This window comes from Methylobacterium sp. P1-11, from assembly GCF_008329595.1.
Taxonomy (GTDB): Bacteria; Pseudomonadota; Alphaproteobacteria; order Rhizobiales; family Beijerinckiaceae; genus Methylobacterium.
Map to the genome: position 1 here is coordinate 57,672 of NZ_NPKS01000004.1, position 56,243 is coordinate 113,914.

At 69.1% G+C, this 56,243-nt stretch carries 53 protein-coding genes and 1 pseudogene (2 of these 54 cut by a window edge); 26 read left to right on the forward strand and 28 right to left on the reverse strand.

All coding sequences use genetic code 11. From position 1 onward, the window contains the following. From CIW48_RS05540 to CIW48_RS05560, 5 genes are all read right to left on the reverse strand, one after another. Window positions 1–1,819, reverse strand: the 5' portion of a protein-coding gene (locus CIW48_RS05540; protein ID WP_149309821.1) for an EAL domain-containing protein. Its footprint begins 1,040 nt before the window's first position; only the first 1,819 of its 2,859 coding nucleotides appear in the window; the start codon lies at window positions 1,817–1,819; its stop codon lies off the left edge, out of view. Then, entirely contained in the window at window positions 1,816–2,610 is a 795-nt protein-coding gene (locus CIW48_RS05545; protein WP_246695133.1) for a substrate-binding domain-containing protein, read from the reverse strand. The genes CIW48_RS05540 and CIW48_RS05545 overlap by 4 nt, the downstream gene beginning before the upstream one ends. A 90-nt stretch (window positions 2,611–2,700) precedes the next feature. Next, window positions 2,701–3,738: a 2Fe-2S iron-sulfur cluster-binding protein gene (locus CIW48_RS05550; RefSeq protein WP_149309825.1), complete on the reverse strand. Its 1,038-nt coding sequence runs from the start codon at window positions 3,736–3,738 to the stop codon at window positions 2,701–2,703. A gap of 14 nt (window positions 3,739–3,752) precedes the next feature. Beyond that, a complete protein-coding gene (locus tag CIW48_RS05555; RefSeq protein ID WP_246695134.1) occupies window positions 3,753–5,861 on the reverse strand; it encodes an ethylbenzene dehydrogenase-related protein in 2,109 nt (702 codons plus the stop codon). 136 nt (window positions 5,862–5,997) lie between these two features. Then, window positions 5,998–6,396 (reverse strand): acetoacetate decarboxylase family protein, encoded by a 399-nt coding sequence (locus tag CIW48_RS05560; protein WP_246695135.1) that lies wholly within the window; start codon window positions 6,394–6,396, stop codon window positions 5,998–6,000. A 348-nt stretch (window positions 6,397–6,744) separates the two neighbouring features. On the opposite strand from CIW48_RS05560, the gene CIW48_RS05565 reads away from it, so the two are divergent. Beyond that, window positions 6,745–7,050, forward strand: coding sequence for a hypothetical protein (locus CIW48_RS05565; RefSeq protein WP_149309829.1), 306 nt, complete (start codon window positions 6,745–6,747; stop codon window positions 7,048–7,050). A gap of 115 nt (window positions 7,051–7,165) precedes the next feature. Continuing rightward, window positions 7,166–7,417, forward strand: coding sequence for a PilZ domain-containing protein (locus CIW48_RS05570; RefSeq protein ID WP_149309831.1), 252 nt, complete (start codon window positions 7,166–7,168; stop codon window positions 7,415–7,417). Window positions 7,418–7,460: 43 nt separating this feature from the next. Here the strand turns inward: CIW48_RS05570 and CIW48_RS05575 are convergent, their stop codons facing one another. Next, the gene (locus tag CIW48_RS05575; protein WP_149309833.1) at window positions 7,461–8,957 is read right to left on the reverse strand and encodes an amidase family protein; all 1,497 of its coding nucleotides are present in this window, start codon (window positions 8,955–8,957) and stop codon (window positions 7,461–7,463) included. Window positions 8,958–9,088: 131 nt separating this feature from the next. After that, window positions 9,089–10,438, reverse strand: a complete 1,350-nt coding sequence (locus CIW48_RS05580; RefSeq protein WP_246695136.1) for a D-serine ammonia-lyase — start codon at window positions 10,436–10,438, stop codon at window positions 9,089–9,091. Window positions 10,439–10,482: 44 nt separating this feature from the next. On the opposite strand from CIW48_RS05580, the gene CIW48_RS05585 reads away from it, so the two are divergent. Then, window positions 10,483–11,415 carry a LysR substrate-binding domain-containing protein gene (locus CIW48_RS05585; RefSeq protein WP_149309836.1) on the forward strand — a complete coding sequence of 311 codons (933 nt, stop codon included), beginning with the start codon at window positions 10,483–10,485 and terminating at the stop codon, window positions 11,413–11,415. Here CIW48_RS05585 and CIW48_RS33130 read toward each other — a convergent pair. Further along, complete coding sequence (locus CIW48_RS33130; RefSeq protein WP_246695137.1) at window positions 11,398–11,823, reverse strand: LysR substrate-binding domain-containing protein; 426 nt, start codon at window positions 11,821–11,823, stop codon at window positions 11,398–11,400. The two genes, CIW48_RS05585 and CIW48_RS33130, sit on opposite strands and share 18 nt — an antisense overlap. Here CIW48_RS33130 and CIW48_RS33825 point away from each other — a divergent pair. After that, entirely contained in the window at window positions 11,752–12,324 is a 573-nt protein-coding gene (locus CIW48_RS33825) for an aldo/keto reductase (RefSeq protein WP_246695138.1), read from the forward strand. The two genes, CIW48_RS33130 and CIW48_RS33825, sit on opposite strands and share 72 nt — an antisense overlap. Here CIW48_RS33825 and CIW48_RS05595 read toward each other — a convergent pair. The 3 genes from CIW48_RS05595 to CIW48_RS05610 form a co-directional block, all read right to left on the reverse strand. Further along, window positions 12,318–14,057: an omptin family outer membrane protease gene (locus CIW48_RS05595; protein WP_246695139.1), complete on the reverse strand. Its 1,740-nt coding sequence runs from the start codon at window positions 14,055–14,057 to the stop codon at window positions 12,318–12,320. The two genes, CIW48_RS33825 and CIW48_RS05595, sit on opposite strands and share 7 nt — an antisense overlap. 361 nt (window positions 14,058–14,418) lie before the next feature. Then, window positions 14,419–15,183 (reverse strand): hypothetical protein, encoded by a 765-nt coding sequence (locus tag CIW48_RS05605; RefSeq protein ID WP_246695140.1) that lies wholly within the window; start codon window positions 15,181–15,183, stop codon window positions 14,419–14,421. A gap of 477 nt (window positions 15,184–15,660) precedes the next feature. Next, window positions 15,661–17,097, reverse strand: coding sequence for a PLP-dependent aminotransferase family protein (locus CIW48_RS05610; protein ID WP_246695141.1), 1,437 nt, complete (start codon window positions 17,095–17,097; stop codon window positions 15,661–15,663). Between the two features lie 360 nt (window positions 17,098–17,457). On the opposite strand from CIW48_RS05610, the gene CIW48_RS05615 reads away from it, so the two are divergent. The 10 genes from CIW48_RS05615 to CIW48_RS05665 all read left to right on the forward strand — a co-directional run bounded on the left by CIW48_RS05615 (window position 17,458) and on the right by CIW48_RS05665 (window position 26,973). Then, window positions 17,458–17,940 (forward strand): MSMEG_0572/Sll0783 family nitrogen starvation response protein, encoded by a 483-nt coding sequence (locus tag CIW48_RS05615; protein ID WP_091777295.1) that lies wholly within the window; start codon window positions 17,458–17,460, stop codon window positions 17,938–17,940. 66 nt (window positions 17,941–18,006) lie between these two features. After that, entirely contained in the window at window positions 18,007–19,083 is a 1,077-nt protein-coding gene (locus CIW48_RS05620) for a Nit6803 family nitrilase (protein ID WP_149309842.1), read from the forward strand. After that, the gene (locus tag CIW48_RS05625) at window positions 19,037–20,140 is read left to right on the forward strand and encodes an MSMEG_0568 family radical SAM protein (RefSeq protein WP_149310091.1); all 1,104 of its coding nucleotides are present in this window, start codon (window positions 19,037–19,039) and stop codon (window positions 20,138–20,140) included. Before CIW48_RS05620 ends, CIW48_RS05625 begins: the two co-directional genes overlap by 47 nt. Further along, window positions 20,137–20,682: an MSMEG_0567/Sll0786 family nitrogen starvation N-acetyltransferase gene (locus CIW48_RS05630; RefSeq protein ID WP_149310092.1), complete on the forward strand. Its 546-nt coding sequence runs from the start codon at window positions 20,137–20,139 to the stop codon at window positions 20,680–20,682. The genes CIW48_RS05625 and CIW48_RS05630 overlap by 4 nt, the downstream gene beginning before the upstream one ends. Next, a complete protein-coding gene (locus tag CIW48_RS05635; RefSeq protein WP_149309844.1) occupies window positions 20,679–21,674 on the forward strand; it encodes a sll0787 family AIR synthase-like protein in 996 nt (331 codons plus the stop codon). Before CIW48_RS05630 ends, CIW48_RS05635 begins: the two co-directional genes overlap by 4 nt. After that, entirely contained in the window at window positions 21,671–22,846 is a 1,176-nt protein-coding gene (locus CIW48_RS05640; protein ID WP_149309846.1) for an MSMEG_0565 family glycosyltransferase, read from the forward strand. The genes CIW48_RS05635 and CIW48_RS05640 overlap by 4 nt, the downstream gene beginning before the upstream one ends. Beyond that, on the forward strand, window positions 22,839–23,120 hold the full coding sequence (locus tag CIW48_RS05645; RefSeq protein ID WP_149309848.1) for an MSMEG_0570 family nitrogen starvation response protein: 282 nt from the start codon (window positions 22,839–22,841) through the stop codon (window positions 23,118–23,120). Before CIW48_RS05640 ends, CIW48_RS05645 begins: the two co-directional genes overlap by 8 nt. 38 nt (window positions 23,121–23,158) lie before the next feature. Further along, window positions 23,159–24,427: an MSMEG_0569 family flavin-dependent oxidoreductase gene (locus tag CIW48_RS05650; protein ID WP_149309850.1), complete on the forward strand. Its 1,269-nt coding sequence runs from the start codon at window positions 23,159–23,161 to the stop codon at window positions 24,425–24,427. Window positions 24,428–24,690: 263 nt separating this feature from the next. Continuing rightward, complete coding sequence (locus tag CIW48_RS05655) at window positions 24,691–26,379, forward strand: MCP four helix bundle domain-containing protein (RefSeq protein ID WP_149309852.1); 1,689 nt, start codon at window positions 24,691–24,693, stop codon at window positions 26,377–26,379. Window positions 26,380–26,784: 405 nt separating this feature from the next. Beyond that, window positions 26,785–26,973: a hypothetical protein gene (locus tag CIW48_RS05665; protein WP_149309854.1), complete on the forward strand. Its 189-nt coding sequence runs from the start codon at window positions 26,785–26,787 to the stop codon at window positions 26,971–26,973. 271 nt (window positions 26,974–27,244) lie between these two features. On the opposite strand, the gene CIW48_RS33145 is transcribed toward CIW48_RS05665, so the two are convergent. From CIW48_RS33145 to CIW48_RS05685, 5 genes are all read right to left on the reverse strand, one after another. Further along, window positions 27,245–27,403, reverse strand: coding sequence for a hypothetical protein (locus CIW48_RS33145; protein WP_173009183.1), 159 nt, complete (start codon window positions 27,401–27,403; stop codon window positions 27,245–27,247). Window positions 27,404–27,525: 122 nt separating this feature from the next. Further along, entirely contained in the window at window positions 27,526–27,783 is a 258-nt protein-coding gene (locus CIW48_RS05670; protein WP_149309856.1) for a hypothetical protein, read from the reverse strand. A 122-nt stretch (window positions 27,784–27,905) separates the two neighbouring features. Next, the gene (locus CIW48_RS05675) at window positions 27,906–28,112 is read right to left on the reverse strand and encodes an Rmf/CrpP family protein (RefSeq protein WP_149309858.1); all 207 of its coding nucleotides are present in this window, start codon (window positions 28,110–28,112) and stop codon (window positions 27,906–27,908) included. 23 nt (window positions 28,113–28,135) lie between these two features. Next, window positions 28,136–28,612 carry a hypothetical protein gene (locus CIW48_RS05680; protein WP_149309860.1) on the reverse strand — a complete coding sequence of 159 codons (477 nt, stop codon included), beginning with the start codon at window positions 28,610–28,612 and terminating at the stop codon, window positions 28,136–28,138. 303 nt (window positions 28,613–28,915) lie between these two features. After that, entirely contained in the window at window positions 28,916–29,143 is a 228-nt protein-coding gene (locus tag CIW48_RS05685; protein ID WP_149309862.1) for a hypothetical protein, read from the reverse strand. 314 nt (window positions 29,144–29,457) lie between these two features. On the opposite strand from CIW48_RS05685, the gene CIW48_RS05690 reads away from it, so the two are divergent. Next, window positions 29,458–30,441, forward strand: coding sequence for an alpha/beta hydrolase (locus tag CIW48_RS05690; RefSeq protein WP_173009184.1), 984 nt, complete (start codon window positions 29,458–29,460; stop codon window positions 30,439–30,441). 28 nt (window positions 30,442–30,469) lie between these two features. Here CIW48_RS05690 and CIW48_RS05695 read toward each other — a convergent pair whose 3' ends face one another. Next, window positions 30,470–30,964 carry an HD domain-containing protein gene (locus tag CIW48_RS05695; RefSeq protein ID WP_149309867.1) on the reverse strand — a complete coding sequence of 165 codons (495 nt, stop codon included), beginning with the start codon at window positions 30,962–30,964 and terminating at the stop codon, window positions 30,470–30,472. A gap of 291 nt (window positions 30,965–31,255) precedes the next feature. On the opposite strand from CIW48_RS05695, the gene CIW48_RS05700 reads away from it, so the two are divergent. After that, entirely contained in the window at window positions 31,256–31,498 is a 243-nt protein-coding gene (locus CIW48_RS05700) for a hypothetical protein (RefSeq protein ID WP_149309869.1), read from the forward strand. Between the two features lie 190 nt (window positions 31,499–31,688). On the opposite strand, the gene CIW48_RS05705 is transcribed toward CIW48_RS05700, so the two are convergent. Next, window positions 31,689–32,087 carry a PRC-barrel domain-containing protein gene (locus CIW48_RS05705; RefSeq protein ID WP_149309871.1) on the reverse strand — a complete coding sequence of 133 codons (399 nt, stop codon included), beginning with the start codon at window positions 32,085–32,087 and terminating at the stop codon, window positions 31,689–31,691. A gap of 254 nt (window positions 32,088–32,341) precedes the next feature. Here CIW48_RS05705 and CIW48_RS05710 point away from each other — a divergent pair. Continuing rightward, window positions 32,342–33,248: pseudogene (locus CIW48_RS05710) on the forward strand (DMT family transporter). Between the two features lie 16 nt (window positions 33,249–33,264). On the opposite strand, the gene CIW48_RS05715 reads toward CIW48_RS05710, so the two are convergent. Continuing rightward, window positions 33,265–34,182, reverse strand: a complete 918-nt coding sequence (locus CIW48_RS05715; RefSeq protein WP_149309873.1) for a hypothetical protein — start codon at window positions 34,180–34,182, stop codon at window positions 33,265–33,267. A gap of 153 nt (window positions 34,183–34,335) precedes the next feature. On the opposite strand from CIW48_RS05715, the gene CIW48_RS05720 reads away from it, so the two are divergent. From CIW48_RS05720 to CIW48_RS05735, 4 genes are all read left to right on the forward strand, one after another. Next, window positions 34,336–34,899, forward strand: coding sequence for a nitroreductase (locus CIW48_RS05720; protein ID WP_149309875.1), 564 nt, complete (start codon window positions 34,336–34,338; stop codon window positions 34,897–34,899). 11 nt (window positions 34,900–34,910) lie between these two features. After that, window positions 34,911–35,540, forward strand: coding sequence for a flavin reductase family protein (locus CIW48_RS05725; RefSeq protein ID WP_149309877.1), 630 nt, complete (start codon window positions 34,911–34,913; stop codon window positions 35,538–35,540). Window positions 35,541–35,630: 90 nt separating this feature from the next. Beyond that, window positions 35,631–36,716, forward strand: a complete 1,086-nt coding sequence (locus CIW48_RS05730; RefSeq protein ID WP_149309879.1) for a lytic transglycosylase domain-containing protein — start codon at window positions 35,631–35,633, stop codon at window positions 36,714–36,716. After that, window positions 36,713–38,218 (forward strand): DUF2336 domain-containing protein, encoded by a 1,506-nt coding sequence (locus tag CIW48_RS05735; protein ID WP_149309881.1) that lies wholly within the window; start codon window positions 36,713–36,715, stop codon window positions 38,216–38,218. Before CIW48_RS05730 ends, CIW48_RS05735 begins: the two co-directional genes overlap by 4 nt. A gap of 34 nt (window positions 38,219–38,252) precedes the next feature. On the opposite strand, the gene CIW48_RS05740 is transcribed toward CIW48_RS05735, so the two are convergent. The 3 genes from CIW48_RS05740 to CIW48_RS05750 form a co-directional block, all read right to left on the reverse strand. Beyond that, window positions 38,253–38,783 carry a hypothetical protein gene (locus CIW48_RS05740; RefSeq protein WP_149309883.1) on the reverse strand — a complete coding sequence of 177 codons (531 nt, stop codon included), beginning with the start codon at window positions 38,781–38,783 and terminating at the stop codon, window positions 38,253–38,255. 7 nt (window positions 38,784–38,790) lie between these two features. Next, entirely contained in the window at window positions 38,791–40,947 is a 2,157-nt protein-coding gene (locus CIW48_RS05745) for a M48 family metallopeptidase (protein WP_149310093.1), read from the reverse strand. A 518-nt stretch (window positions 40,948–41,465) separates the two neighbouring features. Next, the gene (locus CIW48_RS05750) at window positions 41,466–45,197 is read right to left on the reverse strand and encodes a vitamin B12-dependent ribonucleotide reductase (protein ID WP_149309885.1); all 3,732 of its coding nucleotides are present in this window, start codon (window positions 45,195–45,197) and stop codon (window positions 41,466–41,468) included. 515 nt (window positions 45,198–45,712) lie between these two features. Between CIW48_RS05750 and CIW48_RS05755 the strand changes: the two genes are divergently transcribed. Next, on the forward strand, window positions 45,713–46,129 hold the full coding sequence (locus tag CIW48_RS05755) for an NADH:ubiquinone oxidoreductase subunit NDUFA12 (RefSeq protein WP_091777337.1): 417 nt from the start codon (window positions 45,713–45,715) through the stop codon (window positions 46,127–46,129). 128 nt (window positions 46,130–46,257) lie between these two features. Continuing rightward, entirely contained in the window at window positions 46,258–46,917 is a 660-nt protein-coding gene (locus tag CIW48_RS05760; protein ID WP_149309888.1) for a DUF2155 domain-containing protein, read from the forward strand. Window positions 46,918–47,003: 86 nt separating this feature from the next. On the opposite strand, the gene CIW48_RS05765 is transcribed toward CIW48_RS05760, so the two are convergent. Further along, complete coding sequence (locus CIW48_RS05765) at window positions 47,004–48,065, reverse strand: polysaccharide deacetylase family protein (protein WP_149309890.1); 1,062 nt, start codon at window positions 48,063–48,065, stop codon at window positions 47,004–47,006. 236 nt (window positions 48,066–48,301) lie between these two features. Between CIW48_RS05765 and CIW48_RS05770 the strand changes: the two genes are divergently transcribed. Beyond that, entirely contained in the window at window positions 48,302–49,486 is a 1,185-nt protein-coding gene (locus CIW48_RS05770; RefSeq protein WP_149309892.1) for a GNAT family N-acetyltransferase, read from the forward strand. Window positions 49,487–49,498: 12 nt separating this feature from the next. Here the strand turns inward: CIW48_RS05770 and CIW48_RS05775 are convergent, their stop codons facing one another. Next, on the reverse strand, window positions 49,499–51,718 hold the full coding sequence (locus CIW48_RS05775) for a GumC family protein (RefSeq protein WP_149309894.1): 2,220 nt from the start codon (window positions 51,716–51,718) through the stop codon (window positions 49,499–49,501). A gap of 189 nt (window positions 51,719–51,907) precedes the next feature. Between CIW48_RS05775 and CIW48_RS05780 the strand changes: the two genes are divergently transcribed. Next, window positions 51,908–52,486, forward strand: a complete 579-nt coding sequence (locus CIW48_RS05780; RefSeq protein ID WP_173009199.1) for a polysaccharide biosynthesis/export family protein — start codon at window positions 51,908–51,910, stop codon at window positions 52,484–52,486. A 10-nt stretch (window positions 52,487–52,496) separates the two neighbouring features. Here CIW48_RS05780 and CIW48_RS05785 read toward each other — a convergent pair whose 3' ends face one another. Both CIW48_RS05785 and CIW48_RS05790 read right to left on the reverse strand, forming a co-directional pair. Then, window positions 52,497–53,135, reverse strand: a complete 639-nt coding sequence (locus CIW48_RS05785) for a hypothetical protein (protein ID WP_149309896.1) — start codon at window positions 53,133–53,135, stop codon at window positions 52,497–52,499. Between the two features lie 174 nt (window positions 53,136–53,309). Then, window positions 53,310–53,558 carry a hypothetical protein gene (locus CIW48_RS05790; RefSeq protein ID WP_149309898.1) on the reverse strand — a complete coding sequence of 83 codons (249 nt, stop codon included), beginning with the start codon at window positions 53,556–53,558 and terminating at the stop codon, window positions 53,310–53,312. Window positions 53,559–53,827: 269 nt separating this feature from the next. Between CIW48_RS05790 and CIW48_RS05795 the strand changes: the two genes are divergently transcribed. Next, window positions 53,828–54,046 carry a hypothetical protein gene (locus tag CIW48_RS05795; RefSeq protein ID WP_091777352.1) on the forward strand — a complete coding sequence of 73 codons (219 nt, stop codon included), beginning with the start codon at window positions 53,828–53,830 and terminating at the stop codon, window positions 54,044–54,046. Window positions 54,047–54,065: 19 nt separating this feature from the next. Here CIW48_RS05795 and CIW48_RS05800 read toward each other — a convergent pair whose 3' ends face one another. Next, window positions 54,066–55,121, reverse strand: a complete 1,056-nt coding sequence (locus CIW48_RS05800; protein ID WP_149309900.1) for a hypothetical protein — start codon at window positions 55,119–55,121, stop codon at window positions 54,066–54,068. Between the two features lie 28 nt (window positions 55,122–55,149). Further along, window positions 55,150–56,243 carry the 3' portion of a transglycosylase domain-containing protein gene (locus CIW48_RS05805; RefSeq protein ID WP_149309902.1) on the reverse strand. 1,927 nt of this gene lie beyond the right edge of the window, so only the last 1,094 of its 3,021 coding nucleotides appear in the window; its start codon lies off the right edge, out of view; its stop codon occupies window positions 55,150–55,152.

Here is a 56,243-nt window from a genome sequence, read left to right on the forward strand (position 1 = left end):
ATTCGTCGCCACCAAGCCGCGCGATCGTGCCGCCGGGCGGGCACAGGGTGGTCAGGCGCCGGCCGACCTGCCGGAGCAATTCGTCGCCCGCCGGGTGGCCGAGGGTGTCGTTGATGCCTTTGAAGTCATCGAGGTCGAGGCAGATCACGGTGAATGCACGGCCTTCGCCCGCATAATCCGCGAAGGCCGCCGCGAGGCGGTCCGCGAGCAGGATGCGATTCGACAGGCCTGTCAGGGCATCGTGGGTGGCCAGATGGGTGATGCGGGCCTGGGCGGTGACGCTCGCGGTGACGTCCTCGTGCGTTTCCACCCAGCCACCATCCGCCATCGGCTCGACGGTGATCTCGACGCACCGGTCGTCCGCGAGGGTCTTCGTCAGGGTCCGGCGGACCGGGCCACCCTCGGCGCTCGACCAATCCGCGAGACCGGCGAGCCGGCGGACCTCAGCATGCGTCGGTTCTGCCTCCAGCTCGTCCCGCGCGATCCCGTAGATCCGGCAGAATTGCGCGTTGAAGACCTTCAGGCGGCCATGGAAGCCGAACATGCACAGGCCCTGGGACATGTTGTTCAGGGCCGCATCGAAGCGCTCGTTCTGCTCCTGAAGCTGTCGCTCCCGATCCGTCAGAATCGTGTTCTGCCGGAAGACATCGTCGCGCAGCTGATCGCGCTCGGAAAGGGAATGTTCGAGCACGACGACGGCGCGGGCGATGTCGCCGACCTCGTCCGCGCGATCGATGTCGGGCACGCTGACCTGCCAATTCCCACGTGCCACTTCGGACACGATCTGGGTGACGCGCACGAGCGGACGCGTGATCCGGTTCGACAAGATGAGGAGGACTACGGCGACGAGGCACAGCGTGAGGCAAGCGGCGACGCTGAGCGTCCTGAGGAGTGACCGGGAGCTTTCCTCGCCGATGCCGACGACCTTGCCGGTCAGCTGTTGCAGCTCCCGCAACGGCGCCGCGACGCAGAGGCGGATATCAGGCACCTGAGGAATGCAGCGGGCGACCTTCTCGGCACCAATGACGGTGTGCAGTTCCGCCCGCGACGTGCTCCCGAGCTGGACGGCGCTGTCGGCGCCAGCCGAGGAGAGGAGGTTCTGCCCCGCCAGGATGAAAACGTCGCGTCCGCTCAGCGATGCGAAGGCCGTCATCAGCGGCTCGTGCCGCCGCAGCACACGATAGCCGACGAGTCCGCCGATTACCTCGCCGAAATCGTCGAACACGGGCCGGCCGAAGACATCGGCCACCGCACCGGATTCTTCGGCGGCGAGGGCTTTCGAGAGGCCGTCATTCCAGCGCACGGACATGGCGAACCCGGTCGGGTGCTCCCGATCGTTCCGGGCCATCACGGCACGCAGGGCTGCGGCGATGGGCGTCGTTTCTAAGGCCGCATTGGCGGCGAGGAGATCCGCCTCGACGCGGTCTGCAGTCAGGGCACGCAGATTGATGTCGAAGGCGATCGCGCCATCGAGATCGGCGAGCGTGAGGGCTGGCCTCATGAGTTCCGAGGCCGCGACCGTGTTGCCGGAGAACACGGCCTTGGCCACGTCCCAGCGCTCCGCCATGGTGGCGAAGCGCCGCTCCACGTCCTCGCGCTGCATCTGGAGCCGGGCGGCGGCAAGCTTGGCATCGCTGAAGAGACGGTCGGAAAGCTGGGCCTCGGACCAGGTCGAGACTTCCTGGGCCTGGTCGCGCAAGGTCTGTCCCGAGCGGAGAACCACGAGGAAGACCAGGGCGGCGAGCGCGATGGCGGCCGTCGAAAGCGTGGCGCCTACGAGGCGCGCGCGCAGGGATCGCGAGAAAACGGTCCCGGTCACGGCCTGAGCGGGGCAGCACCCCGCTCCGCCATCACCTGCCCGGCGCGATCGGAGGTCGCGAAGGCCAGGAAAGCGGACGCCGCCGCATCCCGCGTAGAGGCCTTGTAGATCAACGCGAGGGTCACGGCGCTGGGATAGGCCGGATCACGCGGCGCCCTTCCGTCGATCGCCAGGACCTCCAGATCGCCCGCGAGCGCGGGAGAATAAGGGCCGAAGCCGATCGCGCCCGGCGTTTCCCGCACCGTCGCGATCGCGTCCTGGGTGGTGGTCGCAGTCTTCGAGCGGCTGGTCAGGGCGAGGTCGCGCCATCCCGGCATGGTCGCCCGGAGCACCGACAGGGTGCTATCCGACTCCTCGCGCCGAACCACCCGGATCTTGAGATCCGGTCCGCCGAGCGCGGTCCAATTGTCGATCGTGCCCGCGAAGATCGCCGCCACCTGCGCGCTCGTCAGGCTCCGGACGCCGACACCACGATGGACGAAGATCGCCGAGGGAATGCGCGCCAGCGGTACCTCCACGAGGCCCTGCGCCTTCTCCGCCTCGGAGAGCGGACGCGCCACCCGACCGAGCTTCTGACGCTCGCCGCCCACGGCCGCCACGGCACCGCCCGAGCCGATGCTCGGCGGGACCGATACGCGAGCGTCGCCGGCCTCGGCATTATAAGCGGCCGCAATTGCCTGGAGCATCTCGATCCCGTCGCCCGTTCCGACGATCGGCAGATCCTCGGACCGGGCGCCGGCCACGTGCGCGAGGAGGACGAAGCCGCCTGCGATGACGCTTCGGAAATTCACGAATAGCGGTATCATTGCCGCAGAATGCGACTCGAATGCTTAACTCGACGTCACCGGATACCTTGACCTGAAGGTTTGGTTGACGATCTGCTAGGCGACAGGTTCCGTTTTGGCGGTTCGATGACCCGACACGCGCTGCAGGAAGCGCTGGAAGAAGTTCGTGTCGGACGGTTGGCTCCCGGTCGGACTGCGGTCTGCCGCGTAGAACGGATCGGCGTAGCAGGTGGCACCGGAAGCCGCCGCCAGAAACTGGACTGCCGCGACCATCTCTGGCGCGCCGGCCGCGAGAACGGTGTCGTCCCGCGTGAGCATCGGCATATGGAGAGTCGGACGCCCGGCCCGGGCGTCCGAGGGCGGGTTGCTGCCGCTGCAGGTCAGGATCGTCGCCGCGCCGCGGTCGCGCAGCCAATCCAAAGCCGGACGCATGTAGAGGTTCTGCGGGTGGCGTGCGCCGGCGACGACGAGCAGGTCGCGCTCCGGCTCACGCAGGCGGCTCGCCCGGGCGACCGCCCAGGCCGGTGCCCAGCCGACGCCGGAGGAGACGATGACGAGGCGCCCGCGCCCGAGCCGGTGAAAGGCGCTCCCGAACGGGCCCTCGACCTTCACCGCCGTTCCCGGTCCGATCCGTTCCCCGAGATGCGGCGACACCGCGCCGCCGGGCTGTCGGCGGACCTGAAAGATCAGCTCGTTCAGTTCGCCGGAACCGTCCGAACGCAGCGTCGGGCTGTAGTCCCGTGCCGGCAGTCCGGCGAAGGAGACCCGGACATACTGCCCAGGGAGATAGGTGAGCCGCTTGCGCAACGCCACCGTGACCTCGACGATCTCGGCAGTGAGATCGATGATTGTGTCTACGGTACCGGCACGCCGGACGACGTCGGGAACCTCGTCGAATTCGATGACGGTGTCGACGGTCAGGCGCGCCCGGCACGCCTGAACGGTGTCGCCGATGCGTGTGCCGGCCTCATCCACCGCGCCGGAATGGATCCGGACGCGACAGGTGTCGCACTGGCCGGTGGCGCAGTCGTGCGGGATGGCGCGCCCGGCCGCCAGACCCGCATCGAGCAGGGTCTGTCCGGCGCTGGCGCTGATGCGCCGGCCGTTGATAACGAGGTTGACGTGATCGGCCATGCCGCGCTCCCGCCTCAGCGCAGAAGGACTTCGACCGGCCGCATGTGTCGCGTATGGCGCGTCTGCGTATGGTCGAAGGCCGAGACGTACAAGTAGAACAGGTTCCCGGGCAGGAAATCGACATCGTACTTGCTGCCGGTCGCGATCTTGCGCGATGCCACCAGCGTCCAGTGGTCATCCGCCCAGTCGGCCGCCGCCGAGATGCCGGCGCGATCGCCCGTATAGCCATCGGTGATGAGCACGCCCGGCATGACCGTGCCGACCGGTATCTCTGCGTCGGCCGTAGCGGAATACGGTACCGTCTCACTCTTTTCGACCATCCACCACGTCGAACCCGGCGCGGTGCTCGCATCGAAGGCGAGGTCCACGGTGCCGAGCTTCGCCACCGTCGCGCGCCAGTCCTTGGGTAGCCGCAGCGGCTCGACGGCGCCCTCGTAGCCGCCGGGGCCCTCGAACCGGAAATTGTAACGGTACATGCTCGTGCCAGGGTCGCCCCAGTAGCCCGCTTGGTAGCGGCCCTTCACCATCCGCTCGGCGGCGGTCGGCTCGGTGGGCGGCCCGATGTGCATGTCCTCGACAACGCCAAGCATGCCGCCGCGGGCCGCCTTCCACTGCCACATGTCGATGTAGCTGCCGTCGGTGGTGTAGTGGTAGCCGCGGCCGTTCAGCGGCGCGGGGGCGTCGGGGAGGGGGCGGGCGCCGAGATGGGTCGCGCCGCCGCTGCCGAACGCGTCGGAGCGTGAGAAGATTACCGCGAGCTTGTCCTCGTAATAGCCGGTCACGTCCGCGCGCGCCGCGTTCGCGTCGAGGAGGTGCCAGCCGTCCGCCTTCTTGACCATCGGGACGCGCTTCAGCGAGCGCGACGGGTCCCACCAGCGGAAGGCGAAGTAGACATTCGCGTCGTCGCGTACGGCACGGATCTCGACGGTGGTCTCACCGGTACCGCCGAAATTGGCGCCCTGCATCGTCCGGACCGACACCGGCCGGGCGGTGCGCCAGACTGGGTCTTCGAGGAGCTTCTTGAGATCGGGCCCGGCCGACACCTTGTCGACGACAAGCGTGGAGCGGCCTTTCACATCCGCGAAGGCCAAGCCGCCAACGACCGGGAGACCGATGATCGCGGCCGCCAGCAGAGGCCGTCGGCGCCGCGCGGCGCCGTCCGTCAGGGCAGCGGGGCGGAACAGCCGCAGGAGCTGCCACAGCCCGCCATACATGAAGTGTGCGAGGGTATGGACCGCGATGTAGCCGAGGGCCACCAGCGCGCAGGTGGCGTGCAGCCAGACCACCCAGCCTCCGTAGCCGAGATAAAGCGCGACGCCGGTGCCCGTCAGGATGAGCGTGACGGCGTAGATGAGCCAGTGCAGCGCGACGTTGATGCCGCCCCACCGCGCCTTTCGCGCCGCCTTCGTCCGACCGCTGACGCGCAGGGCGCGCAGGCGCGACAGACCGTTGCGATCCATGAGACGCCCGCGCACGAGGTAGACGAGATAGGCGGTGATTCCGAAGAACAGCGTGAGCCCGGCGACGAAATGGACGGTCCAGACTTCCCCCTGCGGAAGAAACGGCGCCAGGAATTTCGCGGTCCGCGCAACAGGGGCGTCGGCGGAGATGCGCAGACCCGTGACCAGGCTCGCGATCATCGCAACGGCAACGATCCAGTGAATGAGGATCGTTCCGGTATCGGAGCGGGGATGTCGGTCGGTCTGTGCTGTCGGTGTGGCGCGCCAACCCGAGGCTGCTTCGGCACCGCCCGGCGGATGCGGTGAGAGGGTCAGCGGTTCCGACATTCGATCCTCCGCATCATCGCCGCAAATTGGATGCGCCACGTTAGAAGTTTGTAAAGCATGTTGCCGGCCGCGCGATATAGCCGAGCTTTGCAATCTAGAATTCTCCGCGAATATGCTTAACGGGGCATTCCGCGAGCGCTGAAGGGATGGTTTCGCGTGGCATTGCGCTGCTCGGAAACCGTCGGTGCCGTCGCGAATTTGAGCAGGGCGGACAGCTTGTCGGCCCAGAGCTTCGTCTCGCAGGTCGTCCGAACCGCAATCCTGCTGTTCGACGGCCGAGCGAGCGATCCGATCCTGCTTCCAATCAATTGGCAGGGCGCGGTACGATTTCCTCACGGCTCTTCAGCGTTCCGCTCCGCCAGAGAGCGAGCGGATACTTCCGAGCACTTCGCGCGTCTCGCGAGCCGACCGTTGGGGCGGCCGCTGGCGAGCCGCCCGGCAGCACCATCCGACTCCGCCGGGCCGATGGCGATCAGGCCAGATAATCGTGAAGCACTTCGCCTTGAGGCAGCGCGAAATCGACGATCTGAAGCCGGCCACGCCTGATCCGGCGCACCGGAAGGTCGGCCACCCGGCAATTGACATCCGGAATGAGGTGAAGCCTGGTGTCGCCTTCCCAGGCGCCGCGCATGACCACGTCCCGGAGGCGGTAACCGACGAGCTGAGCGGCCTTCGGCGTGCCATCGACGTCGGGGATCAGTTTCAGAATGACATTGAGGTGACCGATACCCTCTTGCAGCGCGTCGAGGCGGCCCTCCGGGCTGCGATGCCTGTACGTCATCGTGCCCATGGCGACGCGCTCGTCATCGTAGTGCAGTGTTCCGATCAGCGTGTCCTTCTTCAGGGCTAGCCGCGGGATTCCATGCTTCATCGGAAAGCCTCAGATCCCTCACCCGGCCGTGATCGGCGGCTCATCGTCGAGATACATCTGCACCGAGAAATTGCAGGGCGGTCCCTTATAGCTGGCAACGATCGCCGGGCCGCTGACCCATGTCGGGCCTCCCCTCGCGACTTCGGACAGCTATCCAATATCCGAAACGGCCGCCTCAGTGCGACGCCCGCTCACGGAAGCCCGGCTCAACGCAACGAGGAGGTCCCGCCTGTGTCTCGGCCTTTCCAGACCCCCGGTATTGTAGATTCCTGAGCCAGGTTATGTCTCGCCTCGAAACAGCATTCTATTGAACCGACATTGCGTATCTGACCAAGTGCCGGTGGAGTGATGATTGAACAGGCACCACGGATCGCTCCGGAATTTCATGTCGGTGCAGGCGGCGACCGCTGGTCGCTGACGCGCGACCTGCAAACCGGGCGACCCCATGTTCTGCATCATCCCGGCAACGACGCCCCCGAAGTCCAGTTGGACCTCGGGTCCTTTCTGGTCCTCTTCACCGGCGAGGAGCGCGAAGACTTGCTCCGTCTGATCGCGTCCCTCATTCCGGACGCCGAACCGATTTTGGATAGCCGCGATGGTGCCGGTACGACCCGGCCTCTGCACTTCGTCTCCCGATGGCTTCCCGCCCGGTAGCCCAGAGACGCCTGAATGGCCGACCGTGCGATTGCTGCACGCAATTGGGCTCAATCCGTGAACGGCTTATTGATCCGTGATCTCCTATGCTGATGCGCTTTAGGGCGGAGTCCTCATGGATAATCAGCGGAACGCCCGGCGCGTATCGGTCAACCTGAGCGGGCGCATCTCGGCGGCCGGTCATCCCGCCATTCCGTGCATGGTGCACGATATGTCGCGATGGGGCGTTCGCCTGAGGCTCGTGGGCACCGACCGAGTCCCCTCCGTGTTCACGCTGACGATCGACGCCACCGAAACGGTGATCGGCTGCGAGACGGTCTGGAAGAACGCCGACGAGATCGGGGCGCTGACCGATCTGATGGAGTGACCGCCGGCTCCTGCCGGCGGCTCTGGCAAGGTCGCAGGTCCGATCAGCCGCGATCGAGGAATCCGAGGCTCTGCGCGATCGGATTCCTGTTGGCCAGACCGTCGAGATCGGGGATCGGACGCATCAGGTCCGGCGAACGGGCGCAATGCGCTTCGATAGCGGCGGCCGCCGCGAGCAGGACGGCATCGCCGCCGCGCCGGGCCACGACCTGCACGCCGAAGGGAAGTCCGGCCTCGTCGACGCCGAGCGGCAGGCTGATCACCGGATGGCCGGCGAGCGTCACGCCGTAGGCGAGCGCCAGCCAGTGGAAGTACGAACGGGTAGCGACCCCGTCGATCTCCGTCGGATACAGCTCGCTCCACGGGCGCGGAGAGAGTGTGATGGTCGGGCTGATCAGCAGGTCATAGCGCGCGAAGAAGCCGACGAAGCTCCGGTAGATCGCGGTCTGGATGCGCGCCGCCTGGGCATAGTCGGCGAGCGTGTAGCCGAGGCCCTCCTCGACATTCGTGCGGACATTGGGTCCGAGCTGCTGCGGCCGGACGCGGTAATTGTCCAGGTGGAGGGCAAGGAACTGCGCGGCCCGCAGGATCGCGAAGGCCTCATCGGCCCCCGTGCAATCCGGCGTCGCCGTCTCGGCGGCGGCGAAGAGCGGCGACAGCGCCGCGACGCGCCTGCGGAACACCCGTCGGACGTGCTGCTCCGTCGGCGCGAAGCCGAGATCCTCCGTGAATGCGACGCGGAGTTCGCCGAGGTCGAGCGGATGGGGCGGCTCGTAGCGCTCCGCGCGGCCACGCACGGGCTCGCCGGGCAGGGTATAGGCCAGGGGATCGCGCGGGTCGTCGTCGGCCATGGCACCCAGCATCAGTGCGGCATCGCCGACGGTCCGGGCCATCGGCCCGTTCACCGGGAGATTGGCCCAGCCGAGCCCGCGCCGTTCGTTTGGAACGAGGCCAGAGGACGGTCGCATGCCGACGATGCCCGCATAGGCCGCCGGATTGCGCAGCGACCCCCCGGTATCCGAGCCGGACGCGAGCGGGACCATCCCGCAGGCGAGCGCTACCGCAGAGCCGCCGGACGAACCCGCCGCGGAGAGCGTCGGATCGAAGGCATTGCCGGTGGCCCCGTAGACGACATTGCGCGTATTCGCACCCGCGGCGAATTCGGGGGTGTTCGTCTTGGCCAGCACGATGGCGCCCGCGCCGCGCAGGCGCGCTACGACGCCGAGGTCCCGGGCCGGGACGTTGTCGGCATGGATCGGACTGCCGTAGGTCGTGCGTAGCCCGGCCGTATCCTCGGTATCCTTGATGCCGACCGGTATCCCGTGAAGCGCGCCGAGTGGCTCGCCCTGGCGGACGGCCACCTCCGCACGCAGGGCCGCCTCCTGCGCCCGGTCGATGTCGAGGGCGACCACTGCGTTCACGGCGGGATTAATCCGGGCGATCCGGTCGAGGCATGAATCCAGCAGTTCCACGGGGGAGATGTCGCCCCGGCCGATGAGGCGGCGGAGTTCCACCGCGGACAGGTCGCAAAGATCGGCCATGCTGAGATATCCCTGACGTTCGGAACGCGGCTTGATCGGTCTTACCGGCTCGGGCTGCCTGCGGCACGGGTCGGGGGATTTGGCCGCGTATGGTCAGTGCCACCAGGATCGCGGCGGCGACGGCGAGCACTTCATCCGCGGGCGAGTGCGGCTTCGAATTCCTCGGCCGGGAGATGCGCGCCGCCGGTGGTCCAGATCACATGGGTGGCCCCTGCCTGCGCCTCGGCGGAGAGGGTTGCGACGAAGCGCCCCGCGGCCGCGAAGCCTGCCGCCGCTGAGGGCTCCAGGCGGATGCCCGCGTCCGTCCAGAGCACCTTGAGCCATCGGTACAGCGCGTCGTCCGGCACCGTGACCACAGCCCGGATCAGCTTCTCGAGGGTCCGGGCGACGAGCATGGAGGCGGATGCACAGGCCAGCCCGTCCGCCGCCGTGCGATTGTCGAGGCCGACATCGTAGACGCTGACCGACTGGTCGAGGCCCGCCGCGAGTTGGACCAGCATGCACGGAGACGCCACGGGCTCGACGAAGACCGGATGCACGGCGTCACCGAACAGGAGCTTCAGCCCGAATGCAACGCCACCCGGCGCTCCACCGACACCGCAGGGAAGGTAAACGAACAGGGGGTGCGCCGGACCCACTGTGAGCCCGTTCTCCGCAAGCTGCCGCTTCAAGTCGAGGGCGGCGGTTGCATAGCCGAGGAACAGGTCGACGGAATCCTCATCGTCAACGAAGTGCGCGTCGCTGCGTCCTGAAAAAGCACTGCGCGCCGCCGCCACCGCCGCCCCGTAATCGCCGCGATGCTCGACCACGCGGGCGCCGAGTTCACGCAGGCGCTGCTTCTTCCAGGCCCTGGCGTCGTGCGACATGTGGATTTCGACCTCGAAGCCGAGCGCCCGCCCCATCAGGCCGACGCTAAAGCCGAGATTGCCGGTGCTGCCGACCGCAATGACATGACGGGCGAACAGGTCACGGAACTCAGGGTCCGCGAACGCCGCATAGGACCGACCCTCGCCGAGTATCTCGGCCCGCATTGCGAGTTCCTCGGCGAAGGCCAGGACCTCGTAAACTCCGCCGCGTGCCTTGATGCAGCCCGTCACCGGAAGCGCGTGGTCTCCCTTCACGAAGAGCTGACCGCGGTTTCCAGCCAGGATGGCTCTGGACAGTTCCTCCGCCAGTGGGATGAGCGGCGAGTCGATCCGGCCCGCGCCGTGTTCGGGGAAGAGGCGGGCCAGGAGCGGTGCGAACCGCTGCCATCGCGCGACCGCGCCATCGACCTCGGATCGGCCAATTGCGAGGCTCGGCAGAACCGACGCGCTATCGGCCAGAGCGGGGTTCTTCCAGATCGTGGGACTGGCGCGCTTCACCGCTTCAGGAATCCGATCGCCCGGAAGCTTGGTCTGCATCTCGATGGTCGCCAGGCGCTTCTGATCACGATCGGTTCGTCCGCGTCGAACCTGCGCGAAGGGATGGCGCGCGGCCAATTATATTCTCTGGCGTTAAATATTAGGACCGCTTATCGTTCTGTATGTCCGTAAGGCTTGATGCGCGTCTGGCTGGCGACCTGTTCTTCTTCCGCGCCCTGGTCGAGGCGGGCGGCTTCGCCAAGGCAGGAGACCGTCTCGCGGTGACGCAGAGCGCAGTCACTCAGCGAATCCAGCGACTTGAGCAGCGTCTGGGTTACCCGCTGCTGGTGCGGGGTGCCCGTGAGATCCGCCTGACTGCAGAGGGTCACGACCTGTTCGCGGCCGCGCGCGCCGGATACGACGGCATGAGCGCGGTTCTGCTCCGGGCGGAGCGGCGCGCAGGGCGGGAATCCCTGAGGATCAGCTGCATTCCGTCCCTCGCTTCAGAATGGCTGGCCCCCCGGCTGAAAGTCTTTAGTGACACGCATCCCGGCATCGACATCGCCGTCTTCGGGGAGACCCACGACCTGGATCCGGCACACATGACCTCCTCCGGGATCGACGTGGCGATCCGCTACGGTCCGGAGCCGCCTTCCGGTGCGACTGTCGTCTTCGACCATCCCGAGCCGGTCTACCCGGTCTGCGCCCCCGCTTACCGAGATGCGTCGAGGGCGAGCGCTGACGGTACCGTCGTCCTGCTTCACGACGCGTCACCGTGGGAGGCTGCGGCGACGTCCTCCGACGAGTGGGATCGCTGGATGCAGATCCATGGGGTGCCGTGGAACGGCCGGATCCAGAATCTCTACTTCAACCTCGCCCAGCTGGCGCTGCGGGCCTCGCTCGGCGGCTCCGGCATAGCGCTGGGACGATCGCTGATCGTCGCGCCCTATCGTGTCGACGGTCGCCTCGTTCCAGCCTGCGGCGATGCCGTGATGACCGGACTTCGATATTACGTGCTCGTCCGCGCTCTGCCGCCGACGGGTCCCGCCGCGGCCTTCGTTCAATGGCTCGGCGAGAGCATGCTTCGGCAGCCCGGCTCATCCCAGCCAATCTGAAACGGGCATGACGCTCGCAGGTGCCGTCACCGAACCGTTCGTCGTGGACGGATGAACGCCGTTCGTGGCCGACTCCGTCGCCAGATGCGCCACGAGGGCCATTACTTTGGGACTGACCAGCCGCCGGGAGGTGTGGAGCGCCCACAGCTCCGTCGGTGGTCCCTCAAGCCAACCCCCGCAGGTCAGCCGGCCGGCCGCGACGTCGGGCCCGACGAGGGAGTGCGAGAGCAGGGCCGCGCCGGCACCCGCCATCGCCGCGTCCCGCAGCACCGGGCCAGCAACGTGGCTCGGTGCGGAAGCGACAGTTGGCGCAATCGCGATAATCCGTTCGGCGGCATGCCGTTCATCGAGGAGAATTTCGCGGTCGTCGAGACCCTGCGCGCGGTCGCCGGGGAACTCGGCCGGCAAATGGCACGGGTGGCACTGGCCTGGGTCGCGCGACGTTCCGGCGTCGCGTCAGTCCTCGTGAGGGCGAGCCGCCCGGAGCAGCTGGAGCAGAACATCGCCGCCCAAGCAGCAAGGCCGGTCGGACGGGGCAGCCGAACCGCCGAGGCTCAATCCGTACTTCATGTTCGCGCTGCCGACCGCATCGATCTTCGGCGATCGGCAGGTCCAGGCGTGGTCAGCGACACCGTGCAGGCGCCTGGATCGATGTTGGCGGCGGTGACGGTGCTTTGCACGGTCCACTCGTCGAGCTTGACCACGAATGCACGCCACGTCTGGCCACCGGTTCGGCGGAACACCGCGAAGGTTTTCTGGCCGAGCGTGAGCGTCCTCCCCAAAATCGGGCCTCCGCAGCCGAGGGCTGCCCCGCACAGACGAGTGGGCCAAGGCACCGATCTCGGTAGTGCCGCGACGCCGCCTCGAGGGCCGCCGCGGCGTCGCCGGGGTCTTCGACGCCTTCAGTAGCTACGCTGCAGTACCGGCTGAGGCGCGGGTGCCCCGAACCCGAGATCCGACAACTTGTAGGAGACCTGGGCGAAGCCGCCGTAGCGATCGGTCTCGAACTTGGTAGGGCTCTGCGGAACCGTCGGGAACTGGGTCCGGCCCGGGTTGGCCTCCATCCGCCAGTAGCGCCCACCGATGCCGACGCTCATGGACGGGGTCACGTCGTACGAGACGATCCCCTCGACGAAGTAGCCGTGACCCGACCCGCGCTGGGGCAGCGGATTGATGTCCGGCCGCCACCAATGACGGTCGACCCCGTCCATCGCCACGACCGGCAGGTAGGCGCCTTCGAGGCTGAACTTCAAGCGGTCGAAGCGCACCTCGCCGATCAGGCCGACCCGCATGGCATTCCACCGCGCCGTCTCCGTCAGACCCTTGGCGTTTTCACCGACGCTATCGGACCCCGCGCAGATATTTCCACCACCCACTTGGCGACATCCGAAGCCGTTGATCAATTCCGAAAAGTACTGGTAGCCAACAAAGCCACCGACCTTCACGTTGTCGCGGATGAAAAAGTTCATGCCGGCATCGATGGCCGCGTAGCCGATGTCGCCGTCCTTGATCCGCGACAAGGTGTTCGAATAGGGGCTCTCGGCCGGCGGGAAGTCCTCGTCATTCAGCCGGCCGCGCATCACGCCGCCGGATCCGAGAAGGCCCTTCACGAAGAGACCTGTCGGATTGTGGTCGAGCCGCGCGAAGCTTTCGCCCGCATGGGCGTCATAATTCTTGTAGGTCAGGCGCGAGTTGACCTGCGCGGGCACGACGTTGGAACCGAGCGTATAGCGGTGAGTCCCGGAGCTGTAGAAGTATCGAACACCCGCTTCGAAGCTCCAAATGCCCGGCGCCACCGATCCGGGTTCGGTGTCCTCGACCGACGGCAGGAACGGCAAACCATCTCCGAGCTTGTAGTTGAGGCCCACGCGCGTCAGGAAGCCGTTGGTCGCCACGCGCGTGCCGACCAAGTAGCCGGGCACGGACCCGTAGGACTCGGGACTGCGGACGATCCGCTCTCCCAGATCGTAATACAGACCCTCTATTTTGGCGGAGAGGCGCTGGCTGAAGGCGTATTCGATACCGGCACCGGCGACGTAGCCAGTGCGAAGCTCGCCTTTCCGGCCATCGAAGGTGAATGCACCCGATATGTTCGTGTTCGTATCGACGCGGACGTTCCCGGCGGCGAGGCCCGCGGTCGCGTAGACGAAGATCCTGTCCGCTGCGACGCCGACTTTCCCGCGGACCGTCGTCAGGTAGTCGAGCCGCTGGCCTGCATGCGCGATGCTGAACGCGTAGTCCCCACCGCCGACCGCGGGAAAGTCGCCGTCTTTGAGGCCGTAGTTGCGCAGGCGCGTGAATTGGTAATCGACGACGCCGCCGATCACCAACCCGGATCCGAAATCCAGTTGTCTGTTATATCCGATTTCGGAACCCGCAATGAAGGCATCGTCGGGCGCGCGGCTTGTGCCGGCAACCGGACATCCCCGGTCGCCCACGTCGCCCCCGGGCCCCGTGCAGGACGAGTGCGACGTGTTGCCCAGATGGCCATATCCGGCGAAGAGGCCGCTATAGGGTCCCGTCCAGTTGAAAATCGGAACCGGCATCGTGGCGATCGGCAAGGGCAGCGGCAGATCTGCGGCCCGTGCAGCAACCGACCCGACTGATCCGATACAGCCAGCAATTAAAACCAGACGACGCACTACTGATCCTATCCGCGAATGAGCGTGTTGTCAGACGCAGCCATTCAGATCCGATTAAGGTTGATATTGCGCTAACAGCTGGACGCTCCGCACAGGCGATCGGTTGCCGGTTGCTGATCTACGCCGCAGTCCAGGGCCGCTTTACCGGCGCTGCCTGCAGGCGCTCAGCAGCCTCTGATGCAGTGGGGTTCACATGCCTGTCGCCCGCCATTCACGCATCCAGCGCGTTCTTGGATGGCCGCATCTCCCACGGTCGGCCTGAGCGCGACACGAACAGGATGCCGGTGAGCGTCGCGCGTTTCTCGATCGTTGGTCTCTGAATGGTATGGCGCCGATCATCGTTGCTGGGGAGCGGGACCTGTCAGCGCGTAATGATGCTCGGTTCCTGCCGAACGGGACGGGGCTGCAGTACGAGGAGCCCGGCCGAATAGATCAATGAGACGAGAAGGGCTGTCGTCAGAGCGATGGCGGCGCCGAAGGGTTGAACCATCAGGTGCAGAGTCAGCAACGTCAGGCCGAATCCGAACACCCCCCGGATCGCGACGCTCGACAACCGCGCCATCGCCACCCCGCCGATGCGGCGGTGCAGGATGACAAAGGCGCTCGTCATCGTAACCGGATAGGCGGCGATTACCCCGGTTCTGGCTGGCCCAAGGGCCGAACTCAGAGCCAGGAGGGCCGACACGAACAATGCTACGATCGTCGCGCGCGCGAGGAGATCCAACGGGCGCGGCCTCACGATGACGGCGCTCCGAACGAGGGTCGCGCGGACCACGTGCCGGGTCGAGAAGGCGCCGGCTCCGTAAACGACGGCATTGAGCAACAAAGCCGTCAGCGGAGTCCATGCGACGGCCGAGATCGGGATGGCGGCTGTAAGCCACGCCAGTATCGCGGGGACGAGGGTGGCGGTTCGGTCCCGACCGGCCGCCCGATGGGCATAGACGATCAGGAACAGGCCCGTTGCCGCATTTGCCGCGAAGCCATTGAGGGCCGCTCCCGCGACGAAGGCGGCATCGTGTTCCAGCGCCATAAAAACATAGGCCGGGCCGGCGGAAACCGGCAGGCTGACGATGAGCGCGCCCCACACCGGCCCAAGCCATTCGGCAAGCACCGAGGCGAACACCACGACGGTTCCCGAGGTCAGCGCCCGGATCAGGGCCGTCAGCCATATCGCTGCCAAGGTCGTTTCCCGTACATCGCGTCGCCGGCCAGGGCCGGTTTCGGAACCGGAGCTTCGCTATCACGGGCAATCGCCCCGAGCCAAAGCAATGGGCTCATCATGAACCCACTTTTCCGGTCGCGATGGTCCGGATCTTGGGCACGCCGTCGCCGAACCGCACGGCTTGCCCGCTCAAGCCCTCGACAACCGCGCCGGTGCGGCGTGGCCGACCGGCCGGCTCATCTCACCCACCGAGGGCGGCGGTTCCTCGGCAACCGCGACGACGCTCCGGACATCGCGGGAGGCCCGCACAGCCTGATCGTGTCGAGATCGACACCGATCGCCCAGAGTGGTTCGATCCGTCGATGGCGCCGTGCAACCTGCGCGGTCACATTTGACCGCGCTCGCCGATCCTCGCGAGGCGGCCGGGGCACCACGGGCCCGTCAGATGTAGGTCGATGCGAGCGCCGGTGAGCCTTCAAGAGCATGGGCGAGCACCTCCAGACCATTTGTGATCTGCTGCCGGGTCGAGGGACCTCCGAGGCACAGGCGGACCGCCTCTGGCGGCGTTCCGGCTACGCAAAACGGATCGCTGCCGACGACGCCGAGGCCCGCCGACCGACCCCGGCTGGCGAATGCGGAGCGCGTCCAGCCGGCGGGCAGGGTGATCCAGACATGGAAGGCGTGCGGGTCCGCGTTGTAGGATTCTGGCGGAAGCAGCGAGGCCGCGATCCTCTGGCGTGCGGCCGATTCCTGGCGAACGGAATCCACGATCGCGTGCGCCGTTCCGTCCATGATCCACCGCGTCGTCAGCGCCGTCGAGATCGGCGAGGCCATGACGGTCGCCGCCCTCAAGGCATCGCCCAGCGGAAGGGAAGCCCGGGCACTCGGGGCAACCAGGAAGGCGAGGCGCAGTCCCGCCCCCAGGCACTTCGCGACGCCGGCCACGTAGTAGGTGATCTCAGGGGCCAGTTCGGCGAAGCTCGGCGGCGGTGTCGGGCAGATATGCGCGTAGGCGTCGTCCTCGATGATGGTCACGGCGTAGCGGCGCGCCACCGCGATAATGGCTTGGCGACGCGCGTGGGACAGGGTCGCGGTGGTCGGGTTCTGCAGCAAGGGATTCAGATAGATGGCTTTCGGAGCTGCTCTGGTACAGGCGGCCGCGAAAGCGTCGGGGTCGATGCCGTGCCGGTCCATTGGCAGGCCGACGAGCCGCAGGCCCCGATGAGCGGCGAGCGTCCGAATTCCCGGATAGGTGATGCGCTTGGCGCAGATCGTATCGCCGGCTTGAGCAACCTGACCCAGGATACTGAACAGCGCGCTGTGCGCGCCCGGGCAGATCAAGAGCCGCTCCCGCGCTGCCACGATGCCGCGGCCGCCCAGCCAGCGGAGCGCCGCCTCCTTGTCTTCGTCCGTCCCGCCGAAGCCCTGGTAGCGCAGCAGGCTGGCGAGGTCGCCGGACAGCTCGGCGAATGACGTCCGCATGCGGGCCCGCAGGGACGGCGCGTCGGGCTCCGGGGGCAGGTTCATGGTGAAGTCGACCGGCTCGACGCGCTGCGGTCGGGCGAGGCCGCCGAGACGGGCCGTGGCCATCGGATCGATCACGAAGGTGCCCTGGCCTACGCGTCCCTCGACCAGGCCGCGCCTGTGGGCTTCGACATAGCCGCGGGAGACGGTCGTGAAGTTTAAGTTGAGCACCTGGGCAAGTGCGCGTTGCGTCGGAAGGCGCATGCCCGGCATCAGGCGGCCGGTCTGGATGTCGTCCGACAGAGCGTCCGCAATGGCGAGGTAATGAGGCCGGCCCCAGCGCGTGAGGTCGGGCTTCCAGAGATCGTCTGCGCCGGCATGGGAGCCGGATCGTCCGCGCCGTTCCGTCGGCATCATCTTTTCCGTGCCCCGAGCTGAAGATGCGATCAACGACCGATTGTATGGCGTGCAAGTGCCATACCGCGGACAGATCGCCATGATTGGCAGCGGTGATCCATGCAATGCGTATAAATATCGGTGGCGTATACCCGACCCTATGGTCGAACCACTCGCATTTCATGATGCGCGAATGAGCAAACCATGCCGAATCTCCGCGGCACCACGAGATTGATTGATCGTATATTTGTATGCATCTCACGCTCACGCATTGCATGTGGCATTGATTGTGATGACTTGGCACGAGGCTTGCCAATCCTGGTGCTGATCGCCCGCAGCTCCGCCTGCCGCGGTCCAATCCATCGAGGAGCGTGTGCAATGCCTGCTGTGAACCGCGAACCCCACAAGAAAGGCGACGTTCTGGTCGATTACGAGGAGAAGGTCTTTGAGGATGTGAAGGCCGCACCGGGCCAGAAGGCGCTCGTCACCTTTCACACCGTCGCATTCGAGGGCTCGATCGGCCTCGTCAACCTGCTCCAGGCCACGCGCCTGCAGCGCAAGGGCTTCGAAACCTCGATCCTGCTCTACGGCCCGGGCATCACCCTGGGCGTCCAGCGCGGCTTCCCGCGGCTCGGCGACGAGGCCTTTCCCGGCCATCTCAACTTCAATAACCAGCTTGAGAAATTCATGGCCGAAGGCGGCAAGGTCTACGCCTGCCGGTTTTCGACCCAGGCCCTGTACGGCCACGGAGAGGCGGCCTTCATCGAGGGGATCCGCATGATCAATCCTCTCGATGTCCTCGACTGCATTCTCCTGCACAAGCGCGATAACGCGGTGATCATCGACACTTGGACCGTCTGACGACCGCGCCATCGCACCGGCGGCCGCGCGGGGCGCGCAGCCGCTGGGTCCGCCGGAGGATCATCCATGCCAGAGTCCCGGATCGTGCGGGCCGCCGCCATCCAGATTGCGCCAGACCTCGACAGGCCGGACGGCACCCTGGAGCGCGTGCTCAACGCCGTCGACGAGGCCGCCGACAAGGGCGCGCGCTTTATGGTCTTCCCCGAGACCTTCGTCCCCTACTACCCCTATTTCTCCTTCGTCCTTCCGCCTGCCTTGCAGGGCCCTGAGCACCTCAGGCTCTACGAGCGCGCGGTGGCCGTGCCGGGACCGGTGACGCAGGCCGTCTCGGCGGCCGCGCACCGCCACGGCGCCGTGATCGTGCTGGGGGTCAACGAGCGCGACCACGGCTCGCTCTACAACGCGCAGTTGATCTTCGATGCGGATGGGGCGCTGAAACTCAAGCGCCGCAAGATCACCCCGACCTATCACGAGCGCATGATCTGGGGGCAGGGCGACGGCGCCGGTATCACCGTGGTCGAGACGGCAGTGGGCCGCGTCGGAGCGCTGGCCTGTTGGGAGCATTACAACCCGCTCGCCCGCTACGCCCTCATGGCGCGCCACGAGGAGATCCACGCCGCGCAATTCCCGGGCTCGCTCGTCGGCCAGATCTTCGCCGACCAGATGGAGGTGACGATCCGCCACCATGCCCTGGAGGCGGCCTGCTTCGTGGTCAACGCAACGGGCTGGCTCACAGACGACCAGGTGGCGCAGGTTTGCCCGGACGAGCGCCTGCGCGGCGCCTGCCGGGGTGGCAATTGCACCGCCATCGTCTCGCCCGAGGGCAAGCACCTCACCGAGCCGCTCGGACCCGGCGAGGGCATCCTGATCGCCGACATGGACCTCGCGCTCGTGACCAAGCGCAAGCGGATGATGGACTCGGTCGGCCACTATGCACGGCCCGAACTCCTCAGCCTCCTCCACGACGACTGTCCGGCGTCTTTCGTGCACCCGCTGGCGCGTACGCAGACCGCCTCCCGGAGCCTCGACCATGAGCAGTTCCCCGCTTCCGACGAGTCTTACCCTCGCTCCGCCGGTGACGACGGGCCTGATCGGGATGCCGACAGAGCGCCTGATCAACGCGTTACAATCCTACGGTGTTAGGCTGGCCGACAGCCGCGCCGGAGCGCCGAGCCGCCGCGGCGGCGCCGGCCCCTCGGACCACAAGGCCATGACCATCGCGGGCCGAACCGTGATGGTCCCGGTCCACACCGAGGCCGCCTTCGACTCGCCCTTCCTCGTCCGCCGGCCGGACGCGGACGGAGTCGCGGTGATCGAGCACGACGGCGTGGTGATCGGCCGCGCCACCTTCCCGGGCAAACCCCGCTTCTACGCGCTCTCGACCTTCGACGGGGTGCCCTATTCGAAGATCGCCGTGCTGCACGGGCGCGACGTGCTCGCGACCACAGTGCTGCAGACCTGCATCCGCTACGCCAGCCGCACCAAGACCTGCCAGTTCTGCTCGATCGGCCAGTCCCTCGCTGCCGGGCGCACGGTAGCGCACAAAAGCCCGGCGCAGCTCGCCGAGGTCGCCCGTGCCGCCGTGTTGCTGGACGGCGTCAAGCACATGGTCATGACTACCGGCACGCCGAATGGCACCGATCGCGGCGCGGCGATTCTGTGCGAGAGCGCCTTCGCGGTGAAGGCCGCCGTGGACCTGCCGATCCAGGCCCAGTGCGAGCCCCCCGACGACGACCGATGGTTCGAGCGGATGAAGGCCTCCGGCGTCGATGCGCTCGGCATGCATCTCGAGGCCGTCACACCGGAGGTGCGTGCGCGGATCATGCCCGGCAAGGCGAGCGTGCCGCTGGAGCGCTACTACGACGCCTTCGCGGCCGCCATTCCGGTCTTCGGGCGCGGCCAGGTCTCCACCTACATCCTTGCCGGGCTCGGCGATGCACCGGAGGACATCCTGGCGGTGGCCGACCGCCTGATCGGGATGGGCGTCTATCCTTTCGTGGTGCCGTTCGTGCCGATCTCCGGCACGCCGCTGGAAAGTCATCCGGCCCCCGGACCGGACTTCATGCATGCCATCCTGAAGCCGCTCGCGGACAGGCTGGCCGCCGCAAGCCTGCGTTCCACCGAGATCAAAGCCGGCTGCGGACGGTGCGGCGCCTGCTCGGCGCTCTCCACCTACGAGCGGACCGGCGGGGCGGCCTGATGTTCGACCCCGTGCCGCCATACCAGCCGAGCCACTTCCGCGTGAAATTCGCGATCGCCCCGTGGGAGCGGCGCGCCTGCGCGGCCCTGCGCCGCCAGGTCTTCTGCGTGGAGCAGGGCCTCTTCGTGGATGACGACCGGGACGCCGTCGACGCCCACGCCATACCGATCTGCGCCCTCTCGACGCTGGGCGGTGAGGCCGACGCCGTCGTCGGCACCGTGCGCATCCACGCGGTTCCGGAACGTCCCGGCGAGTGGTGGGGCTCCCGCCTCGCCGTCGCCAAGCCCTTCCGAAGCGCCGCCGCCCTGGGCACCGGGCTCATACGGCTCGCCGTCTCGGCCGCTCACGCAAGGGGCTGCGCCTGCTTCCTCGCGCATGTGCAGGAGGGGAACGCGCCACTGTTCGAGCGCCTGAACTGGACGAGCCTCGCCCTCTTGGATCTGCATGGGCGGCCCCACCGGCTCATGCAGGCGGACCTCGCCGCCTACCCGCCGGTGCTCGATCCTAAGCACGGCGTCGTCATGATCCGCAGGGCCGCGTGACTGCCGCCCCCGACATCCAGGCGCTGGCGCGCCAGATCCGCGAGGCCCGCGGCGTTGCCCACAAGCGCGACATCGACGCTGTAGTGGCGCGGCTCGGCTTGGGGAGCCGGCACGCAGCGGTGCCGGTCGGCGACGATTGCGCGGCAATCCGCGATGGCGACGGACACCTGCTCCTGGCCATCGAGGGCTTTCTCGACAGCTTCGTGGCCGACGATCCGTATTTCGCCGGCTATTGCGGGATCATGGTCAACCTGAGCGACGTCGCCGCCATGGGCGGGCGCCCGCTCGCCGTGGTCGATGCGCTCTGGAGCCGGGATGCCGGGGCGGCAGATCTGATCCTGGCCGGCTTGTCCGACGCCGCAGCGCTCTACGGCGTCCCCATCGTGGGCGGCCACACCAACATACGCGCGGCCGCGGGGAACCTCGCGGTCGCCGTGCTCGGCCGGTCCGGTTCGCGCCTCCTGACGAGCTTCGATGCCGCGCCCGGCGACGACCTCGTCGCCGCCATCGACCTGCGCGGGCGGTTCCGTGAGCCACAACCCTACTGGGACGCCTCGACCGGGGCGCCGGGGGCACGGCTGCGCGGCGACCTCGCGCTGCTGCCCGCCATCGCCGAAGACGGGCTGGCCCGTGCCGCCAAGGACATCAGCATGGCGGGAATCGTCGGCACGGCCCTTATGCTACTTGAATGCTCGGCGGTTGGCGGCGTCATCGACCTCGACGCGATCCCGCGTCCCGACCACGTCCCGCTCGCGCGCTGGCTGACGGCCTTCCCGAGCTTCGGCTACCTCGTGAGCGTGCATCCCGACCGCACGCCGGCCGTGCTCGCGCGCTTCGCGGAGCGCGGCATTGCAGCGGGCGCGATAGGGCGCCTCGACGCGAGCCAGGTCGCCCGCGTGAGAGACGGTGCGGGCGCCGACGCAGAAGTCTGGGATTTCGCGGCCGGACCGCTCATCGGCTGCGCTCGGCACGGCGCGGGGGCTGCCCGGTGACGGCCCTGCGCATCGCCATTCTCACCCACTCCACGAACCCGCGCGGCGGCGTGGCCCATTGCCTCGCGCTGGCCGAGGCCCTGTGTGCGCTGGGCCACGAGGCCGTGGTCCACGCCCCTGACCCGTCCGGCGGCGGCTTCTTCCGGGATGCGGCCTGTCCAACCGTGGCTCTGGCCGCCGAGCCGGTCGCCGGCCCGACGGTCGAGCTCGTGCGCGCCCGCATCTCCGATTACCTGCGCCACTTCGCGAGCCCGGCGGCGCGCGCTTTCGACGTCTTCCACGCGCATGACGGCATCGGCGGCAACGCGCTCGCGACCTTGAAGGACCGGCACCTGATCCCGGGCTTCGCGCGCACCGTGCACCACGTCGACAACTTTTCCGACCCGCTGCTCGCGGCGTGGCAGGACCGCGCGATCCGCGAGGCCCAGCGCCTGCTCTGCGTCAGCCGCCTCTGGGCCGACTGGATCCGGGACGAGCACGGCGTCGAGGCCACCATCGTGGGGAACGGGGTCGACCTGTCAGTCTACCGGGACGCGCCGACGCCGGCCGACACGGCCGTGCGGGAGAGCTGGGGGCTCGGCCAGGGGCCCGTCATCCTGACTGTCGGCGGCTTTGAGGAACGCAAGAACACGCTGGGAATCATCAAGGGATTTGTCCGGCTGCGCGCACGCCACCCCCGGGCGCAGCTCGTCGTCGCCGGCGGCGCCTCGCTGCTCGACCACGCCGCCTACCGCGCTCGGTGCCGCGCGACGCTGGAAGCTGCCGGCCTCGCAATTGGGCGCGGGGCGGCCGTCATAGAGACGGGCCCAGTTCCACAGGCCGACATGCCGGGACTCTACCGGGAGGCGGACCTGCTGGCGTTCCCCTCTTGGATGGAAGGTTTCGGCCTGTGCGTGCTGGAGGCAATGGCCTGCGGCACGCCCGTGATCGTCTCGCGCCGGCCCCCGTTCACCGAGTACCTGACGGCGACCGACGCACTCTTCGTCGATCCCGCAGACCCGGATGCCATCGCCGACGCCATGGCGTCGGCGATGGAGCCGCAAACCCGCGGCCGGCTGCGGGCGGCCGGCCTCGCACGAGCGGCCGCCCAGTCGTGGCGCGCCTGCGCCGATCGCCACCGCGCCGCCTACGCGGCCTGCGCCCAAAGTCAGCCGGAACCGATCGATGCCTGAGATGCACTTCCACGTTCGCTGGCCCGATGGACGGCGCGAGGCCTACTACTCGCCCTCGCTCGTGGTGAAGGACTTCCTCACGCCGGACGAGAGCTACGCCCTCGACGAGTTCGTCGCGAAGGCCCGCACGGCCCTCACCATCGCCAGCGAGCGGGTCCGCGAGAAATACGGCTTCGCCTGCTCCTCCGCCCTGGATCAGCTCGCCCGCATCGAGGCCGTCGCGGGGCGCCAGCCCCCCGGCGGCCGGGTCGCGGTCGAGCGCTTCGAGGCCTGAATCTCCGCGTCCTCCCGAACGCTCTCGGAGTTGGAGCCATGACGTCCACGATCCGTCACGTTCCCGTCGCCATCGTCGGCGGCGGTCAAGCCGGTCTCTCGGTAAGCTATCACCTCAAGCAGCGTGGGATCGAACATCTCGTCTTCGAGAAGAAGACCGCCGCGCATGCCTGGACGACGCAGCGCTGGGACACGTTCTGCCTCGTCACGCCGAATTGGCAATGCGACCTGCCGGGCCACCGCTACGACGGTCCGGACCCGGACGGGTTCATGAGGAAGGACGAGATCGTCGCCTACCTCAAGGCATTCGTCGCAAAGGTGGATCCACCGATCCGGGAGGGCGTCGCGGTCAGCCGCGTCGCGCGCCGCTGGGACGGTCGCTTCTCAGTCCAGACCTCGGAGGGCGACTACACCGCCGACGAGATCGTGGTCGCGTCCGGCGGCTATCACACCCCGATCATCCCCCGCATGGCCGAGAAGCTGCCGCCCGGGATGACGCAGATCCACTCGAACCAGTACCGCAACCCGGCCCAGCTTCCCGATGGCGCGGTGCTGGTCGTCGGCTCGGGGCAGTCCGGCGCCCAGATTGCGGAGGATCTGCATCTCGCCGGCCGCAAGGTGCATCTCGCGGTGGGCGATGCACCTCGCTGTGCCCGCTTCTACCGCGGGCGAGACGTCGTCACGTGGCTCGCCGATATGGGCTATTACGAGATGACCGTCGAGAACCATCCGCTGCGCGACGGCGTCCGCGACAACACGAATCATTACGTGACCGGGCGCGACGGCGGCCGGGATATCGACCTGCGCCGGTTCGCCCTGGAGGGCATGGCGCTCTACGGGGTGCTCGACGATTATGCCGACGGTGCGCTGCGCTTCCGCGACAATCTCAAGCGCTCGCTCGACCAGGCCGACCGGACCTACAACAGCATCAACGCGGCCATCGACACGTACATCGCGGAGACCGGCCTCGAAGCGCCGGATCAGCAGCCCTACGCACCGGTCTGGGAGCCGGGCGAGCCGGTCACCGACCTAGCCCTCGAAGGGTCGGGCATCACCAGCATCGTCTGGTGCATCGGCTTCACGCCGGATTTCCGGTGGCTGGACGCCTCGGTGTTCAACGGGGCGGGACAACCCAAGCACAAGCGCGGCGTGACCGGCGAGGACGGCATCTCCTTCATCGGCCTGCCCTGGCTGAACACCTGGGGCTCGGGGCGCTTCGGTGCGGTCGGCCGCGATGCCGAATACATCGTGGAGGTGATCCAGAAGCGCCTGGCCACCGGAGCGCTCGGCTTGAAACACGCGGTCTGAGCCGGATCGCTGCGCGGACCGTCATTCGCCGGGGCGTGTCACGGACGGGGCGGCTGTTCAGGTCGCCGGTGCCGGACAGTCCCAGGCGACCGGGGCCCGGTTGCTGTGCGGCCCAGCTCGTCCGCGTGGCCGACCGAGGACGTCTTCATCCTGCCGCCCGGCGCTTTGCGGGATAAGCTCAAGTTAGCGGATATTAAATATTTTTCGCTAGTAGTTCGGCTTGCAGCCGCAGAATTGTTCTATTCGGCTGTCGCGAGGCCGCCGTGTCGTTACAAAGTGTCTCCATTCGTACCAAGCTCGTGGTCGCCTTCTCGGTGCTGACCCTTTTCGTGGTCGGGCTCGGTGTCCTCGGGCTCATGAGTACGCGCAAGCTGCGTGAGCAGGCCGTCGAAATCGATACGAATTGGCTGCCGAGCATCAGGACCCTGGGTGAGATCGATACGCTGACGGCGCGCAGCAGCGGCCTTCTCCTGCGCCACACGCAGGCGACCGACCCGGCGCTCCTCGCGACCATCGAGAAGGACATGGACAGCTTCGATCGGAAGCTGGCCGACCGGATCACCGCCTACAAGGCCATGCTCAGCTCGCCCGAGGAGCGGGCGCAGTTCGAGACGTTCAGCCGGGAATCGGACGCGTTCCGGACAGCCCGCAACGAGGTCGTCGAACTCTCGCGCGCGGGCAAGAAGGCCGAGGCCTATCAGCTCTATGAGACGAAGGGTCTGATACCGCGTCGTGCGGCCTCCAAGGCCCTGGAGAAGCTGGTCGCCATCAACAACGAGGGCTCCGACGCAGCGCAAGCGCAGAGCACCGCCGTCTACAACGAGGCCTGGACGGTCGGCCTCGTCGCCATGGGTCTCGCCGTGGCGGTCTCGCTGCTCTCGGGCGTGATCATCGTCCTGGGCGTCACCCGGGGTATCGACTCGGTGGTGCAACCGATGCAGGCGCTGACCGCCGGCGACCTGTCGGCGGAGATCCCGTATCAGGGCGAGAAGACCGAGATCGGGGCCATCGCCACGGCCGTGGAGGTGTTCAAGCAGGGCCTCATCAAGATGAAGGCGCTGGAGGCTGAGACCGCCGAGGCGCGGCTCGCCGCCGAGGAGCAGCGCCGGATCGGCATGCGCCAGATGGCCGACGGCTTCGAGGCGGCGGTCGGCGGCATCGTGGGGCTGGTATCGGCCTCCGCGACGGAACTCCAGGCCACCGCCGGCTCCATGTCGGCCATGGCGGGTCAGACCTCGGCGCAGTCGGGGGCGGTCGCGGCCGCCGCCGAGGAGGCTGCCTCGAACGTCAACACCGTCGCCGCGGCGGCCGAGGAACTCGGCGCCTCGGTCCAGGAGATCGGGCGGCAGGTTCAGGGCTCGGCCGAACTGGCACGCTCGGCAGCCGGCGAGGCGGACCAGACCGGTGCTCTCGTGCAGGAACTCAGCAGCGCCGTCGCCAAGATCGGCGACGTGGTCGGACTGATCTCCTCGATCGCCGGCCAGACGAACCTTCTGGCGCTGAATGCCACGATCGAGGCCGCCCGGGCCGGCGCGGCCGGTCGGGGCTTCGCGGTGGTCGCCTCCGAGGTGAAGGCGCTCGCTGAGCAGACCGCCCGTGCAACCGGGGAGATCTCGGCTCAGATCGGGCGGATTCAGGGGGTGACCGGCCAGGCGGTCTCGGCCATCGGCACGATCACGTCCCGGATCCGTGAGATCAACGGGGTCGCCACCTCGATCGCGGCGGCTGTCGAGGAGCAGGGTGCCGCGACCCAGGAGATCGTCCGAAACGTCACCCAGGCCGCCCAGGGCACGGGCGAGGTGACGAGCAACATCGCCGGCGTTGCCGGCGCCGCGGAAGAGACGGGTGCGGCGGCGAGCCAAGTTCTGGGCGCCGCGTCGGAACTGTCGCGCCAGTCCGAGCACCTCTCTGCCGAGGTCGGGCGGTTCCTGGCCACGGTCCGCGCGGCCTGACGGCGGAGGCCCGTCTCGCACGGCGCGCCGGGCCGCCCGCATCGCGCCGTTCGCTCCCCCCGGGCAACCACGCGTATCCGGGGCCGGACGGCGCTCCATTGTCCAACGCCGAGGTGTGCCGGAGCACCTCCGCCCGGAAAGCTTGGGCTTACATCAGGGTCACACCGCGAACACAGTCGCGGACCTGATGGAGACTTTCCGATGACCGTCGTTGCCCGCCTCACCCTCGCCGCCGCCGTTGCCGCCGCCACCGTCGCGGTTCTCGCCGGCACCTATGTCGAGATCCTGGATCGCGCCCTGCCGATGCATTTCGTCTGAGACGCGAGGTGCGAGCCGGTTGAATACCGCATCCCGGGACGCCGCCGTTCCGCGGCGGCGCCCCGGGATGCGGGAGGGAGGTGGCCGATGAATCGAATCCTGATTTCCGTCTTCGACGGCGCCCTGTGGGTCGCGGACACGCTCGACGACATTCTCGTCGAGGCCGCCCTCGGTTTCGGTGCCGCCGTCCCTTTTATCGCCGACTCGTCCGGCGATCCGCCCGCCATCTTGGTTGCTGGTCCGCATGAGACCGGAGCCTCGCAATCCCCGCGGTGATGGCCGTCCAGGACAACGGCGCGCTTTCGGTGCGGATGGCCTGCCGGCCGGCTGCAACGAAGGGCAGCCCTCCCTTCCACCCTCCCGGTTCAAACTCTTGAGCAGCCGCCTCGAGGAAGAGGCCACCCGGGGTGGCGCCGCCGGTTGGAGCGCGCTGTCGCGATCTCGGCCGCGCTTGGGCATTTCGGGAGCGTGAGGGGGATGAGAGCTCCGACCGGCTCAACGGGCTTATGTCCCGTCGTGCGCCCTCGCGGCACAAGTCGGCAGTACGCTAACGTTTCTGCGCGTCCGGCGCCGATTGTTCGGTCTGCGGCTCCATCTTGGTGGTGTCGGGCTTCGTCGGTGTGTTGTTTTGCGCCTGTTTGTCATCGCAGGACGCGATGCCGAGGAGCAGGAGCGCGGCAAGCACGAGGCGGCTGGTGGCCGGCATTGAGCCTCCGTGAGGCGGTTGGGACAGGCTGGCTTGGCGGCGCGATGCTCCAGCTTCGCGCCACCGGACACCGGACAGGGCAGCCCGATCCGTGCGCCGTCAGGCGAGGCCGACCCCTCGGATCAGCGGCTGCCCGCCGCCGGCTTTGAGCCGGATCCGGCGTCGTTCGGACCCGTGCTGTTCGTCGTGCCGGAACGACTCATGGAACCGGTCGACGGGCCGCTGCCAGCGGCGCCGGGCGTCGAGCCGGATCCCGCGTCGTTCGGACCGGTGCTGTTGGCTGTGCCCGACCGGCTGGTCGCAGCGCCGGTGTTCTCAGCGGCCGCGGCGGGGATGGTGGCCGCAAGGAGGCCGGCGACGGCGATGATCATGAACTTCATGGCGAATCTCCCTTATCGGTCCGGCGATTGGTCTCGCTGAGCCGTTGCCGGTCCTGAGGCCAACGCCACGCCGGCAAGGCTGTTCCTGCTGCCAGCGCCGAGCTGCCGCGGCCTGTCGTGGATCAGGAGGCCTCCGGAGGCATGTCCTCCTTCACCGCTCCGGGGGAGGCGGCGCGCGCCTGCTCGTCAGGCATCCGGTAACCGCGATCCCAGGTGGCGCGGGCGTCCGAGTCCGGAGGATAGGGGTTTGCGGTGATCGGATCGCCACGGTCACGCGCGTGGCGGCCCTCGTCGCTGATCGCGGCGGGTGAGCGGGTCGAGATCGTCATCGGCGGTTCTCCGGGGCTGGCGGTCATGATCCCAAACCGGATTCACGGATGATCGGGGTCGGCCGAGCCCAGTGCCGGTTCGGCGTGCCATCGGGCATCAGCGCCGCGGCCATCCATGCCGCGCGCTGCGGTATGCCCTGCGGATCGACGTGGTTGCAGCAAGAGCCGTCCGGCCAGCCGTCAAAGCCGTCGCCCTTCACCGAGTTCATGTCGTCGGGTGTCGGGGGTTCGGACACGAACCGGAATCCTTCGCGGACAAACGGGACGGGCGCAGCAGATTCTACCGGCCGCGTGCGCGAAGGTTCCCGGCTGCCGCCGCCGCACAGGCAACCGCTTTTGCCCTCCGAATTGCCGGATCCGGCCGGTTCCACCCCGGTTGTCCGTTTGTCGAGATTGACGAGGAGCAGTGCATGCTGGACGCGAAACCACCCTGTCCCGCGCTGCCGGAGCAGTCGCCTGCCGACCAGCCGGAGGGAGGGGCACCGCAACGCGTCGCGCATACGGAGGCGTCGCCGCTCAAGCGCGGGACTGCGCCGGCGCGCTGGTCGACAAGGCGGCTTCTGACCGTGCCCGGACTGTCGCGCGGACGACCCTGACGGACCAGGGCGCCTCCGTCACCGTGGCGCGCGCGCAGGGTGCACGAAAGGGGGGCGTCCGCAGGTGGTCGGGGCACAGGACTGAAGGGTCTCCGACTGTCGAGCGGCGCGCGCCGGCATCCCCGAAGCCGCCGCGGCGACCCGCCGCGGCGGCTGGGCGCCTTCGAGAATCAGGGATGTCGGCAGCCGATCCGCGCGGTGTCTGGTTCAGTGTGATCGATCGGTGCGGTCCGGCGCCCGGCCCTTCGTGCTGTGGGTGTGATGGCTGTCCCGCTCGCCGCCGCCGCCGGAGACGTGAGATTTCGAATCATTGGTCGGGCTGCCCGGTGCGGGGCCGTGATGCGCCTCGACGTGAGGCTTCGAGGCATCCTGATGGCTGCTGCCCGGGCCGCCTTGATGGCGGTCGGCGGCGGGTGTCTTCTTCGACGTGCTCATGCTGCTCCTGCTGATGCGCGGCGCCGTGAGCGTCGGAGGCGAAGAGCGCACCCGTTGCATTGGTAGGCGGTTGCGGGTTCCGCCTCTCCCGGCGCGTGATGTCTGGCCAACCCGACGGGTCCGGCGGTGTTCCTGCCGGATCCGAACCGCCGCCTCTCCGGATCCGTGTGCGTCGTGCCCGGGAGCAGCACGAATACATCCGACCGGCGCCCGCGGGACCGCATGGGGAACAGGCCGAGCCGGGATCCATTGAACCGAGGGATTCGACGCGGAGGACTGATCCGTTGAATGGCCGGCCGCGCCCTGCTGCGCTGATGGCGGGGACCGCCGGGATCGCCGTCCTCGGAATGCTTGCCTGGGCCAGGATCTCCGGGGTCAGCGTCCGGGCCAGGCTGATCAACGATGTGGCGCTCCCGCTGAGCGGCATGAAGCGCAAGGCGCGCGACGCGGACGGCATGCGGCGGCAGATCGCGCTGCACCGGCGGGTCGAGCCGGCACGTCCGTCGGTGTGGCTGCGCCGGAAGTACCGCATCGAAGCCGATCGTCGGGACGGGTCGGAGGTCTTCACGATCCACCCGCGCGGCGCGTGTTCAGGCACCACGATCCTCTACCTGCATGGGGGCGCCTGGGTCTTCGACGTGCTCGGGCCGCATTGGCGGATCGTCGACGCCCTGATCGCGCGCACCGGAGCCCGCGTGATCCTCCCGCGCTACCCGCTGGCCCCCGAGAGCACGTGGCGGGAAACCTACGCATTCCTCGAGCGCCTCATGGCGACGGTCTGCGCGGACGACCGCGGCAACCTCATCGTGGCGGGCGACTCGGCGGGCGGTTGCTTGTCCCTCGGCATCGCCCAGCGTCTGCTTGCGCGCCGCGAAAAGCTGCCTGCCGGCCTGCTGCTGTTCTCGCCTGCGCTCGATCTGACGTTCTCGGATCCCGGCGTGCACACCATCGCACCGCGAGACCCGATGCTGGCCGTGCCCGGCTGCCGCGCGGCGGCCCGCTTCTGGGCAGCCGGCACGCCGCTGTCGGATCCGCAGGTCAGCCCGCTCTTCGGTCGTCTCGACGGATTGCCGCCGGTGGCGATCATCACCGGCACGCGGGATCTCCTCCACCCGGATGCCCTTCGGCTCCATCGAGCCCTGGCACAGGCGGGGCAGGGCGTCGCGCTGTATCGGTATCCGGAGCAGTGCCACGTCTTCGTCGGCGCGCCGATCCCGGAGGCCGCCAGGGCCCTGGACGAGGCCGGCGCCTTCATCCGGGCCTGCGTGGCGACACAGACCGCCCGGATCCGGGCCTGATCGAGCAGGTCGAACCCGCCGTCTGCGGTCACCGGCCCGTATAGCCGACGGCGGACGCGGCTTCCTTAAGCCGCGCGAAGGCCGTCGCGTAGCGCTCACGCAAAAAGGCGGCATCGGCCGGAATCCGGGAGGGACGGAGGTTGTCCTCCGTATCGGACATCTTGATCAGCAGCGCCGCCAGGTTGCCCGCCGCGATCAGCGTCGTGATCCGCTCCGAATAGGCGATCCGGCTGGCCGGCTTCGTCAGAAGCGTGACCGTTTCGATAATATCCGAGTCGAAACCGGCGGCGCGAAGGTCAGTCATCGTGCGCGGCGTGTCCTCCAGCACATCGTGCAGGAGCGCGGCCTGCATCACTCGCATCGGGTCGATGTCGAGCCTGTCGATGAGTCGGGCGTGGCCGGCACGGGTCAGGGTCGCGTTCGCGACGCGTTCGAGGTGCCGCATGCAGGGCTCGCCACATTTGTCGAGCTGACCCGCATGCGCGGTGAGGGCGAAGGTATGGGCATCGAAGATCGTCGGCACGCTACCCTCTCGTGGGATCGATCGGTCCGGTTCGGCGCCGCTCCGGCTTTCCGACCCGGGAAGTCGTCAGGATGCGGCGGCGTTCCCGTCAAGCCTGTGATCGACGGGAACGCCGCGGCGCGACGGTCCCGGACCCTGCGACGTGTTCGGAGTACCGCATTTCGTGGATGCGCAGTCTTCGCGCTGCATTCAAAAGTTTAGGTTGGCAGCACTATTGCCGAGTTCCCGAGAAACCGCCATGTCTTGTCTCATAACCGGACAAGCGGCGCGTCGCGCTTCAGGATTGGGCCAATGGCGTCCGTGACATTCGAGAAACCGCTGGATGTCGGCGGACCGCTCAGCCGCCGGGCTGCGGCCCTGGCCAATGTCCGCTGGTTCCGCGCGCTGGCGTGGCGGGCGCTGCGTGATGGCGGTCCGCGGGCGGAGCTGCGCGCGGCCAATGCCCGGTCTGCCGCCCGGATCGTGCTGCGTCAGGCCAAGCGGGAGGCTCTGGTCGACCGCTTGACGCGTCAGGCTGTGGAAGCCTCGCTCTGAGGCGCTGCGCCGGCCACGTCCGCTCCGGGTCCAGGTCTGAGCGCCGGACGCGCAGGGAGACGTGAGACGGTTCCGTCCCGGGATGATGCACGCGACACTTGGCCGTGCGGCGGCCGGTCTCGCGACGGTGCCGCCGCGAGACCGGACTCGTGCGCGGCCGATGCGCCCGGCCGAGCCGAATTGAGGTGCGTCAGCGCTTGAACTTACCGTCGTACTTGAACTCGGGGGCCGACTTCAGCTGATCCTTGGTGGCGCCGATGACGGCCTTCCACTTCTTGGCGTCGGCATCGTAGCCGATCGCGATCGAGTTCGGCGAAACGGCCACGTAGTGCTCGCCCATCCCGAGGAAGCCGCCCACGGAGACGATGTATCCGGCGAGCTTCTCGTGCTCGATCACCAGATCCTTGATCTCGCCGACCGTGCCGTTCTGCGCGTCGGTGACGTTGAGGCCGATCAGGTTGTAGCTGAGCACCGCATCCTGCGGGACGGTCTCGAATTTCGGCGCCACGGTCTTGGGGGCTTCATTAGCGGCGACGGCCGGCCCGGCGAGGGCGGCGGCGGCGAAGGCGGCGAGGACGAGGCGGCGCATGGCAATCTCCAGTGGCCCGGTATGGGCCGTCGGAAATGGCCGCCTCCCGCGCATCGTTCCGCGCGGACACGGAAATGTTAATGCGCGGAACATGGAACGGCCCGGCGTCGTCTGCACGATGCGGCGTGGCCTGGGCGGCTGCCGACCGCCCAGCCGGCGCGCAACTGTACTGGAAAGCGACTGGGACAGAACGCCTGGCCACGCGACGATCGTTCCTGGCCGACGGCCCCGCGGCGCGGCATGCCGCGTCCGTCATGCGTGAGGAGGAGACATCCGTGGCGGGGGGAGTACTCGAAGCGGCGCGTGGGCCCGCGCCCGGGGCCTGGGTGGACGGTCTCGTCGGCATCACGATCTTCAGCGCCTCGCTGGTCGCCACGCGCCTCGCGCTGACCGGCATGGATGCGCTGTTCCTCAGCGCGGCGCGGGCCGCGCTCGCGGGTCTGGCCGGCGCCGCCGCGCTCCTGGCGCTCCGCCAGGCGCGGCCGTGCCGGGCCGATCTCCCGGCGCTCGCCATCGTGGCCGCGGGCGCCGTAGTCGGATTCCCGCTGCTCACCGCCCTGGCTCTGCGGACGGTCGGCGCCGCGCATGGAACCGTGTTCCTCGGCCTGCTGCCTCTCGCCACCGCCCTGTTCGGCGCGCTGCGTTCGGGCGAACGGCCGTCGCCGATCTTCTGGCTGCTCTCGCTCGCGGGTGCGCTGGTCACGGTCGGTTTCGCCGCGCGGGCTCGATGGTCCTCCCGGTCCGGGGGACGCCTTCATGCTGGCCGCGATCCTGCTCTGCGGGCTCGGCTACGCGGAGGGCGGCGTCCTGGCCCGCCGGCTCGGCGGCTGGCAGGTGATCGCGTGGGCCACCGTCCTGTCATTGCCGGTGAGCCTGCCGCTGGCCCTCGCCCTCCGGCCGGCGGAACCGGCCGCGATCCCGCTGCCGGCCTGGGCGGGCCTCGCCTACGTCGCCCTGTTCAGCATGCTGATCGGCTTCGTGTTCTGGTACCGGGCCCTGGCGCGTGGCGGCATCGCGGCGGTCGGACAGCTGCAGCTGCTGCAGCCGTTCCTCGGACTCGGCGTTGCCGCGCTGATCCTGGGCGAGCGGATCGAACCCGCGATGATCGGTGCCGCCCTGGCGGTCGCCGTCTGCGTGGCGCTCGCGCGGCGCTTCGCCTGAACGGGCGCGGGCGGCGTCAGCCCGACTTGGCCACCACCTCGATATCGCGGTCGAGGCCGCTCTCGACCTTGAACTCGCGGGTGTAGACCTGCCCGTCATGGCGGGCGATCAGCACGTAATCACCCTCCGCGAGGGTCACCTGTGGGAACGCGCCGATGGCCTCGCGGATCGTGTCGCCGCCGGGCGTGAGGACCGAGAAGGCCGTGCCGGCGAAGGCCTCGGCACCGGGAGCCGCGACGAGCTTCAGCGTCACCGTCGCGGCGCGGTGGTTGAGGGTCGCCTCCGTCACCTTGCCGTTCTCGACCCGCAGATCCGCGCGCTGGATCGCATTCGATTCCCCATAGGTCGAGACCACGTGGTATGTGCCCTCCGGCAGGCGCAGCAGCTCGCCGGTCTTGATCCCCGAGCGCACGAGCCGCCCCTCGGAATTGGTCCCCACCGGCACGAAGACCGAGAACATCACCTGACCGGGCGGGATCTTCTGGTCGCCGACGGCGCCCGCGAGAGTAAGGGCGCCGGCTGCCACCCGCAGCGTGTCGTTGGTCGGCTGGCCCCCCATGACGATGCGCTTCGACGCGCTGGCGAAGCCGTAGGTCACCGTCGCCACGTAGGCGCCGGGGGCCAGGGTGAAATGCGGCTCGGCCTCGCTCGAACGACCGACGATCGACGGACGCGTGCCGTCGCCGCGATCCTCGTAGATCCGCCACGCAAGGCCCTGGCGCAGGGGCGTGCCCGGCCCCGACAGGAGCGCCGACAGCGACAGCTGCGCCTCCGGTTCGGCCGGCGGCAGGGCGGGCGGCAGGTTCGGGGAGGTGATCGACGGCGAGGGCAGGGCGCCCCCGAGCCGGTTCTGGAACGGATCCTGCTGCGCGGATGCGGGCGGCAGGCCGGCGGCGAGCATCGCCAGCACGGTTGCGGCAAGCCTCATGCGCATCGGTTGGCCCCTCTCGACCCTTCGCTCCGGTCCGGACGCCGGATCGTCCGGACCGGGCTCTGACTGCGGACCATGGCGGCGGCAAGGCCGCTCTTCCACCGGCGCCTCCCGCATGCCACATGCCCGTCGGGACGCGATACCGGGACGGAGCGCATGACCGCCACCCTCGACCTCCTGAAGACCCGCCGCTCGGTGCCGCCAGCGCTGCTGGACGAGCCCGGACCGGATCGGGCACAACTCGACACCCTCCTCAGCGCGGCCTCCCGCGTGCCCGACCACGGCAAGCTGGCCCCCTGGCGCTTCATCGTCATCGCCGGCGAGGCCCGGGCGCGGGTGGGCGAGATCATCGCCGCGGCCTTCGCGGCGGACAATCCCGGCGCCGCGCCCGAGCGGCTCGCGCAGGAACGCGCACGCCTGTCGCATGCGCCGGTCGCCGTGGCGGTGGTCTCGCGGGCCGGACCGCACGTCAAAATTCCGGAATGGGAGCAGGTGCTCTCCGCCGGCGCCGCCACCATGAACCTCGTGATCGCGGCGAATGCCGCCGGCTTCGCGACCTCCTGGCTCACCGAATGGTTCGCCTATGACCGCCGCGTCCTCGACGCGCTGGGCTTGGCGCCCACCGAGAAGCTGGCGGGCTTCGTGCATATAGGCCGGGCACGCGAGGTGCCCTCCGACCGGCCCCGGCCGGCGCTGGACGAGATCGTCACCTACCTCTGAAGGGACCGGCCGTGCACTACGATCTCGATCTGCCGCGGGAGGCACGCGCCCTCCCGCACAACCCGCTCAAAGCGATCGTCGCCCCGCGGCCGATCGGCTGGATCAGCGCCATGAATCGTGCGGGCGAGCTGAACCTCGCACCCTACTCGTTCTTCAACGCCGTGGCCGACAACATGGTCGCGTTCTCGTCGACAGGCCGCAAGGACGCGATGACCTTCGCCGAGGAGGGCCGGGAATTCGTCTGCAGCCTCGCCACTTGGGACCTGCGCGACGGGATGAACGATTCCTCGGCGCCGCTGCCGCGCGGAACGAGCGAATTCGCCTTCGCGAGCCTGGAGACCGCGCCCTCGCGCAAGGTCCGGCCGCCGCGGGTGGCGGCCTCGCCGGCGGCGCTCGAATGCCGCTGGCTGCAGACGGTGCCGCTGGTCCCCCTCGAAGGCGGCGAGGCCGAGAACTTCCTGGTGATCGGGCAGGTCGTGTCGATCTACGTCGACGAGCGCTTCGTGACGGACGGGAAGGTCGATACGGCGGCGATGCATCCGATCATGCGCGGTGGATACTTCGACTACTTCCACGCCACCGCCGACACCCGGTTCCAGATGCGCCGGCCGAAGGGCGCGGGAGAGTTCACCGGGTCCTGAAACAGGATCCGGATCGGCCCGGCCGATTGAGGACTTGTTTACCATAGCGGGCGCAGGTTCGGCTGGTCTCCAGCCCCCGTGCGCGCCCGGATGTTCCTGTTCACCACGCCCTCGAGCCCTTCGGAGAGCCCGCCGCCCCAGGCGCGAGCCCTGCCGGGCACGGCCGCCTCGGGTCCGGTGGTCCAGGCGATCCGCGACGGTGCCACGGCGAGCGGCGTCGGCTTCGACTATCTCCTCGCGACGGCGCGGCGCGAATCCGCCCTCGATCCCGCAGCCAAGGCCGGGACCTCCTCGGCCACCGGCCTGTTCCAGTTCATCGAGCAGACCTGGCTCGGGGTGATGAAGAATGCCGGGCCGAAGCTCGGCCTGCAGACGCAGGCCGATGCCATCACCCGGCAGTCGGACGGCACCTACACGGTCCCCGACGCGACCCAGCGGCAGGCGATCCTCGATCTTCGCCGCGATCCGAAGATTTCCGCGACTCTGGCCGGTGCCCTGACCCAGCAGAATGCCGACGCCCTCACGAGCGCCCTCGGCCGCGAGCCGACCGCCGGTGATCTCTACGCGGCGCACGTGCTGGGCGCGAAGGGCGCGGCGTCCCTGATCTCGACAGCCCGGGCCTTCCCGGAACGCGCCGCCGCCCTCGACCTGCCGGAGGCGGCGGCCGCCAACCGCGCGCTGTTCTACGATCGCGCCGGCCGGCCGCGCAGCGCCGCCGAACTCTATGCCAGCCTCGCGGCGGCGGCCCAGGGTGCGGCCGCCACCGACCTTACCGGCCTGCGCCAGGACGGCACCGCCGCGCCGCAGGCCGTCTCGGCCTATGCCAGCGCCGCGACCGCCTTCGGCGGGACCTCGGACCTGCGCTCCCTCTTCCAGACGGATCAGCGCGGCGCGGCCTCGGATGCCGCAGCCCGACTCTGGCAGGCGCGCAACAGCGCCGCGCCGTATCAGCACGCGGCGCCGACCTATTTCCCGCGTTCCGATGCGCAGACGGCTCCGCCCGCGGCCGCTCCGGAGCCCACCGTCACGGGCACCCTTCCCGAGCCGGCGGCGACGCCGCCGGGCATCGCCCTCCTCAATCCGCCGCTGCCGCCCCGCCGACCGGCGGAACTCGCGGCCGCAGCGTCCATGTCCGGCAACAGGACCAGCCTGTTCGCCCCCCGGAGCGGTCGATGATCATCCGCGAGTTTCTGGCCTGGACGCAGAACGCCTCGGCCGAAGGTCGTGCCGAGGCGACCGCGGCGCTGGCACGGACCTACCTGTACGGCGATCTCGGCGATGACGCGGCCTGGGAGGCCAAGACCGCGCTGCTCGCGCTCCTCGACGATCCATCACCCCTGGTCCGCCGGGCGCTCGCCGAGACCTGCGCCGCCTCGGCACGGACACCGCGCCCCCTGGTCGTCGCCCTGTCCTGCGATGTCCCGGAAGTGGCGCGACCGGTGCTCGCGCGCTCCCCGGTCCTCACCGATGCCGACCTCGTGGACGCGGCCGCCCTCGGCGACGAGGCCACCCGCGCGGTGATCGCGGCCCGGCACCACCTGTCGCACGCGGTCGCGGGCGCGCTGGCCGAGATTGGCGAGACCGACACGCTGGTCGTGCTCGCGGCCAATCCGACGGCGAAGATCACTGCGGGCCGGATGCTGCGCATGATCGAGCGCCGCGGCGACGAGGCCGCCCTGCGCGAGGCATTCCTCGCCCGCGCCGACCTGCCGCCGGAGGTGCGCCACGCCCTCGGGATCGCGGTGGCGCGGGCCCTCACGGATTTCGTCACCGATCGCGGCTGGCTCGGCGCCGAGCGCTGCGACCGGATGAGCCGCGAGGCCGGGGAGCGCGTGGCGCTCGAGGCCTGCGAGGGCTTCGGCGCGGCCGCCGTGACGCGGCTGGTGACGCATCTGCGCACCACCCGCCAGCTGACCGCCGGCCTGATCCTGCGCGCCGTGCTCTCCGGGCGGACCGATTTCGCCCTGGCCGCACTGGCGGACCTGTCGGGGCAGGACCATGCCGCCGTCGGCCGCGCCATGCGCGCGCCGCGGCTCTTTGCCGATCTGCACGCCCGGGCGGGCCTGCCCGACGCGCTCCTGCCGCCGATGCAGGCGGCGCTCTCTGCCCGGCAGGAACTCGCACGCGGCGCGGTCCCCGTGCGCGGAACGGGCCTGTCGCGACGGATCATCGCGTGCGCCATCGACGCCTGCGGCGACCCGTCGGATCCGGAGATGCATCCGGTCATCACGCTGCTCAATCGCTACGAGGCCGAGGCGGCCCGCGACGAGGCCCGCGAGATCGCCCGCGCCATCGCCGCACAGGCGCTGGCCCGGGAGACAGCCCGCCGCGAGGCCGAGGCCGCCGATGCGGCATGGCGCGCCGCCCTGGAAAGTCAGTGCCGGACCGCCTTTGCACCCGCGGCCGATGAACCCATCCTCGTCGCAGTCGCCGACACCGCAGAGGCGCCGGCCGCCGCGCCGCTCAACCCGGTCGGCGCGATCCTCGATGCGCTGCCGGAGCAGATCCTGGCCTGGTACCGGCCCGAAGAGCTGGACCCCGAGATCCAGGCCGCCACGGATCGCGTGCTCGACGGCCTCGGCGACAGCCTCTTGGATCATTTCCGCTCCAGCCACGGACGCGCCGCGCCGCAGCCGGACGAAGCGCCCGTCGAGAAACCGGTGAGCATCGCCGCCTGATCGTGGATGGGCGCGGCCGGCTCCCGGGTCCCGGTCACACGACGCGTCGGAAGGCGGCGCGCCCGTTGCGGATGATCGACACCAGCGCCCCGCCGAGGCAGCCCAGAAGCGCACCGGCGAACACCACGAGGGTGAGCGTCCGGTTCCACAGCCGCTCGAGGCCGAGGTCGGTGGTGACGAGGTCTGGACGCGCCGGATCGGCCATGATGCCGACCGTGTAGTCGCCCGCATGTAGCCCGGTGAAGACGTAGTTCACCCGGCGCGTCACGCCGCCCTCGGGCGTGGGCAGCGTCAGCGTCGCGTTGCAGACGTGGAAGACGAGCTTGGTGCTGCACGCGCCCTCGCTCGCCCGCGCATTCTGGACGGGCCGGGCCGCGTCGCGCACTTCCCAATCCGAGATCAGGACGGGCGCCGTGTAGATGACGCTGGCGGCCAGCAGCCCCCCGAACAGCACGAAGCCGAACAGCACCCCGAGGATAACGGTCCAGCTCGTGCGATCCGGCGGCAGGCGCAGGGTCTCGGCAGCCTCGGGCGCCGCGGCGTCGGTCTTGGCGGATGATCCCATATGATCCTCAAACAGGCTGGGCTTCGGGAGCGGTGGCGCCGCCGGCGTTGGTCGCGAGCGATGCAGGCTCGGCCAACGATGCACGCTCGGCCAACGATGCACGCTCGGCCAGAGCTCGGCGTGCGAGATGCGCGGCCTGATAGCGGCCAATCAGGTCGGCAAAATCCTGAGGCTTCATCTTGCGCGGCAAGCCGACCGTGAGGGTCACGATGCGCCGCTTGGGGTCGAGTTTCACGGCGTGCCGGCCCGGCGCCCGCGTCGGCCAATCCGCCCCGGGCGGCAGCAGAAGGCGGGTGACCATGCCGCGGCGGCTCAGCGACATGTCGAGATCGGCGATGGCCTCCCATGGGATCCCCCTGTCGAGGCCGGGCGCCGTCAGCCCCGCGGGGCTCAGGATCAGTGTGACCTGTTCGCCCCGCGACAGCATGAAGGCGGCGGCCGCGCCGAAGAGGGCGGCGAGGGCCAGCACAACGACCAGGACGACCTGGGCCTCGTAAGGCGACAGTCCCGGAATGCGGAACAGGGCCAGGGCGAGGGCCGCGGCCGCGAACAGGCAGCCACCGGCCGCCAGCGCCCAGCCGCGAGCGCGGTGGCTGGCGCGCAGCACCTGATCCTCGGTGCCGATCTCCGCGGCGGTCGCCTCCAGTTGCGCGCGGGTCGCGGCCTCCTGTGCCCGGGCGACGCTGAGAAAATCCTCGGTCGCGGCCCGGCACTGGCCGGCGGGATCGACGAAGTAGGCGGCGAGCGGGTCGCGACTTTGCGCCAGCGGTGCGGTTCCGACAGCGGCCAGCAGGTCCGCATCGAGCGCCACGCCGAGGGCGGCGATGCGCTCGCGCGTCGGCGGGTGGGTGTCGGTCGGATGGGCCTGCCCGTCCTCCAGCCGCGCCGACGGGTCGTCGAGGCCGCGCGCGGTCGTGTGCTCGAGCAGGGCCGCCACGAGGTCGGAGGGTGCCGTCTCTGGCGCGTCGGCGGCCGACTCCAGGGTCTCGACGACGCGCTGGCGCACCGCGCCGTAGCGCAGGAGCGCTCGGGCCGAGGCGGCGGAGGAGGTGACGGCCGCGCCGGCCGCGTCCGCCGCGAATTCACGCATCCGGCTCCAATGGCGCACCGCGAGGTGGAAGCGCTCCATCACGAACAGGCCGAGCCGCACCGATGGCCCGAGCACGCCGAGTGCACCGCTCTCGCGCTCGGCCATCGCCTCGAGGGAGCGCCCGACGCCCGCATAGATCGGCAGGAAGCGCTGGCTGTAGGCCGTATCGCCGCCGGCATAGTGGGCGAGTTCATGCCCGATGATCGCTGCCGTCTCATCGACGCGCATCAGTGCGAGGTAGGGCAGGGGGACGTAGAGGATCCGGCCGTCGAGCCGCGTGCCGCCGGGTTCGAGCAGGGCGGGGCCGGCGCTGACGAAGAAGCCCTCGGTGAGGCCGACGACCAGGGCCTCGGGCTTGAGCGCATCCATCCTCTCGGCGAGCGCTTCGACGAGGCGCCACAGGCCCGGCGCCTCCGACGGCGCGATCTGCCGGCCGAGGATCGGCAGAGGATCGGGCTCGAAGGCGTCGAGCGCCCGGCGCAGCCCGATCAGGGCGCCGCCCGCGGCGAGGATCGTGGCCCCGGCCGCACCGGCCGCGATCGCCAGGAGCTTCACGCCGCCGCCGGTGAGGCCGCCCTCGACGAGCAACCCCGCCTCGAAGAGGATGATCGCGACGAGGGCGGCGGTCGCCGCCACGATCTGGAGGGCGAGCGTGGCCGGCAGCAACCGCCGCATCCCCGAGAAGCCGCGCACCAGCGCGTCGCGCGAGCCGCGGCCGAAATGCCCGAGCACCCCACTGGCGAGCAACACGAGCACGGAGAGCGCCGCCGCGATGCCGCCGCCCGCGATGGCGACCGGCGGAAGCAGGCGCCGCCAATCCATCACCACCGCGAGGGTCCCGGCCCCGTCGCGAGCCTCCCGGGCCTTCACCAGCGCGTAGGGGCCGCCGTAGTTCTTGCCGTCGTGGCGGAACTGCACGCGGAAATCAGGGCGCCCGTCCCGCGGCGTCCGGGCCTCCAGATCCGCCACGACGGCGGCGAGGCGATCGCGCTCGGCAGCGAAGGCTCGCCAGTCATCGGCGCCGCGTTGTGCCTGCCAGAGCCCGATCAGCAGGAACGCGAGCGGCAGCAGCACGGTGGCGGCGAAGAGGCTCGCCAGGGCGCGCGGGCGCGAGCGCGCGGGCGGGGACTTTGCCTCGGCGATGGTCGGCTCCTGAAGTGTCGAAGGCTCGAAGGTCCAGCGACGAACCAATTGCCGCGTCGATCGAAGGACCGCGCAAGATCGCCGGCACAGTCGAGCCCGGGATATCCATGAAGACAGGCGAGAAAGATTGGACGCGATCGAGCCTGGACCGATGTGAGGGCAGGATTTCTACCCTATCCGACGGAGGCGTCAACCGAATGCTGTCGCGCTCGCGCCCGGATGCATGCGCCGGTTGCCACACCTTAGCGGGAGCCAGACATCGCGCCGGTGCGGCCCGATCACGCTGACTCGGTGGGAGACAGGAGGCGGATCGGTCTTGGCGTCGCCCGTCCGGCAGATCCGGGAGGAGGCCGGCAGGATCAACGGTCCAAACGGTTCGGGCCCGAGATCCGTGGATCTTGGGCCCGACCGTGTCACGCGAATTCAGGTGGATCGGTTCGCCGACCGGCCTACGAGCAGCCGGTCGTGGACCCGCAGGTGTCGCATTTCAGGCAGGTGCCGTTGCGGACCAGCGTGAAGTTCGCGCATTCGGGGCAAGCCTCACCGACATAGCCCTTCATCTTCGCCTCGGCGCGGCGGTCGGCGACGCTCCGCTCCGCCTTGGCGAAGGGCAGGGTGTCGGCGATCGTCTCGGCTTGACCGGCGGTCGCCGGCTCGGCCTTGAGTGCCGTGCTGCCGCGGATCGCGTGGACCGTGCCGCCGGCAGGCGCCGACTGTCCGGCACTCGCCGCCCCGACGCCCAGGGCCGCACCGGCCGGGCCACCCTGGATCAGGGTCAGACGGTCGGCCGAGCCGCGCAGCAGGCCGCGGGAGACGACCGAGGAGGCCGGCGCGGGCTTCGGTCCCTCGCGGGTCGTGTCGCCGCTCTCGCCGCCGCCGATCACCGTGCCGCCGATCTCGGCGGGGCTGACATGGGCGAGGTCGGCGCGGCCGAGATACGAGACCGCCAGCTCGCGGAACACGTAGTCGAGGAGCGAGGTGGCGTTCTTGATCGCGTCGTTGCCCTGGACGAAGCCGGCCGGCTCGAACCGCGTGAAGGTGAAGGCCTCCACGTATTCCTCCAGCGGCACGCCGTACTGGAGGCCGAGCGAGATCGCGATGGCGAAGTTGTTCATCAGGCTCCGGAAGGTCGCGCCCTCCTTGTGCATGTCGATGAAGATCTCGCCGAGGCGGCCGTCGTCGTACTCGCCGGTGCGCAGGTAGACCTTGTGGCCGCCCACCACCGCCTTCTGGGTGTAGCCCTTCCGGCGGGACGGCAGCTTCTCGCGGGAGCGGATCCGCTCCACCCGCTCGATCACCCGCTCGACGATCTTCTCCGCCACCGCCGCGGCCTTGGCGGCGGCCGGCGCCTGGATCAGGGCCTCGATCCCCTCGTCCGCCTCGTCGTCCTCATCCGCGATGAGCGCCGAGTTGAGCGGCTGCGACAGCTTGGAGCCGTCGCGGTAAAGGGCGTTCGCCTTGAGGGCGAGGCGCCAGGACAGCAGATAGGCCGCCTTGCAATCCTCCACCGTGGCGTCGTTCGGCATGTTGATGGTCTTGGAGATCGCCCCCGAGATGAAGGGCTGCGCCGCCGCCATCATGCGGATGTGGCTCTCCACCGAGAGGTAGCGCTTGCCGATCCGGCCGCAGGGATTGGCGCAGTCGAAGACGGGATAGTGCTCGGCCTTGAGGAAGGGCGCGCCCTCCAGCGTCATCGCTCCGCAGATATGCGTGTTGGCGGCCTCGATCTCCTTCTTCGAGAAGCCGAGGAACGGCAGCAGCTCGAAGGTCGGATCCGACAGCTTCTCGGCCGGGACCTTCAGCGTCTGGATGAGGAAGTCGTCACCGAGCGTCCAGCGGTTGAACACGAACTTGATGTCGAAGGCCGACTTCAGTCCCTTCTCGACAGCCGCGATCTTCTCGTCCGAAAACCCCTTGGCGCGGAGCGTCGTCGGGTTGATCCCCGGCGCCTGGCCCATGGAGCCGTGGCCGACCGCGTAGGCCTCGATCTCGGCGATCTCGGATTCGCGGTAGCCCAGCGCCCGGAGGGCGTCCGGCGCGGCCTGGTTGATGATCTTGAAGTAGCCGCCGCCGGCGAGCTTCTTGAACTTCACCAGGGCGAAATCGGGCTCGATGCCGGTGGTGTCGCAATCCATCACGAGCCCGATCGTGCCGGTCGGCGCGATCACGGTGGCCTGCGCGTTGCGGTAGCCGTGCTCCTCGCCGAGCTTCAGCGCCCGGTCCCAGGCGGCCCGGGCGTGGGCGCCGAGATCGGCCTGCGGGATGTTGGCGTGGTCGAGGGCGACCGGCGCGACGTTGAGGAACTCGTAGCCCTCGGCCTCACCATGCGCCGCCCGGCGATGATTGCGGATGACCCGCAGCATCGCGTCGGCATTCTCGTCGTAGGCCGGGAAGGTGCCGAGTTCCGCCGCCATCTCGGCCGAGGTGGCGTAGGCGACACCGGTCATGATCGCGGTGAGCGCGCCGGCGAGAGCCCGACCCGCGTCGGAATCGTAGGGAAGGCCCATGGTCATCAGCAGGCCGCCGATATTGGCGTAGCCGAGACCCAGCGTCCGGTAGCGGTAGGAGAGTTCCGCGATCTCCTTCGACGGGAACTGCGCCATCATCACGGAGATCTCGAGCACCACCGTCCAGAGCCGGTTGAGGTGCTCGAACGCCTCCACGTCGAACCGCTTGGTCTCCCGGTCATACATCGTCAGCAGGTTCGCCGAGGCGAGGTTGCAGGCGGTGTCGTCGAGGAACATGTACTCGGAGCACGGGTTCGAGGCCCGGATCCGCCCGCCCGCCGGGCAAGTGTGCCAGTCGTTCATCGTGGTATTGAAGTGCAGGCCCGGATCCGCCGAGGCCCAGGCAGCCTCGCCGATCCGCTCCCACAGGTCGCGGGCCTTCAGGGTCTTGGTGACCTTGCCGGTGGTGCGCGCCTGGAGGGTCCAGTCGGCATCCGCCTCGACGGCGCGCAGGAAGTCGTCGGTCAGCGAGACCGAATTGTTGGAATTCTGGCCGGCAACCGTGAGGTAGGCCTCCGAATCCCAGTCGGTGTCGTAGACGGGGAACTCGATCTTGGTGAAGCCCTGGCGGGCGAACTGCACGACCCGCTTGATGTAGGCGTCCGGCACCGAGGACCGGCGGGCGGCCTTGATCTCACGCTTGAGGGCCGGGTTGCGCTCGGGGTCGAAGCAGGCATCGCCCTCGGCCTCGCACTGGGTGCAGGCCTTCATCACCAGGTTCAGGTGCTTGGAGACGACCTTCGAGCCGGTCACCAGCGCGGCGACCTTCTGCTCCTCCTTCACCTTCCAGTCGATGAAGGATTCGATATCCGGGTGGTCGATGTCGACGATCACCATCTTGGCGGCGCGCCGCGTGGTGCCGCCCGACTTGATCGCGCCGGCCGCGCGGTCGCCGATCTTCAGGAAGCTCATCAGGCCCGACGACTTGCCGCCGCCGCCGAGCTTCTCGTTCTCGCCGCGCAGCATCGAGAAGTTCGAGCCGGTGCCCGAGCCGTACTTGAACAGGCGCGCCTCGCGCACCCACAGGTCCATGATGCCGCCCTCGTTGACGAGGTCGTCCTGGACCGACTGGATGAAGCAGGCATGCGGCTGCGGATGCTCGTAGGCCGAGGCGGACTTCGTCAGCACGCCGGTCTGCGGGTCACAGTAATAGTGGCCCTGGCTCGGGCCATCGATGCCGTAGGCCCAGTGGAGACCGGTGTTGAACCATTGCGGCGAGTTGGGCGCCACCATCTGGCCAGCGAGCATGAAGCGCAGCTCGTCGAGAAAGGCGGAGGCGTCCTCCTCCGACGAGAAGTAGCCACCCTTCCAGCCCCAGTAGGTCCAGCAGCCGGCGAGCCGATCGAAGACCTGCGTGGCGGACGTTTCCGAGACGAAACGCTCCTCCTCGGGGAGTTCGGCGAGCGCCGCATCGTCAGGGATCGAGCGCCAGAGGAAGGAGGGGACCGCGTTCTCCTCGACCTTGCGGAGCCGGGCCGGGACGCCCGCCTTGCGGAAATACTTTTGCGCGAGCACGTCGCTCGCCACCTGGCTCCAGCTCTCCGGCACGTCGATACCATCGAGACGGAACACCACCGACCCGTCCGGATTGCGGATCTCGCTCAGCGCCTTGCGGAAAGGGATTCCGGCGTAGGGCGATTGTCCGGCCGTGGTGTAGCGACGCTCGAACCGCATGAAACACACCTCTCCCGACGGGACACGACGGTCCCGGCCCCGCGCGACGCGGGGTCTGTGCCCGATAGTGGGATTCGCGTCCGATCACGCCCGGAAGAGGGACGTGCCTCGGCTTCGCGAATGAAATCCTGGAACGGCCACCCCTGTTCAACGCACCACAATCAGGGGGCGCGACCGATGCAGGGAGATTACCGCCGCCTTCACTCTCACGTCAACAAGTGGTGTTCGGCGGCCTTGTTCCCCGCTAGATGTTGTGCCGGCTCGCAAAAGCCTGTGGATATCATCCGGGTGCGGGATAAGTGTCCTTCCGGCTTTCCAGAATCGGATCGGGAAAATTTTAGATTCACAACCCTAGGGAGCGGGGTCGGCGGCGTGCTGGAACCGGAGGCCGAAAGCGCGGGCGGAGCGTGGCCGCGCAGCGACACTTCCGTCATCCGGCTGGACTCGCACGCGCGCGGTCACCATAACGGCGCCGAGAAGCGCCCTCGCGGCGCGGCACGATTCCGGGACCGGCGATGGCGCTGAAGGACACTTTGCTGCGCATCTTCACGTGGTGGAACGGCCAGACCGTCTCCGTCGCGCTCCAGACCGCACGCACCGGCATCTTCGTCGGCGAGGACGAGTTCGGGAACAAGTACTACAAGGCGGAAGGGGCCCTGATCGATCGCTCGGTCGGCTCGGAGCGCCGCTGGGTGGTTTACAACGGTTACGCCGACGCCTCGAAGGTGCCGCCCGGCTGGCGCGGCTGGCTCTGCCACAACGTGGACCTCGCTCCGAGCGAGGAGAACTACCAGCCGCGCGCGTGGCAGAAGCCGCATATCGAGAACCAGACCGGCACTCCGAACGCGTACAGGCCGGCGGGTTCGCAGCTCTCCTGGGGCCAGCGGCCGGCGGCGACGGGCGACTACGTCTCCTGGACCCCGGGCGAGTAGATCAACGGTCCCACGCGGGCCCGGCGCCCTTTTGCCGCCACCGTTCCATTGTTCATGGCGGGCCAATCCCGATTGTCCGCCGCGCACCTGACGGCGCGGCCGGCCACCCTCGTCTAGGGGTCCGAGCCTTGAGCCGCATCACCGCCTTCGTACGCCGCGCGCTCGCCCCGAGCCTCGTGCTCGCCGTCTGCGCCAGCCCCGCCGCCGCCGACAAGATCAAGAACCCGACCGCGGTCTTCTCCGGCCTCGACAAGATCACCGGCCGGATCGTCAACTTCGAGGTCGCGGTCGACGAGACCGTCCAGTTCGGCGCGCTGCAGCTCACCCCGCGGGTCTGCTACACGCGCCCGCCGACCGAGAGCGCCAAGACCACGGCCTTCCTCGAGGTCGACGAGGTCACCCTCGACAACAAGTACCGGCGGATCTTCACCGGCTGGATGTTCGCCGCCAGCCCCGGCCTGCACGCGATCGAGCATCCGATCTACGACGTGTGGCTGGTCGACTGCAAAGGCGGCAGCGACGTGATCGCCGAGGCCAAGGAGCAGGAGGACATCCCGGCCGTCGCGGCCAAGCCCGAGAAGGCCAAGCGTCCCGGAAAGGACGCCACCAAGACCGCGCAGCAGATCAACGCCGCCGGCCAGGTGGATGTGGAGGCGCCGCGCGGCGTGCCGGTCCAGCCGCGCCAGAAGCCCTCGCGCAAGTTCTTCCCGTCGAACGAGGGCCCTGCGCCGGCTCCGCCGCCGCCGCAGCAACAGCCGCAGAACCTGTTCGACGCGCTGTTCCGCTGACGCCCCTCCCGACCGAGACGCAGAGCGGCGCAGGCTGAGGCCGCGCGTCGTGGAAGACGCCGTTGCTTGCGAAACAGGACCGCGCCTCAGGCGACGTTGAGGCGGCGCCCGCGATTCCAGGCGAGGAACGGGACGCCGGAGAGCAGCCCGGCGAGCGCCGCACGCGTCTGATGGCATCCATTCACCGACACCCGGGGGAGAGCCTGCAGGTGGTCGGCATGCTCGGCGAACAGGTGGCCGGGTCGGGTGGTGACAGCGGTCGCGAAACCCATGTCCCGCGCGAGGGCGAATTCCCGCGGGCCGGCGGAGGTCGCATCCCCCACCGGATAGGAGAGGTGCCGCACCGGTCGCCCGAGCTCCGCCTCGATCCGCGCGCGCCCGTCGGCGATCTCGCGCGCGGCGCGGGCGGCGTCATGCTTGGCCAGCATCGGGTGGCTGACCGTGTGCGCACCGATGGTGACCGCGGCGTCGGACGCGAGGTCGCGCAGTTCCGTCCAGGACAGGCATAAGTCGGCGGCCACTCGCCCGGGCGGGAAGCCGGCCTGCCGGCAGAGGTCGGCGATCCGGTCGAGGAGGTCTTCTTCGCCGCCGCGCCTCAGGTCGCGATACAGGGCTTCGAAGGCGAGAGCCTTTTCCTCCGGACTGCGCGCCGGGAGGTCGAAACTCCGCGTACCGATCGCGATCCGCACCCGGTCCAGGCGCGCGATCGCCTGCTCCAGCTCGATCCACCAGAGACGGCCGGCCTGATCGGCGAAACCGCTGGTCACGAACAGCGTCCACGGCGCGCCGTGGCGGGCCAGCACCGGCCGGGCATGCACGACGTTGTCGCGGTAGCCGTCATCGAAGGTCAGGACCGCGAAGGGCGGCCCGTAATCCGGCTCGGCCAGACGCTCCGGCACGGAATCCAGGCCGATGATCTCGAAGCCGCGGGCATCGAGTTCGCGCAGGGTCAGGTCCAGGAATTCGGGCGTGATGCCGAGCAGGCGGTTCGGCGCGAAGGCCGGCACCGGCGCCGGGCTGACATGATGAAAGGTGAGGATCACGCCGAGGCCGCGCGCCGCGGGGCCGAGCCAGCGATCCGCTCCGAGCGCCTGAATCGCGCGAAAGCCGGACGCGAAGACCCGATGCTTGGCACGCGACGACAGCATGGCCCTGAACCGTTCGGGCCCCGAAGCCCATGTCGGCACAGCCTTGGCGCGGCACGGTAAACAAATCCGGAATTGCCCCTCGGCAGACGGCAAGCAAGCGTTAGCCACGACTGTTTTTTGCCGCACCATGCCGGGCCGCGATCCCTCCATCGGCGGTTGCAGTGACGGGCTGTTCAGTCGCTTGGCCCAGGGTTCGTGGGGGACGGGATCATGAGCGGTCTGCGGGAGATCGGAACATGGCGGTCGATGTCCAGGTGGCGGGAACGGACATGGTCGATTCGCGCAGCGCGAGGGGGCTTGTCGCGGAGGTCATCCCCGATCTGGCGGCAGCCGAGCCGCTCTGGCGCCGTATCGAATCCGATCCGGCCAGCCTCGCGACGCCCTATCAGCGGTTCGGCTGGATCAGCGCCTACCTGCAGGCGACGGGGCAAGTCGCGAGCACGCGCATCGTGGTGCTGCGGGAGGCGGACGGGCGGGCGCGCATCCTGATCCCGGTCACGGTGCAGCGGGAACACGGGCTCCGCATCGCGCGGACGGTCGGCGACACCCATGCCAATTATCATCTGCCGCTCTTCGCCACCCGCGACGCGGCGGCCATCGCACCCGGCCGCGTCGTCGCGGCCCTGATCCGCGCCGGCCGGGCAGAGGGGCTCGACGCCTTCGCGCTGAAGCATCAGCCCCGGATGTGGGATGGGGCGGCAAACCCGCTCGCCGAAACGGGCGAACCGGAAGCCAGTGACGCCTACGGTCTCATGCTCGGGCCGGACCCGGAAGCGACCGTGCGCCGGGTGTTCAGCGCCGATGCCCGCAAGAAGCTCCGCTCCAAGGAGAAGCGCCTCGTCGAGGCACACGGGCCGCTCACCTACCGCCGCGCCGAGACGTCCGAGGAGGCGGCCCGACTGCTGGCGGCGTTCTACGCGCAGAAATCGGCTCGCTTCGCCGGCATGGGCGTCTCCGACCCTTACGCCGATCCCGCAATCCGCGCCTTCCTGGCGGCGGCTTCGGCCGGGCCGGAACCGGCAGTGGAACTGCACGCCCTCTGTCTTTCCGAGAGCGGGCGCGTCCTGGCGACCTTCGGCGGCGCGGTCAGCGACCGTCGCTTCAGCGGCATGATGACGGCGTTCGACGGCGACCCCGAAGTCGCCCGCTTCAGCCCCGGAGACCTGCTGCTGCAGCATCTGGTGCGCGAGCAGACGGCGCGCGGCCGGCAGGGCTTCGACCTCGGCGTCGGAGAGGCGCGCTACAAGGCCAGTATCTGCGACGAGACGATCAACCTCGTCGAGACGATCATTCCGGTGACCCTCCGGGGCCGGGCCTATGCGGCCGTGCGGCGCGGCCTGACGCGCACGAGGCGGCGCATCAAGCGCGACCCGCGCCTCTACGCGGTCCTGAAGCGGCTCCGCACCCTGCGCCGGTCGTGAGCGGCGCGTTGTCTAGGCGGCGTTGAGGCGCAGTTCCAGCCGCGCGTCCTGGACGTCCGAGAGAGCCGGGCGATCCTGTGCCACCAGGATCTGCCCCGCACCGGCGTCCTGAGCCAGGGCATAGAGATCGGCCAGCGCCGGATCCTCGGCATCCGCGTTCGAGGCGATCACGACGCTGTCCATGAAGCTCGCGACCAGTTCGAGCAGATCGACGGCCCCCGGGGCAGCGTAGAGCCGGCAGAGCACCCAATCGTAGGCCTCGGTCATCGCCTCGAAGGTCAGCGCCAAAGCATCCGGCTCGTCGAACAGGATCGCCGGATCCTGCAGACCGGCCTCGATCCGATGCTGACCGCTGTCCCGACGGGCCTGGATCACATCCAGGAAGGCGGCGTCGCCGGCAATGAGGTCGGAGAAGCCCAGCCGCCCGGTCCCGTCCTTCGGCCTGTTCAGGTCCACGGCGACGAGGCTCCCCTGACGGCCGAGGGCGCGGGCCAGGGCCTCGGGAAGCGTCGTCGCGCCAAGCCGCTCCTCGGTCTCGACGACCAGGATTCGGCGACCGGCGCGCATGTCCGCGTCGCGGGGCGCCGCGGCAATCCGCGCGACGAGCGGCGCGAGGTCGAACGCGTCGGCGGCGCGGCCCGGGGCCGTCGCGGCAGGCGCCGTCGCGGCGATGGGGGCGGCGTCCGGTGCCGCCGGCCAGCGCGTCGCCGGCGTGGCCTCCGGGAACGTGAAGGCCGGCCGGTCGAGCACCGGCTCGCGGCGGCGGCGATCATCCGCCGGATCGCCATCGCGGTTGCCGCCGGCCCGGCCGGATTCGGCCAGCAAGGCGCTGGCGATGACGCCGCCGACGGAGAGCATGAGCGTCAGCAGCGTCGCGAAAGCCACGATCGGCAGCTTCTTCGGGAAGGACGGCACCTCGGGCGTCACCGCCCGGGACACGATGCGGGCATCGGCGGGCGTCGCGGCCTCGCCGTCGCGCGCCGCCGCCTCCCTGTAACGGCCGAGATAGGATTCGAGCTGCTCGCGCTGCGCCTTCGCCTCGCGCTCCAGCGCCCGGAGCTGGATCTCGCTGGCATTGCCGCGCACGACGACGTCCTGCTGGCCGTCCACCGCGCCCTGCAGGCTCTCGACCCGGGCCCCGGCGATCTTGGCGTCGTTCTCCATGGTCCGCACGACGCGCTCGGCCGAGGCCTTGATCTGTGCGTCGAGATCCTCGAGCTGGGCGTTGAGTTCCTTGATCCGGGGATGGGCCGGGAGAAGCGTGCGCGACTCCATGGCGAGTTGCGCCCGCACCGCGATGCGGTTCTCGACGATCCGCCGGATGACTTCGTTGTTGGCCACGTCCGGGATCTCGAAGGCGCGTCCGTCCTTGATCAGGTCCTTGATGGCCTTCACCTTGCCGTCGAGGTCGGCTTTCAGGCTGCGCGCCACGGAGAGCTGGCTCGACAGCTCGCCGAGTTGCTGCGCGTTGAGCGGCCGGCCGGTGGCGCCGGTGCTGCCCACGAGACCGTTCTTGGCGCGGAACGCCTCGACCTTCGCCTCGGCTTCGGCGACGCGCTTGCGCAGCCCGTCGATATTGCCGCCGAGCCAGGTGGAGGCGTAGCGGGCCGTGTCGACCTTATCGGCTTCGAGCGAGCCGATATAGAGTTTCGCGATGGTATTGGCCGCCTCGGCAGCGAGCTTCGGATCCTTCGCGCGGAACTCGATCGTCAGGATTCGCGACTTGCCGGCGGGATAAACCAGCAGGTGGTCGAAATAAGCGTCGAGAACCCGGTCCTCGGCGGGGCGATCCAGCGGGTTGGCGCCGATGCCGAGCATCATCAGCAGGCGCTGCACCGGGCCGATGCTCCCCGCGCCGGGGTCGAACTCGGCGTTGCCGACGAGCTTGAGCCGGCGGATCGCCTCGCGGGCGAGATCCCGGGACATCACCACCTGAACTTGGCTCGCCACGGCCTGCTCGTCGATCGGCGTGAGCTGATCGGCGCGCTCCTGCGCGGTGCGGGCGAAGGCGGGATCGCGGCTCTCCAGGAGAACCTTCGCCTCGCCGGTGTAGCGGGGGCTGACCACGTTGACGAAAACGCTCGCGCCCAAAGCGACCACGAGGGTCGGACCGAGGATCCAGCCGATCGAGCGCCGCAGGATCCGGGGCAGCTGCGCGAGACCGAGGCCCTCCTCGGCGCGCGGCTGAGATCCGGGCACGGCGTAGGTCGAGCGGTGACGGATCGTGGACATGCGGACGCTCTGAACGCGGAGACGAACCGGTCCGGCATTACTGCCGTCCCGCCGCTATTAGTGGATGTTAAGGTTGCTCAAGCGTTAAGGCGCGTGCGGCCCGGTGAGGCGGCAGGCCGGCCGCGGCGATGATCAAATTTCATTAACCTTAACAGCCTAGATCAAGCCGCAACTGCATCCATGACGGCGATGGTGATGAACCGGCGCGCTTTGCTCCTCGCACTCGGCTCGACTCTGGCGCTCGGCGGCTGCTTACGACCGAGCTTCCGCACCGACCAGCTCGATGCCACCGGCACCGGCTCGATCGCGGCCCGCTACACGCTGGCGGCGGGCGACAAGCTGCGGGTGATCGTTTTCGGACAGGACAACCTGTCGAATATTTACGCCGTCGATGGCGGTGGTCGCATCGCCATGCCGCTGATCGGGACCGTGCAGGTCGGCGGTCAGACGACGGCCCAGGCGGCCAAGGCGATTGAGGCCAAGCTGGCCTCCGGATTCGTGCGCGAGCCGCACGTCACCGTGGAGGTGGACGCGTACCGGCCCTTCTACATCCTCGGGGAAGTCACCACCTCCGGTCAGTACCCGTTCGTGAACGGCATGACCGTGGAGACGGCAGTGGCGATCGCCGCTGGCTTTGGCCCGCGCGCGGCCAGGGATTATGCCATCCTGACCCGTGACGCCGGTGGATCGCTGGTTTCGGGAATCGTGCCGATGACCTACGCGGTCCGCCCGGGCGACACGATCGTCATCAAGGAACGCTTCTTCTGAGCGGTTACGGTCATTGCCCGCTCTGCCACGGGTTGATGACCCGCATGGCGGTCCTCTGGGCAGGGATCGGTGTTGCCACCTCTGGCATCGGCTGCTTGGCGCGTGCCAGCATCCGCCGCGCCTCCTGCGCGGGCACGGCACCCACGGGCGTGAACAGGCCTGCCAGGACTTTGCGGGTGCCCCGGCTGACGAAACGCGAGTTCTGGACCGGCTCGAAATCCCGGATGGCGTGACGCTTGTCGGGGTTTCCGGTGAAGACCCGGGCACCGGAATTCAGGACGACGATGTCGCCGGGCCGAAGCGTCTCGTCCTTCAGGAGCGCCGCGGCCGCGCCGGCTTTCATGTCGAGGGGCGTCTGGCGCTCGCTGATTTCCCGCTCCTTAATACGGATCTTCACCGGAAGCGCCGCGTAGCGGGTCTGGAAGCGCCGACGCGCGGCTCCGAGCCGCGGAGTCGCATGCCGACCGAAGACGCGGTTCTCGAAGGTGCGGGCTTGAGCCGGTGCAGGCTGGGCCTGCTGGGCCGGCGGACGGGCACCGAACAGCATTTCGAGGAAGCCGAGCTCGGCCGCCTGGGCGCGGATCGCCGTGCCGGCGAGAAGGCCGCCAGCCGTCGTGACGGCGAGCAGACAGCTCGTGCGAAGCCTCATAGGACCCTCCGGAAGCGACGCCCGACGCGAGCATCCGACCCTCAACCGCAAGGCGTACTGGAGGGTTCCGGATGATTTACGATCTGCTTAGAGACGGCGCCCGCTACCGAAACTGTGCGGTATTCGACAACAAATCCGGTGGCGATGCTACCGTCCAAGCGCGTGAGGATTCGGTCAGCCCGGGGCGGACTGCTCGCCCTCGCCGATACAATCAAGGGCACGCTCGACGGCACTCACGGCATCCAGAAGATGCTGGACGGTCCGCTCGACTTCGAGGGCGGGCCGCCCCATGGCGGCAGCCCGGGTGCTCACATCCTCGAGCTGGTCCAAGAGGGCGAGAAGATCGCCGGCTACGGTCACGACCTCGCAACGGGCGAGGCGGGTCACGGTCGGGCGCGGACGGAAGGGCAAGACGTTGCTCATTGCGGAGGGTTGTCGCCCGAAACCGCCTGGATTCGCCAGGGGGAACGCGCCGCGCTCAACATGATTGGCCGGCCGTATCCGCTGCAAACCGGGCGTGTGGTGGATTTTCCGTGGCCGCTGCGCATCGGAGGCGGCAGAACGGATTCACACGTTGCGCGCGACCTTGACGGACAGGCCTGCGGGCTGACCATGCCGCGACATCCCTCGTCTGGGCCTCGTCCGGCTGAAGCCGGTTCGACGTCCGGCCCCGGCAGGCTTCAGGATTCGCGATGCGCTTGACCCTTCTCGCCCTTTCCGCACTGGCTCTCGGCGGCCTGTGCGCCTGCACGACCAGTGACGGGCCGGATTCCCGCAGCGGGCTCGCCGAGAGCTTCAACCTCGACAATTACCGGGCTTCCGGCAACACCAACGGCACCCAGACCCGCCGGGACGTGAACCGCGCCTATACCCAGCCGACCCTGCCGACGATCGGCAACCGCGGGATGTGACACCCGCGGCCAAGCCGCGTCACCGCTTGGTGAGCGCGTCCGCGAAGGCGGCAATCCGGTTGCGGGCATAGACCGGCAGCCCGGCGCTGATCGAGTTGCCGGTATTGAAGCTGGAATTGCCCATCAGCACCTGGGCGGGCAGCAGGTTCTTCAGAACGGGAACACGGGCGTACTCGGCCTTCCGATCGAGGACATCCCCCTTGATGGCGAGCGCCATGTAGGTGGTGACCACCGTCTTGGTCGGATCGTTCGGCATGGGCTGGAACACGGCCAGGAACTTGCCGAAGCGCAGGATCTGGTTGACCCAGAAGATCGTCTGTTCCAGCCCGCCGGTGACGGTGGTGTCGATCTTGGTCAGCGCCTTCAGCGAGACGCCCTGGTCCGGCCCGAGCACCCGCAGCTCGCTCTGGAACGAGACGAACTCGGCGATCTTCTTGGCCGACCCGTCCTCCAGCTTGTTGGCGAGCTTCACCCCGAGCGGCAGCTTGCCCTCGAGGTCGTAGCGCGACTCGATGCAGGCGCCTTCGCCCTCGCACCAGGGCCGGTCGGGACGCTTGGCGAAGGCGGCAGCGGGATCCTTGTTGGGGGTCACATCGGCGGCCGCGATGGCGCGGTGCTTGATCGCCGGATCCATCTTCTGAACGAAGGCGAGGTTGGCGAAGGCCTGGAGGTCGATCGCCTCGGGCGGCCGCGGGACCACGAAGCGCCCTTCGGCGACATAGACCTTGAGCGTTTCGTGCCGGGGCTTCGTCACGCCGTTCACCGTGACCGTATAATCCGGCTCCTTGTAGCCGGGATAGGGAGCGAGCGCGGCCGCCTCGGCGGGCCGCGCCTTCTGCCAGTCGAGATACGGGATCAGGCCGTTCTCGGGCGCCGACGGGTTGTCGCGGTGGTCGGTGAACAGGATCTGACCCGGCTTGATCGCGGCCGGATCGACAGCCGTGACCGAGGGCACATCCTTGACCCGCTCGGGTGCCGGCGCCGTGTTGGCGGCGGGTGTCTGAGCGCGCGCCGGCATGGCCGGGAGCGTGGCCGTGATGGCGGCCGCAAGGGCGGCAGAGAGCTGCTGACGCAACGGGATTCTCATCTGTCGGGGAGGGCAGTCAGTAACCGGGGTCTTCGCCGAACAGGTAGTCCGGGTCGCGGCGGCGCGGCCGGCGCACGTCGTCATCCCCGCCGAAGGGCGAACGGCTGGTCTGACCGGGCCAGGGCTTGTAGGGATCCTCGCCGGTGAGATCCATATCGCCCTGCGCGCGGCGGCTGCGCGGCGCCGGTCGCTCGCCGAACGGGTCCAGGAAGTCGGCCCGCGGCCGCTCGCCGGTCATGTTGCCGTAATAGTCGCCGGCCACGCTCGCGCCGTCGTCGCCCGCGAGGTCGCCGTCCTGGGCGTCGGGCCGCATGGCGTAGAGCGTCTCACGTGGCACGAGGCGGTATTGCGTGTCGGCCATGCGACCGTCACCGCTGGTGCGGAAATGCTCGAGGAAGGCGCCGCCTGCGACCCGCACGCCGCTGCGCGGATCGATCGGGAGATCGGCTATGAAGGGCCGCGCCTCGGAGGAGGGGCCCCGCAGCGGCGTCTTGCCGATGCCGTTGGCCCAGGCCGATTGCAGGATCGCCGCGGCGATCGGCACCGAGACGTGGCCGCCGGTCTGGCCGCGGCCGAGGGTCTTGCGGGTGCCGTCGGCGTTGTCGTAGCCGACCCAGACGATCACGGAGATCTCGTTGGTCAGGCCGGCGAACCAGGCGTCGTTCTCGTTCTCCGAGGTGCCGGTCTTGCCGGCCACGTAGGCCGAGACCTTCGACAGCGCCGCCGCGGTGCCGTGCTGGGTGACGCCCTGCAGCATGGTCTTGAGCTGGTAGAAGGCCACACGGTCCGCCGAAGCGATGCGCACCGGCTCCTTGGCGGCGCGCGCGTAGAGCGGCTTGCCGTCCCGCTCGACGGATTCGAGCGCGTAGGGTGCCGGTCGCGCGCCCTCGTTGGCCACCGCCGCGTAGAAGCCCGCGAGATCGAGCATCCGCACCGGCTGCGCGCCGAGCACGAAGGGATAATAGGGTTCGCACTCGGCATAGATCTGTGCCTCGAGGGCGATGTCGCAGACCCGCTTCAGGCTCGCCGGCGCCTTTGGGGCGATCCCGCCCTGGAGCAGGCGGGCGGTGACGAGGTTCTTCGAGAATTCGAGGCCGCGCCGCAGGGTGG

Bases quoted from the DNA above. Each gene is read 5' to 3' on its own strand.
- CIW48_RS05795 (WP_091777352.1), top strand. From the start codon at position 53,828: ATGCGCTTGACCCTTCTCGCCCTTTCCGCACTGGCTCTCGGCGGCCTG.
- CIW48_RS05720 (WP_149309875.1), top strand. From the start codon at position 34,336: ATGACCGCCACCCTCGACCTCCTGAAGACCCGCCGCTCGGTGCCGCCA.
- CIW48_RS05665 (WP_149309854.1), top strand. From the start codon at position 26,785: ATGAATCGAATCCTGATTTCCGTCTTCGACGGCGCCCTGTGGGTCGCG.
- CIW48_RS05700 (WP_149309869.1), top strand. From the start codon at position 31,256: ATGGCGTCCGTGACATTCGAGAAACCGCTGGATGTCGGCGGACCGCTC.
- CIW48_RS05705 (WP_149309871.1), bottom strand. From the start codon at position 32,087: ATGCGCCGCCTCGTCCTCGCCGCCTTCGCCGCCGCCGCCCTCGCCGGG.
- CIW48_RS05560 (WP_246695135.1), bottom strand. From the start codon at position 6,396: ATGAAGCATGGAATCCCGCGGCTAGCCCTGAAGAAGGACACGCTGATC.
- CIW48_RS05650 (WP_149309850.1), top strand. From the start codon at position 23,159: ATGACGTCCACGATCCGTCACGTTCCCGTCGCCATCGTCGGCGGCGGT.
- CIW48_RS05645 (WP_149309848.1), top strand. From the start codon at position 22,839: ATGCCTGAGATGCACTTCCACGTTCGCTGGCCCGATGGACGGCGCGAG.
- CIW48_RS05780 (WP_173009199.1), top strand. From the start codon at position 51,908: ATGGTGATGAACCGGCGCGCTTTGCTCCTCGCACTCGGCTCGACTCTG.
- CIW48_RS05765 (WP_149309890.1), bottom strand. From the start codon at position 48,065: ATGCTGTCGTCGCGTGCCAAGCATCGGGTCTTCGCGTCCGGCTTTCGC.
- CIW48_RS05550 (WP_149309825.1), bottom strand. From the start codon at position 3,738: ATGGCCGATCACGTCAACCTCGTTATCAACGGCCGGCGCATCAGCGCC.
- CIW48_RS05585 (WP_149309836.1), top strand. From the start codon at position 10,483: ATGTCCGTAAGGCTTGATGCGCGTCTGGCTGGCGACCTGTTCTTCTTC.
- CIW48_RS05715 (WP_149309873.1), bottom strand. From the start codon at position 34,182: ATGCGCATGAGGCTTGCCGCAACCGTGCTGGCGATGCTCGCCGCCGGC.
- CIW48_RS05670 (WP_149309856.1), bottom strand. From the start codon at position 27,783: ATGAAGTTCATGATCATCGCCGTCGCCGGCCTCCTTGCGGCCACCATC.
- CIW48_RS05775 (WP_149309894.1), bottom strand. From the start codon at position 51,718: ATGTCCACGATCCGTCACCGCTCGACCTACGCCGTGCCCGGATCTCAG.
- CIW48_RS05620 (WP_149309842.1), top strand. From the start codon at position 18,007: ATGCCAGAGTCCCGGATCGTGCGGGCCGCCGCCATCCAGATTGCGCCA.
- CIW48_RS05680 (WP_149309860.1), bottom strand. From the start codon at position 28,612: ATGCGCGACGCGTTGCGGTGCCCCTCCCTCCGGCTGGTCGGCAGGCGA.
- CIW48_RS05565 (WP_149309829.1), top strand. From the start codon at position 6,745: ATGATTGAACAGGCACCACGGATCGCTCCGGAATTTCATGTCGGTGCA.
- CIW48_RS33145 (WP_173009183.1), bottom strand. From the start codon at position 27,403: ATGCCGGCCACCAGCCGCCTCGTGCTTGCCGCGCTCCTGCTCCTCGGC.
- CIW48_RS05575 (WP_149309833.1), bottom strand. From the start codon at position 8,957: ATGGCCGATCTTTGCGACCTGTCCGCGGTGGAACTCCGCCGCCTCATC.
- CIW48_RS05785 (WP_149309896.1), bottom strand. From the start codon at position 53,135: ATGAGGCTTCGCACGAGCTGTCTGCTCGCCGTCACGACGGCTGGCGGC.
- CIW48_RS05750 (WP_149309885.1), bottom strand. From the start codon at position 45,197: ATGCGGTTCGAGCGTCGCTACACCACGGCCGGACAATCGCCCTACGCC.
- CIW48_RS05570 (WP_149309831.1), top strand. From the start codon at position 7,166: ATGGATAATCAGCGGAACGCCCGGCGCGTATCGGTCAACCTGAGCGGG.
- CIW48_RS05770 (WP_149309892.1), top strand. From the start codon at position 48,302: ATGGCGGTCGATGTCCAGGTGGCGGGAACGGACATGGTCGATTCGCGC.
- CIW48_RS05625 (WP_149310091.1), top strand. From the start codon at position 19,037: ATGCCGACAGAGCGCCTGATCAACGCGTTACAATCCTACGGTGTTAGG.
- CIW48_RS05755 (WP_091777337.1), top strand. From the start codon at position 45,713: ATGGCGCTGAAGGACACTTTGCTGCGCATCTTCACGTGGTGGAACGGC.
- CIW48_RS33825 (WP_246695138.1), top strand. From the start codon at position 11,752: ATGCCGTTCATCGAGGAGAATTTCGCGGTCGTCGAGACCCTGCGCGCG.
- CIW48_RS05685 (WP_149309862.1), bottom strand. From the start codon at position 29,143: ATGAGCACGTCGAAGAAGACACCCGCCGCCGACCGCCATCAAGGCGGC.
- CIW48_RS05790 (WP_149309898.1), bottom strand. From the start codon at position 53,558: ATGAGCAACGTCTTGCCCTTCCGTCCGCGCCCGACCGTGACCCGCCTC.
- CIW48_RS05690 (WP_173009184.1), top strand. From the start codon at position 29,458: ATGGCGGGGACCGCCGGGATCGCCGTCCTCGGAATGCTTGCCTGGGCC.
- CIW48_RS05730 (WP_149309879.1), top strand. From the start codon at position 35,631: ATGTTCCTGTTCACCACGCCCTCGAGCCCTTCGGAGAGCCCGCCGCCC.
- CIW48_RS05615 (WP_091777295.1), top strand. From the start codon at position 17,458: ATGCCTGCTGTGAACCGCGAACCCCACAAGAAAGGCGACGTTCTGGTC.
- CIW48_RS05610 (WP_246695141.1), bottom strand. From the start codon at position 17,097: ATGCCGACGGAACGGCGCGGACGATCCGGCTCCCATGCCGGCGCAGAC.
- CIW48_RS05735 (WP_149309881.1), top strand. From the start codon at position 36,713: ATGATCATCCGCGAGTTTCTGGCCTGGACGCAGAACGCCTCGGCCGAA.
- CIW48_RS05740 (WP_149309883.1), bottom strand. From the start codon at position 38,783: ATGGGATCATCCGCCAAGACCGACGCCGCGGCGCCCGAGGCTGCCGAG.
- CIW48_RS05675 (WP_149309858.1), bottom strand. From the start codon at position 28,112: ATGACGATCTCGACCCGCTCACCCGCCGCGATCAGCGACGAGGGCCGC.